Here is a 57,671-nt window from a genome sequence, read left to right as displayed (position 1 = left end):
GAACACCGCGACGGATTTTCCCCCGGTGCGCAGCCCGGGCGTTCGGCGAGATTCGGGCAGCGTGGCGTGTGCCGGTGCGGCGGCGACGGCCGCCCCTGTCGCGAGGGCGCCTCGCAACAGGTCGCGGCGGTTGAGGTCGATGGTCGGCCGGGGACGCGGGTCATGCATGTCGATCTCCTGAAGGTGCCGCGAGGCGCCGCAGCGGCCGGGACGGGATGGCGTCGGCGGGAGCGGTGCGCGCGAAGGCGCGGGCTTCCCTGCGTTCGGAGACTGTGTCGCGGCATTCGCTCACCAGGTCCGCCAGGACCGGCCACGGGGCGCGCCAGGAATCGCGCAGTGCTCCCGCCGCGAACGCAGCCGCGCGTGCCGGCGTGAAGATGTCCTCCGGATGCGCCGTGCGAGAGAAGATCTCGGTGACCGCGTCGGCCAGCGCGGGGTCGGCCGCGGCTCTGCGATAGAGCTCCATCTCCAAGGGGCGCATCGCGGTGCCCCGGGCCAGCCGGTTGGTCCACTGGTAGATGCCCAGGCACTCGCGATCGCGCAGCCGTTCCCAGGCGGCCAGGGCGGTGTCGAGGTGCTCGGTATCATCAAGGGCGGGGGCGGCGAGTTCGCCGAGCAATCTGCCGTAACGCAAGGCATCTCGGATGCCCTGGGCGGTCACCGGATCCTTGAAGTGTCCGGCGTCGCCCGGCAGCGCCCAGCCCGGCCCGGCCGAATGCCGGAAGTAGGACATCAGGCCGGTAGCCGCACGCACCCGCCCGGCGCGACGGCAGTCGCGCAACCGCAGCCGAAGTCCGGGCAGCCGCTCGATCGCCTCCTGATACCGGCGCTCGGCGCGTCCGCCGCCCGCGTCTGCGGGCCGCGCGGGCGGCTGGACCAGGCTGAGCAGCAGGCCGTCGTCGCAGGGAAAGGCGGTGCCGAGATCGGATCCGGAACGCCATTGCGCGGCGACGTGCCGCTGGTCGGCGGCGCCGTCGTGCCAGTAGGCGAAGTAGCAGTCCCTTCCGCTCGGCGCGGACAATCGGGGTCGGCTGGCGCCGACGAGCCGGGCCACGGTACTGCGGCGGCCGTCCGCGCCGACTACCAGGCGGGCGCGCACCTCGCGTGCGGTGCCGCTGTCGGCATATCGCACGCCGACGCAGCGATCGCCGGACCAGAGCAGTTCGGTCACCCGGGCGCCCTCGCGGATGCGCGCTCCGGCGTCCGCGGCGGTCGCCACGAGCGCGGCGTCCAATCCGGTCCGCCGGACACACATCGCGTAGTCGATGCCGTCCACCGGCGTGAACGCCGACCGGACCTGGTAGCCGCCGCCGGCGGCGAAGGCCGTGGTCAGCGGCGGAGCGCCGAGCTGCCGGACGCGCTGCAGGGCGCCGACGCGGCGCAGTTCGGCCACGCCGCCGGGCCACAGCAGATGCGTCGAGAGGGTGTCGGACGGAAAGCGCGCGGCGTCCAGCGCGAGGACGTCACGGCCGGCTCGGGCGAACGCGATGGCGGCAGCCGAGCCCGCGCATCGCGCGCCGACCACGACGACATCGGTGTGCTCGATTGCCGGGGCAGAGGATCCGCGCATGCCCGAACACCTCGGTCGCATAGTCTCGGACAGTGTGTCCGATTGATGGTGAGTGGTAGGTGCCGGAATGTCAATATCGGTGCCGTGTCGGCAGAATGGAGCCCATGGCGCGACGCACCCGACCGGCGCGGCCGAACAAGGCGGCCGCTTCGCCGCAGAGAGGAGCCGGATGCCCTCGCTGACCCGAGTCCCCCGAAACGCACGCAAACCGGTCGATGATCGGCGCGCGGAGTTCGAGCGACGAGTCCTCGCCGCGGTGGAGGAGCTGCTCGCCGACGGCACGCCCTTCACCGAGATCGCCGTCCACCGGATCGCCGCCGCGTCACAGTCGGCGCGGTCGACGTTCTACCGGTATTTCCCGGACAAGAGTCAGCTGCTGATCCGCATGGCCGAATTGGCCACGGCGGATCTGTTCGAGGCCGCCGAGCGCTGGTGGCGCGCCGAGCACACCGGGGGGCAGGCCGGTGTGGTGGCGGCCGTGCGAACCATGATCGCGGGCTTCCGTGAGCACCGGTCGCTGCTGTTGGCGCTGAGCGAGGTGGCCGCCTACGACCGCGATGTCGGCGCGTATTGGCGCGGCCGGGTGGCCTCCTTCGTGGAAGTGGTGCGATCGCGGCTGGAGGCCGACCGAGCGGCCGGCCGGATCAGCCCGGCGATCGATCCGCAAGCCACCGCCGTGGTGCTGACCTCGATGGTCGAACGCGCGATCGCCGCAGGCTTCTCCTCCGGCTCCGGGATCACCGACGACGCGCTGGCGGAGGCGCTGGGCCGGGCGATCTGGCTGACGGTGTACGGCGACGCACCCCCGGCTGACGGATAGCCCGGCCACGCAACCGGATCCATTGCTACAGTCGCGCGCATGACGCACTCCGGACCGCCCCTGCGGATCGGCATCCTGGGCGCCGCCCGCATCGCACCGGCCGCTCTCGTGCATCCCGCCGCGGAGAATCCGGACGTGGTGGTAGCCGCCGTGGCGGCACGCGAGGCGGAGCGCGGCCGTGCCTTCGCGCGCAGGCACGGCATCGAGCAGGTCTTCGACAGCTACGCCGCACTGGTCGCCGCGCCGGGCATCGACGCCGTCTACAACCCGTTGCCGAACGGTTTGCACGGGCGGTGGACGAAAGAGGCGCTCGCGGCGGGCAAGCACGTGCTGTGCGAGAAACCGTTCACCGCCAACGCCGCCGAGGCCAGGGAGATCGCCGCACTCGCCGCGACCTCCGACCGTGTGGTCATGGAGGCGTTCCACTACCGCTATCACCCGATGACCAGGCGAGCCGAAGAGATCATCGCCTCGGGCGAACTCGGGAAGCTGGTGCGGGTGGACACCGCGATGTGCTTTCCGCTGCCGCGTTTTTCCGATATCCGCTACGACTACGCGCTGGCGGGCGGGGCGCTGATGGACGCCGGTTGCTACGCCGTCCACATGGCCAGGGTCTTCGGCGGCGAAGAACCCGATGTCGTTGCGGCGACCGCGAAATTGCGCGGCTCGAACATCGACCGCGCGATGAGTGCCGAGCTGCGTTTCCCTTCCGGTCACATCGGGCGGGTGCGCTGCTCGATGTGGTCGTCGGACCTGCTGCGCATCGGCGCGCGAGTGGTGGGCGAGCGTGGTGAACTGCGGGTGGTCAACCCGGTGGCGCCGCAGTTGCCGCGCAGGCTGTCGGTGCGTTCGGAACGCGGCAGGCGCACCGAGAAGACGTCGCGCCGCAGCACATACGCCTATCAGCTCGACGCCTTCATAGCGGCGGTGCGGCACGGGGAGCCGGTCGCCACCTCGCCGGATGACGCGGTGGCGACGATGAGCGTCATCGATGCGATCTACGCTGCCGCGGGCTTGCCGCTACGGCAACCGAGCTGACGCGCCGGCCGCGATCGCCTCGGTGTAGACCGAGACAAGCCGCGTGGTGAACCGTGACTGTAGAGCCCGGCCGGCGTGGCGAGCCAGGACAGCGCGCATGGCGTCGAGGCTGTCGGGATGATCCGCCAGCGTGCGCAGCGCATCGGCGAGCGCGGTCGTCGAGCAATCGCGGGCGCGCAATTCCCCGCCCTCCGGGACGGTTTCGGTCACGTCGGGGTCGCAGTGCAGCACCGGAAGACCCACCGCGACCGCCTCGAGCAGCACCATGCCCTGTGTGTCGCACCCGGCGGAGGGGAACAGCAGCACGTCGTGGGCGCGCATCGCCGCCAAGCATTCCGCCTGGCTCACTTCGCCGTGCAACCGAACCCGCTCGCGCAACCCGAGCCCGTCGACAGCCGAGCGCAGGCGTGGCTCCAGCGCTCCCGCACCGTAGATGTCGAGAGTGCAGCCCTCGGCCCGTTGTACCGCCTCGATGGCCTCCAACGGTCGCTTCTCCGCGGAGAAGCGACCGCACCAGAGAACGCGCAGCAGGGGATCCCGCTCGCCGGGGCGCTTCGGCAGGCCGCGCACCAGATCGTCGTCGACTCCGTTGGACACCACGTGCATCGGACGATCCACCCCGTGCGCGGCCAATCGCTGCGCGAAATGCCGCGTCGGCACGACGACCCGGTCCGCGGCCTGCGCTTGGGCGACCAACGGCCGCCAGGCGTGCCGCGCCGTGCGGCTTTCCGGCAGACGCGGCATCGTCGCGCGCAGGCGGACGAAGCCGCCGTGCAGGACGCGCATGGTGAGCGCGGCGAGGTAGGGGAACGGGGAATTGCGCTCGATGAAGGAGTCGTCGCGGCTGTGCATGGACTGGACGACGGGGATGCCGTGGCGGCGGGCGGCGCGCAATCCGGCGACGCCCGCGCCGTAGGTGGTCTGCGTGTGCACGACGTCGAAGCCGCGCTCGGCGAACACCGCGTCGATGCGCCGTGCGTTCCCGCGCGTCGGCAGGGCGACGGGGTAGCCGTTGACGGCCAAGCCCGCCGTGGTCGCCAAGACGACTATCCCTGGGTCCGGCGGTCCTGGTTGTGGTGGCGGGATGGTGAACACGGTGACGTGATGGCCCAGCCGTTCCAATGCCCTGCGCTGCGCGCGCATCGAGGTTTGGATTCCTCCGAGGGTGGCCGGGTGGAAATCCGAGAACATCGCGATGCGCAGCGAGGGGCCGTCGGCCGGTTGTGCGCTCACGCCGCACCCTTCGATCCGGGGCCGGACGGCCCGCAGCCGTCGAGGAATTCGAGGATGTGGCCGTACACGTCCAAGGCGGCGCCGCGACCGAGGAAGGTGTCGAGGTGACCGTAGGAGGGGATTTCGACGTAGCGCACGTCCAGCCGGGGGTGCCGGGTGGTGAGCACGTCGTGGCAGAGCTTGTTCGAGTCGAGCCAGACCGCGTTCTGACTGCCCGACAGCAGCAGCACCGGGCAGTCGATCCGGTCGGCGTGGTCCAGGGCGTTCTCCGGCAGCACGCGGTAGCGGTCGTCGTTGTCGTTCCAGCGTTGCACCGCGTGCGCCAGCTCCATCCGCCGCAGCTGCGGAAGCACATGCACCGGGATCGGACCGAACAGCTCCGCGAGGCGGTCGTGGGTGCGCGGATCGAGATGATCGTGCACGAACAGCTCGGCGCCCATGCCCCAGCTGCCGTGCACCATCCGGCACGTGGGATCGGTGCACTCCCCTTTCCGGGTGAGCAACGCGTACAGCAGCGTTTTCCGCGACCACAGCCCGACTTTGCGGAAGTCGGATTCGAGATGGTGGACGCGCGAGCCGAGCAGTTCCCCGCCCACGAGCACCCGCATCCGCACCGCATTGCCGACCTTGGGAGTGAGGAAGACCCCCTGGGCGACGACCCCGGCCAGGTCCGGTAGCAGTCCCGCGGTCATGCTCATCGACAGCGCCAGGGCGCCGACGCAGTGCGCGACCACGAACAGCGGCTGGTCCCCGCCGCGCCGCCGGATCTGTGCGACGGCCTCCGGAAGGTCGTAGAGCGCAACGTCGTCGAAGCTGAAGCGCGGCCCGGACGCGTTGTACGGCAGGCGCGAGCTGCCGCGCCAATCCAGCAGCCACGGCTGGTATCCCGCGTCGACCAGCGCGTCGACGACAGTGCGGGTCTCCGGCAGCAGGAACATCTCCGAGGACACGCCGTGGCCGTGGACCAGCAGGACCGCGGGCCGGCCGGGATCGTCGAGGACGACGCGGCGCAGACCGAGCCGGATGCCGTCGGTCGTCTGGAACGGGATCTCCTCCACCATGAGCGCGCCGCCCGGCCGGATGGGGGTGAGCATCAACGGAACTCCTTCGCGTTTCGGCGCAGATCCAGCAGTTCGGTGCCCACGCGCAGCGCCGGTTCCAGCAGGCCCTTACCGAGCTGGGAGCCGAACCAGCTCAGCCACAGCAGTTTCGCGGTGCGCCGCTGGCGTTCGGACAGTCGCGGATCCACCTGGATGCCGTCGATCTGATCGCGCAGGTAGGTCTCCAACGGAACGGCGACTTCGCCTGCGAAGCCCGCCGGTTCGCCCTCGCGACCGAGTTCGATGGTCAGCGTGCGCGCCTGCCGGATCACGGCGCGGCGCGCCTCGGCGTGTTTGTAGCCCGACAGCCACCACGTCCCGCCGTCGGCCTCACGCAGCGTCAACCGGTAGTGCATCAGCGGATGCTTCAGTCCGTGCCGTATCGGGATGCCGTCGTGCGGGCGGACCGACGCCACACCGGTCACGGTGAGCGGTTCGTCGTGCAGAAGTGCGCACCGCAGTTCGCCGCTGACATCGACCGTGCGCCCGGCCGCCAGCTGGTGGGTGCTCGCGATGGACAGTCGCAGGTTCAGGGTGCAGGAGGTGTCGGCCGCCGCCTGCGCGGGACCGATCGTGCCCACCAGGGTTTCCGAGAACCACAGATAGGGAGGGTCCTGCGGCTGCGGCAGCCGCGCCAGGCCGGTGCTCGCCAGCATTTCCAGCGTCTTGCGCTGGGCCTGCGCGCCGTAGCGGACCGGCTCGGGCAGGTTGTGCGCGCGCAGGAAAGCCCGGGTCCGCTCGTCGGTGGCGGCGGGCACGGAAGCCATCGTCTCCAGCGGATGGCGCGCGATGGGGCTCTGCAACACCTGAGCCAGCGACTCCAGTTCCGGCACCGGTTCGGTGCGGATCCGTTCCACCACCTCGTCGCACCAGGTGGCCCAGTGCTGGACCCGCATGTCCATGCCGATCGCCGACGACTCGCCCAGCATCTGCTCGAGCGCGGTGGGGGTGCCGGTGAGGTGGTAGTTGTGCCCCCATGCCGTCGGCGCGCACACGATCGCGGCGGCGACCTTGCTCACCCAATCCACCGGGGCGACATGCAGATTGCGCAGCGCGGGGACGGTGCCGAACCGCGAGAGCGCCGCGATGATGCCGCTGTTGAGGTCGCGGGGGTTGTGCGCGCCGGTCTCGCGATGGCCGCCGATTCCGCCGGGGCGCAGGACGGTGACGACCAGTCCGTGTTCGCGTGCGCGTCGCATCACGGCCTCGGCGGCCCATTTCGTCCGGTCGTAGCCGATCACGAGCTTGCCGATGTTCGCCACCGGATCGTCCTCACCCATCGAGGTTCTGCCGAGCTCGTTGAACACCGCGATCGAGGAGACGTGATGCAGCGGTTTGGGTCTGCCGGTCGCCGCCAGCCGCGCCAGCGTCAGCGGACCGAGCACATTGCCGCGGCGCAGCGACCGGTAGCCGCGCAGGAAGTCCACCGCGGCGCCGACGTTGACGATCGCGTCGACCTCCTCCGCCAGCCCGGCCCAGCGTTCGCCGGACAGGCCGAGGTCGGGTTCGCGCAGATCGCCGGTCAGCACCGTCACCCGCCTGCGCACCTCCGCCGACCACGGCAGCTGGTACCGCGTCAGCGCTTCGGCCAACCGGTCGAGGCCGGCGGCGTCGTCCCGCGCGCGAACGAGGCAGACGACGTGGGCGTCGCTGCCGCGCAGCAGATCCAGCAGCAGATGACTGCCGAGGAAGCCGGTGGCGCCGGTCAGCAGCACGCGGCGGGGGACCACCCGGTCCGGCGGTTCGACCGAAGGGAGCCGGTCGGCTCCGGCGACGTCGGACATGAGCTGGGCGAACTCGTCGTCCACGGAATCCGCGACGAGTACCGGCCTCTCGCTTTCAGACGCCTGCGTGGCTGCGCCCAGCCGGCGTTGCGCCAGCCTGCGCGGGCGCGCGTCGGCGAACACGTCGTCCAGATCGAGATGCACGTCGAGCTCTGCGGCCAGTGCCGCGACGAACTGCACCGCGGCGATGGACGTGCCGCCGCCGTCGAAGAAATCGGTCTCGGGACCGATGGTCTCGGCGGTGAACCGATTCGCCACCCGTGTGATCGCCGTCGTGAGCGATTCGAGGTCCCATTCGCCGGGACGCTCGACCGCCGCCGTCTCGGTGGTCACCGCAGCACCCGCGCGCGCCAGCAACGCGGACACGTCGAGACCACCACCGCGTTCGATGGCCTCGGCGAGGTCGCGCCGATCGGCCCGCTCGGTGCGGGGCGGGTGCTCGCCGTTGGGACTGCGCACGGGAAACTCCTTGTCGGTCATGCTCATTGCGCCCAGGATCGGAACGTGCGCAGGCGCTCGGGCGCCACCTCGACCTCGAGTCGCTCGTCATCGATGCCGCCGCCGCCGCCGAGCGCGGCGGCCAGCCGCCGGGCGGGCACGTTGCGTGCGGTGCGGTGGACGGTCATGCGCACCGTCGCGCAACCCAGCGCCTCCGCGCGGTCGGCCAGCCAGCCGAGCAGGCGTTCCTCGACGCCGCGGCCCAGCGCGCGACAGCTCAGATGCCAGCCGCGCAACCGCAGCGCGGCCCCGTCGGCGTGCAGCGCGAGCACCGCCACCGTTCCGTAGTCGCCGAACCGGTCCCGTGCCGATGCCGTCCACACCTCGCCGTCCTCCCGCCAGCGCTCGACATCCTCCCCGGTGACGGCGCCCAGGACGAACTGACTGGTCCGGCGGACGAGTTGCGCCGCGCGCGCCGAGTTCTGCTCGGAGAGCCGCTCGACGTTCACCTCCAGCTCCAACTGCTCGAGGAATTGCGCGAAGTCGAGTTGTTCCCGGGCCGAATCGCGGTCGCGCTCGCGCCGGTAGAACTCCGCGCGCGCGGCGTCCTCCGCGGTCACCGCCACCGGCGTCACCGGCCACAACCGGGTGAGGAACGCCTCCAGTTCCCCGACCGGCGGACACGTCACCGCGAGCGCTTCCGGTGCACGGGAACGCACTTTCGCGATCTCGACCGGGTTGTCGTCCAGATAGACCACCTCGTCCAGGGCGAAACCCAATGTGCGGACGGCGCCCTCGAGCCGCTCGGCCTTACTGTCCCATCCGGTGGAGACGACGGCGAAGTCCTCGGCGCGCAGTGGGCTGTCCGGGCGGGCCAGGACCGCATGAACGGAATCGTCGTCGTTGTTGCTGATCAGCACCAGCAGGGTGCCCGCGGCGCGCCATTGCCGCAGCCGCCGCGCCAGCGTGATCCGCGGTGGGTCGAAGGTGACGGCGGCAGGGCCGATCTCGCCCACCACCCCGCTCCACAGGGTGTCGTCGCCGTCCACGGCGATGACCTTCGGCGCGGGCAACAAGGCGACACGTGCGACGGCGGCGAGCGTCAGCGCCACCGCCGCTTGGAACTCCTCGGTGAACGGCAGGTGTGCCAGGGCGTCGGTCTGCTCGTCGAACCGATGCGCCACGTGGTGATCACGGGTCCAGTCGGCCTCGGTGAGGACCGCGACGCCGGGGATCTCCCGTAGCCGCTCCGCGGTTCGCCGCTCCCACCGCAGCAGTCGATCATCGAGGCCGGGGGAGGGAAGGAAGCCGACGACGATCGGCGCACGGGCGCGTTCGGAGGCTTCCCGGACCGCGGCGGGGTACTGCTCGGTCAGTTCGGCGAGCGTGTCGTCGGTGAGGGCGCCGAAACGCTCCAGGTCCGCCGCACGCAACAGCACGATGCCCAAGGCGGTCGACGGTTGCGCGAAGACGCCGGAGGGATCGCGCAGCCCGGCCGAGACGTGGTGGTAGGGGGCTTCGAAGACAGTCAGCCCGTCCCCGTGCTCGCCGTGCGCCGTCGCCGCGCGATACAGATCCGGTAGCTTGCCCAGCGCGAACGTGGCCCCGAACGCGACAGCCTGCGGCGTGGCCGGGTGCGGCGCGCTCGACCCCGGGCGCACCGGCAATCCGGCCTGCTCGACCACCTCATCGAGCAACGCGAGGTAGTCCTGGCCGAGCCGGGTGCAGGTCGTGTCATCGATGATGTCCGCGTTGTAGGTGAACCAGATCCGGCCCGCGTCGGCCAGCACGGCCACCATGAGGTCCAGATCGGAGTACCCGGTCCCCACCGGAACCAGATCCGCACGGTGGACAGCGGAATTCGCCCTCAGGTAGTTGAAGTACACCTCGACCAGCGGCGCGTTGTCCCGGTACAGGCCCTCCGCGGCGAGAGCGCCGAGGACGTCGGAGAAACCGGCTCCGGGCACCAGCAGGCGCCGCAGCCGGTCACCGGTCCGGCGCAGCAGCTCATCGATGGACTCGCCCGGCTCGACGTTCGCCGGGTAGGGCACCGGCACCCCGAAATAGCCGACGGCCGCCGGAGCATCGGCGTGGATGCGGGTGTCCACCGGGACGGCGAGCGCGAAACGATCGTTGTCCTGCCGCCGGGCGAGCAGCACGGTCAGCGCGCCGAGGAACAGCGCCGCCGGTGTGATGCCCAGCTCCCGAGCGCGCCGCGCGGCCCGGTCCTGGAGCCCGGCCGGCATTTCCAGCAGCACCTCTCCGGCACGGTGACTGCGTTGCGCGGGTCTGGGCCGGGCCAGGGCCAGGTCGAGGCGGCGGCATCCGGCGAACTCCCGGCGCCAGTCGGCGTCGGGCTCGGCCTGCGGCGCTTGCGCGGCGAGCAGATCGTGCACGTCCTTGTTGGACAGGACATTTGGGAACGCAGCGCCGGACAGTTCGGCTTCGATCTCCCCGGCGACCAGCAACATCGACTGGACATCGGACATGGCGTGGTGCGCGCCGAAGATCAGCGTCTGCTCGCCGGAATCGGATTCCAGCAGTTCGAACCGCCACAGCGGCCCCTCCGCCAGGTCGAACGGCTCGCGCATCAGCTCAGCGAAGCGTTCGCGCGCCACGGCGTGGCCGAGCCGATCGACGACCGACCACCGCAGCAGCGGCCCGCCCGGCCGCGACCGCACTCGCAGTCGGGTGCCGTGCGCGTCGCTGGGCACGATCACCGTGCGCAAGGCCGCGTGGCGTCCGGCGAGGCGGTCGAGGATCGCTTCCAGTTCGGCGCGTTCGACCGCCCTGTGTAGCCGCATGGCCAGCCCGCCGGTCTGGGCGACACTCGGAATGTTTTGCTGCGCCGTGCGCAGCAGCCGCATCAGGTCTCGGGTGACAGGCAGGGTGACGACCTCGGGGACCTCCTGCTCGGCCGTGCTCACGGCGGGCACCTCGGTAGCCGTGCGCGCCGCTTCGGCGAGGAGGTATTCGCCCAGCGCGGCGGGACTCTGGTTGGCGAAGATCTCGCTGAGCGGCACCAGGATGCCGGTATCGTCGCGCAACCGGTTGCGCAGTTCCACCGCCATCAGCGAGTCCATGCCCAGACTCTGGAACGACCGGTCGGGCGCGATGGCGTCGGCGCCGGTATGGCCGAGCACGTCGGCGGCCCAGCGCGCCACTACGTCGACCGCGACCGCGGTCGCTTCTCCGGGCGGCAATCCGCGCAGCCGTTCGGCGAATCGCGACCGCGCCGAGGGGTCGGTGGCGTCGCGGTGGACGGCCGTGCGGCGCGACGGCGGACGGATCAGCCCCCGCAGCATCGGCGGAACGTGCGGCGCGCGCCGCATCGCGTCGGCATCGACCCGCATCGGAGCCAGCACCGGATCGGTGTACCGCAGCGCCGCGTCGAACGCGGCCAAGCCCTCGTGTGCCGTCAGAGGACGCACGCCGGTGCGTTCCATGCGGCGGATATCCGCCGCCGCCATCACCTCGTGCATGTCCAAGCTCCACGGACCCCACGCCAGGGACTGCGCGGTCAGCCCCCGCGCCACCCGATGAGTGGCGAGGGCGTCGAGGTAGGCGTTGGCGGCCGCGTAGTTCGCCTGACCGGGATTGCCGAGCACGCCGGCGACGGAGGAGAACAGCACGAAGCACGACAGATCCATGCCCGAGGTCAGCTCGTGCAGGTGATAGGCCCCGTCGACCTTCGGCCGCAGCACCGCCTCGAGCCGGCCGGGCGTCAGCGAGCCCAGCGTGCCGTCGTCGAGAACCATCGCCGCGTGGACGACGCCGCTGAGCGTGCGTCCGCGCAGCAGTTCGGTCGCGGCGGCTCGGTCGGCGACGTCGCAGCGGGCGAAGACCACTTCCGCGCCGAGGGCGGTCAGTTCGGCGCGCAACTCCTGCGCGCCGGGGCCGTCGGCGCCGCGGCGACTGGCGAGCAGCAGTTTCGTGACGCCGTGCGACCGGGCCAGGTGCCCGGCCAGCAGCGAGCCGAGCCGTCCCGGCGCTCCGGTGACGAGCACGAAACCGCCGCCGAAGTCCGGGCTGCTTGCCGCGGCGTCCGTCGCGGCGGGCCGCACGAGTCGCGGCGCGGACAGGACGCCGTCGCGCACGAGAACCTGGGGCGCACCGCAGGCCAGTACCGTCGCGATATCCACCTCCGCGTCGGTGCTGTCGACCAGCACGATGCGTTCCGGGTTCTCCGACTGCGCCGCGCGAGTCAGCCCCCACACCGCCGCTCCCGCGGTGTTCGGGACGTCCTCGCCGGGCAGTGCCATGGCCCCGCGGGTGCGCACCACGATGGTGGCCGTGCCCAGTCGCGGGTCGTCGAGGGCCGACTGCAAGGCTTCGAGCGTCTGCCCTACCGCGGCGTGCACCGCGTCGATCGAATGCCCTTGGGCGACGTCGATGATCACCGCCTCCGGCGCGGCATCCCGCGGGCCCGAGCGCGACCACGCAACCGCGACGACCGGCCGGACGGTCAGCGGCGCCGCAACGGCCGTCCACTCCGGCCGGAACAATGTGCGATGCGCGGCGGACGCCGCTGAGTCGAGCACCTGCGCCGCGGGTGCGGGCCGCAGCACCAGCGAGCCCACCGACACGACCGGCTCTCCTGTGAGATCGTTCGCCACGACGCGCACCCCGTCGGAGCCGTCGCGGGAGATCCGGACGCGCAGCGCCGTCGCGCCGGAGGCGTGCAGGGTCACACCGGTCCACGCGAACGGCAGCAGCGCGGCATCGCTGTCGTCCGTGCCCAGCAGCAGCGCCGCGTGCAGTGCGGAGTCGAGCAGCGCGGGATGGATCTCGAATCGCGCGGCATCACCGTAGGCATTCTCGGGAAGCGCCACCTCGGCGAAGATTTCCGGGCCGCTGCGCCACGCCGCGCGCACCGACCGGAACAGCGGGCCGTAGCGATGCCCGCGAACCGACAGCCGCGCGTACATGTCCTCGACGTCGACGGCGGTCGCGCCCGCCGGAGGCCACGGCGCGGTGTCGGCGTCACCGGCGTGGGATTCGGGCGTCGCCGCCATCACTCCGCGAGCGTGCAGCGTCCAGGAAGTGCCGAGATCCCGCTCGAGGCGGGAGTGGATCGACACGGGCCTGCCACCGGTGGCGTCGGCGTCGGCGACCACCACCTGGATCTGCAAGGCCGCGTCCTGGGGAATCACCATGGGGGCGTGCAGCACGAGTTCGCGCACGATTCCGGCGGCCACCTCGTCACCGGCGCGGATCGCGAGCTCGACCAGACCTGTGCCGGGCATGACGACCGCGGTGGGCGCGGCATGGTCGGCCAGCCACGGGTGGGTCCGCAGGGCGATCCGTCCGGTCAGCGTCACGCCATCGGAATCCGGATGCGGCACAACGGCTCCGACGAAGGGATGGGCGGCCGACCGCAACCCGAGCGCAGTGGCGTCCTCGGACGCCGATTCGGTCCAGAACCGCCGCCGGTCGAAGGCGTAGGTCGGCAGGTCGACGCTGCCGTGCGCGGGCACCAGACGCGACCAGTCGAGGTCGCGGCCGGCCACCCAGAGCGCGGCCTGGGCACGCGCCAGGCTGCGCGGCCCGTCTTCGTCGCGCACCAGCGAACCCACCGCGACGACCTCGCGGCCGGTCTGCTCGGCGACGGCCCGCACCGCCGTGGTGAGCAGCGGATGCACGCCGAGTTCGACGAAATACCGGAATCCGTCGCCGATCATGCGCTCGATCGTGCTCGCGAACCGGACCGGCTCGCGCGCGTTGCGGTACCAGTAACTCGCTTCGGCGCGGTCGTCCACGACCGGTTCGCCCAGCACGGTCGAGTACCAGGTAACGGATGGTGGGGTAGCGCTCAAACCGGCGAGTTCGTCGAGCAGTCGGTCCCGTATCGGTTCGAGGAGAACCGAATGCCCGGCCAGCGCAGGCCCGGCGGCCAGCACCCGCGCCTCGACCTGTTCGTCCACCAGGTCACCCACGAGCGTCTCGACCGCCTCGCGTGCTCCGGCCACGATCGTCGAACGGGGAATGTTGACCGCCGCGATCGACACCGCTCCGTCGAAGGCGGCCAAGCGTTCTTCGAGCCGTTGCGCGGGCAACGCGATCATCGCCATCGCGCCCTGTTCGGCGATGCCCGCCATCAGGCGGCTGCGCGCCACGACCACGCGGGCGGCCTCGTCCAGGCTCAGTGCGCCCGAGACGTAGGCCGCGGCGATCTCGCCCTGGCTGTGCCCGATGACCGCGTCCGGTGCGACGCCCGCGTCCTGCCAGGTGGCCGCGAGTGCCGCCATCGTGGCGAACAACAGCGGTTGCACCACGGTGAAGTCGCCGAGTTCCGCCGCGGTGAGCCCGAACAGCCGGGTCGCCAGCGACCATCCGGTGCGGTGCCGGAACGCTTCGTCGCATCGTGCGAACTCGGCGCGGAAGACCTCGGAGCGGGCCACCATGTCCCGCGCCATCCCGGCCCACTGAACACCCTGCCCGGGGAAGACGAACGCCGTTTTGCCCGTGGTGAGCGCCGCGTCCGCGGCGACGACGACATCGGGCGTCGACCGTTCGCCGGCCAGATCGCCGAGCGCGCTGACCATGTCGTCACGCTCGCTCGCCACCACCACGGCCCGCCACTCGAACGGTGTGCGCTCCAACGCCAGTGACCGGGACACCGTCGCCGGCGCCAGGGCGGGGTCGCCGGTGACGCGCTCGAGCAGGCGGCGCGCCTGACCGTACAGCGAGGCCCGGTTCCGAGCCGAGATCGGCAACAGCGCCACCCGGATATCCCGCGGTGCGTCGTCGTCGAAGGGGTCGGAAAGGTCCTCGGATGCGGGCGCCTCCTCGACGATCAGGTGGGCGTTGGTTCCGCTGAGCCCGAAGGCGCTCACTCCGGCACGGCGCGGTCGGTCGCCCCGGGGCCAGGGCGCCGGATCGGTGCGCACGACCAGTCCGGTGTCGTCCCAATCGACCTGCCGTGTCGGCGGCCCGTCGTGCGCCATTCCCGGAATCTTCTCGTGCTGCAACCCCAGGATCACTTTGATGAGGCCGCCGATTCCGGCCGCCGCCTGCGTGTGCCCCACGTTGGATTTCAGCGAACCCACCCCGAGCGGGCGCTGCGGCGCCCGTCCCGCACCGAAGACCCGCGCCAGGGCACGCGCTTCGATCGGGTCACCGAGCGCGGTGCCGGTGCCGTGCGCTTCCACATAGTCGATGTCCTCGGGCGCCAGCCCGGCGGAGTGCAACGCCGCCCGGATGACCTGTTCTTGGGCGAATCCGTTGGGAGCGCTGATGCCTTGGCTACGACCGTCCTGGTTCACCGCCGACCCGCGGACCACCGCGAGCACCCGGTCGCCGTCGCGCCGGGCGTCGTCGAGCCGTTTCACCAGCACGAGACCCGCGCCTTCGGCCCACACCGTCCCATCCGCTCCCGCCGAGAACGGCGCGCACCGCCCGGTGGGCGAGAGCACACCGAGCTTGCACAATTCCACGTGCGCGGTCGGCCCCATCAGTAGTGTCGTGCCGCCGGCCAGGGCGAGGTCGCATTCACCGGCGCGCAAAGCCTGCGCGGCCAGGTGCAGCGCGACGATCGCGGACGAACACGCCGTGTCGAGGGTGACGGCGGGACCGTGGAAGCCCAGCGTGTACGCGACCCGGCCGGAGGCCACACTCGGCGACAGGCCGGTGCCGACCTGTCCGTTCAACTGCCGGGGAGCGGGGTCGGCGAGATAACCGGTGCTGTACACCCCGAAGTAGACCCCGGTCATGCTGCCCTGCAACTGCCTGGGGTCGCGGCCGGACCGTTCGATCGCCTCCCAGCTCAGTTCCAGCATGAGCCGCTGCTGCGGGTCCATCACCGCCGCCTCGCGCGGTCCTATGCCGAAGAACGCGGCGTCGAACTGGTCGACCTGTGTGAGGTATCCGCCGCGGAAGGTGTACGCCTTGCCTTCGGCGGCCGGGTCCGGGTCGTAGAGCCCGTCGGTGCTCCAGCGCCCCGGCGGCACGTCGGACAGGCCGTCGCGTCCCTCCTCCAGCAGTCGCCACAGCGATTCCGGATCGTCGGCGCCGCCGGGGAAACGACAGGCCATCGAGATGATCGCGATGGCGTCGTCGGTGCGTTCCTGGTGCGTTACCGGCGTGGCGGCGGCTTCGGTGCGATGCAGCGCCGCCACCACCTGGGCGATGGTGGGATGCTCGAAGAACAGGTTCGTGTCCAGGCTCCGCCCGACCCGGTCGGACAGCTCCACGACGAGCTCGACGAGATCGGCGGAGCCGAGGCCGAATTCGACCAGCGGCCGATGCACGTCGATCCGCGCCGGATCGAGGTAGGCCAGCCGGGCGATGAACTCCACCAGCCAGGTCTGCATCTCTTCGGCCGTCATCGCCGCGCCCGGTGGCGTGCCCGCCGGGGCGGCGAGGTCGTCGAACTGTCCGCGTGTGGACAGCAGTGGAGCGAACTCGTCGTCGAGATACGCCGCGCGGCAGGCCTGCCGCTGTACCTTGCCGCTGCTGGTCTTGAGGACGGCCCCGGGCCGGATCAGCACCACCGACCGCAGTGTGAGCCCGTGCTCGGCGCCGATCGCCGCGCGGATCGCGTCTTCGGCCTCGGCGAGTGCGGCGGGGTCCTCCGTGCGCACCTCCGCGACCACGACGGGCAGTTCTCCGTCGATGCCTTCGTCCACCGAGAAGGCGGCCACACAGCCGGGCCGGACGCAGGCGTGCGCGGTCTCGACCGTCAGCTCCAGGTCCTGCGGGTAGTGGTTCTTGCCGTCGATGATCAGCAGATCCTTGCGCCGCCCCGTGACGAACAACTCGCCGTCGGACACGAAACCCAGATCCCCGGTGCGCAGGAAAGCGCGGTCATCAGCACCGAGCCGGGCGTGGAAGGTCTCGCGGGTGGCTTGTTCGTTGCCGAAATATCCAGCGGCGACACTGGTTCCGGACACCCATATCTCGCCCTCGTCGCCTTCCGCGCATTCCGTGCGCCGCTCGGGGTCCACGATGGCGATCGACAGCCCTTCGGCGGGGCGCCCCACGCCGACCAGTTCGGACCGGCCCGGCGGCAGGATCACCGTGGGCTCGGCGCCGAGTTCGGCGGCGCTGACGATGAGTGTCGCCTCGGCCAAGCCGTATACCGGCTGGAACGATTCCGCTCGGAACCCCGCGTTCCGGAAGGTGTCGGCGAACCGGCGCACAGTGGCGGGGCGCACCGTCTCCGAGCCGTTGAAGGCCACTTTCCAGCCGCGCAGGTCGAGCTGATCGATCTGCGCGGGCGTCATCCGGCGCAGGCACAGCTCGTAACCGAAATTCGGGCCGCCGCTGGTGTGCGCGCCGAACGCCGAGACCGCCTGCGGCCAGCGCTCGGGACGCTGCAGGAAATGCTGAGGGGACAACAGCACCGCGTTCGCGCCGACGAACATCGTCTGCAACACAGGCGCGATGAGTCCCATGTCGTGATACATCGGCAGCCAGCTCACGAACAGCGCGTCGGTGCGGGATTCCAGCAGCTCGGGCGTATGACCCAGCGCGGTGGCGATGGCGCGCTCGTTGTGCAGCAGGTTCGCGTGGGTGACCACGACGCCGCGCGGCGCGCTCGTCGAACCCGACGTGTATTGCAGGAAGGCGACCGAATCCGGTCCGACGGCGGGCCGATGCCACGATGCCGCCATGTCGTCGGGGATCTCGTCGGTCGCCAGCCAGGTGGGCGCGCCCAGTTCGGGAAGCTGCTCGAGCGCCGCGGCCGCCTCGGCGCGGACCTGTCCGGTGGTGAGTACCGCGTCGACGTCGGCATCGGTGACCATGTGCCGCAACCGTCGCAGGGACCGAGCCTCCAGCTGCGGCAGCGGTGCGGGCACGGCGACGACGCCGGCGGCCAGGCAGCCGAAAAAGCCCGCGATGAAATCCAATCCGGACGGATACAGCAGCAGGGCCCGGCGCACGCCGCCCTCCTGCAACGCGGCGGCGATCGCCCGCGCCCGGACCGACACGGCGGCGTAGGTGATCTCGTCGATGGCGCCGTCCACGTCGCCGGTCCGCAGGAAACGGTAAGCGGTGGCGGCGGGCAGTGTCTCACCGCGGGTGAGCAGGACATCGACGAACGATCGGTATTCGGTCATGCGATACAACCTTCGGAACTCGACTGTCACGGTTGTCGTGCGCTCATCGGCGAACGCCGCGCACCGACGCGGCGGCCGACCGTCCTCATGGTCGGACGGCCGCGGCGGCGAGTTCCTCGACGGCGTCGACCGCCGCGAGCACGCCGTTCTCCTGTGCGACCGTGCGGCCGATCTCCGCGGCTCGCTGCCGCGCTCGCGGCGCCAAGGCCTGCGCCAACGCCTGATACAGGCGCTCGGTGGTGATCTCGCGATACGGGAAGGTGGCCCCGATACCGAGCGCTGCGATCCGCCAGCCATAGAAGAATTGATCGCTGTGCACCGGTATCACCACGGCCGGAATCCCCGCCCGCACCACGTCATGGGTATTGCCGCTGCCGCCGTGGTGCACCACCGCGCTGCATCGCGGCAGGACGCGGTCGTAGTCGAACGAGTCGATGACCAGCAGAGTCCGGTCGGCGCTGAATCCCTTCGGGAAACCCTCGCCTTTCACCGTGAGGAGGGCCCGCGTGCCCAATCGCGCGCAGACCGTCGCGATCATCGCGCGGCATTCCACCGGATCGAGAACGGGCATTCCGGTCATGCAGAAATATATCGGAGGTGGGCCTTCGTCCAGCCACGCGTCGAGTCGCGGATCGACGACCGCTTCGCCCCAGGCGTCACGCAGTCGCGGCGGCAGGATGGAAGCGCCCACGATCGTCGCGCGTTCGGACCAATCGTGCGGCTTCGGCAGCAACACCGGGCTCACCATATGGACGAGCGGTATCCGCTCGTCACGCAGTCGCCGAAAAGGATTGCGCGGCTTACCGGGCAGTCCCATCTCGCGGCGCATTCGACGGTCGACCTTGCGATACAAGAACGTATACGACAATTCGAAGAGGCTATAACTCGCCCGGGACAGAAATCGGGACGACGTCATGTTCTTCGCCATGAACGACGACGGGAACTCATCGGTGCGTTCGAGCGGATACGGCAGGCAGCCGATCACCGGCGTGCCGGTCTTCTCGCGGAAATCCATCGCCCACGGCAGCGTCGACGCGCAGGCGACGACGACATCCGCCGCCGCACAGGCTTTCACGAGCACCTCGTGCATCGCCACGCCGCGCGAACCTTCGATGATCTTCACCGTGTCGAGCATGATGCGAACGAACGGCAGCGTCTTGCCGGAGGCCAGGGCCCGCTTGGCCTCGGTCGTCTCGAGCAATTCCGCGGCGTCGAAGGGAATCACATGGGGTTCGAAGTCCGCGTTGCGCAGGATGTGCGCTTGGTTGCGGGTGGCGGTGATCTCCACCTCGTGCCCGCGGGTGCGGAACTCGTGCGCCAACGCGAGATACGGTTGATGATCGCCCCGCGTACCTGCGGGCAACAAGGCCACACGCATACTATCGACTTCCGCTCGTGCACTTGGCTCGTCTGGCCGAATTCCGCGAATCGGCCGACATCTGATTCGTTGCTGGGATCCGCTTCCCGCGGATGTCCCACTCTCTCGAAAGAGTTCGGAACGGTACTCGGCCCCCCGCCGTTCTCAACGGGCCGACTGCCTGTCTGCAGAATCGGGAGATAGTTCCTTTCGTCCGAACGCATGCGCCACACCACGTGTGGTCGACTCCTGCGAAACCGGCGCACGCCAGTATTCCGGCTCGACCGGGCGTCGTCCAGACTAAGCCGCGACCGGGCCGTATCTCTTCTCAGCAATGGGAGGTAACCGGCTGCGGGCTTCGCGTCGGTGCCGCCGGAAATCCGCGCGCTCCACCGGGTTTCCCGGTGCGTTCCGGTGCATGTGTCTCTCCGTGGGCCAGTCACTCTGGCGGATTACGGACTGCGTACGATCCGATCGACGTGCCGCCCTGCGCGCTGCCGTCGGAGTATGGTCGACCGTCCTGTGCGGGAGGTCGTTTGCGGCCCGGCTGTGCGCGCGTGCAATATGTGAAGGATCAACCGTCGGGCCGGTGCACTCTTCGCGGCGCATCCCGTCCAGCGGTGAGGACCCCGCTGTTCCAAGGGCGGAACTGATCTGTTATCTACTGGCTAAGATTGTTTTTTCGACTGCACGCGCTCGGTAACCGTGAAGGGATTATCTACATGGCACGCAAGGTCGTCGTGACACTGGTCGATGACTACGACGGCAAGTCTCAGGCCGAGGAAACCGTGTCTTTCGCCGTGGACGGCGTGGCCTACGAGATGGACTTGTCGGCGGACAATGCCGGTCAGTTGCGCGGATTCTTCGAGCAGTGGGTTCCATACGCTCGCAAGGTCGGCCGTGCGCGTCGCGGCCGAGGTGGTGTCCTGCGGTCGGCTACCGATCGGGAACAGGCCACGGTCATCCGGGAATGGGCGCGCAAGAACGGCATCGATGTGTCGGCGCGGGGACGGATCTCCGCCGAGGTCGTCGAGGCGTACAAGAAGGCGAACGGGTAGCTCCGCGAAAGTCTTCATCGATAGTGGTTTGCTGTTCCCGCGCCGTCGCACCCGCGGCGCGGGACGGCCGCCGTGCATTCTTTCCGCAGCGATGCCGCGATAACCCCGCTTTTCCGGGGTAAGCGACCGTTATGACGGTCATGACAGACGCCCAGACGCACGAACTGCCCCGGCCCCGCGGAGAGTTGTCGGAGGCGGTAGTGGAGTTGCTGCGCGGCGAGCCGGGCGGTTCGGTGCCGGAGGCGGGTTCGGTGGACCCGTACGGCGAGGATCTGCATCTGGCCCTGCACACCTGCTACGAGCTGCACTATCACGGGTTCACGACCGTGGACGCGGGCTGGGAATGGGATCCGGGCCTGCTCGGTCTGCGCGCGGCGATGGAACAGCGGTTCCTGCGCGCGCTGCGCGACGACGTGCCAGGCGGAGCGGATCTCGACGCCGAACTCGACCAGTTGCTCATCACACCCGCCGACCCGGCCGGACCCAGCCGCTTCCTGCGCGACGAGGGCGAATGGTGGCAGATGCGCGAGTACTTCGTGCACCGTTCGATCTATCACCACAAAGAAGCCGACCCCTATGCCTGGGTGATCCCCCGGCTGCGCGGCCAAGCCAAAGCGTCGCTGGTGGCGGTCGAATTCGACGAGTTCGGGGGTGGGCGCGGCGAACGCGTGCACGCGCAGCTGTATGCCGATCTGCTGGCCGGCGCCGGCCTGAACCCGGGATACCTGCACTATCTGGACGTGGTGCCCGCCCCGATGCTCGCGCTGGTGAACATGATGTCGCTGTTCGGGCTGCACCGGGTGTGGCGTGGTGCGCTGGTGGGGCACTTCGCCGCGGTGGAGATCACTTCTCCGCCCGGCGCCCAGCGCTTGGTGGAGGCGTTGGAGCGTCTGGACGCCGACCCGGCCTGCGTGCTGTTCTACCGTGAACACGTCGAGGCCGACGCCGTGCACGAGCAGATCATGCGCACCGGCGTGATCGGCGACCTGCTGCGGCGGGAGCCCGGCCTGACCGAGTCGGTGGCGTTCGGCATCCAGGTGACGAACCTGCTCGAGGACCGATTCGCCGATCATGTGCTGGATGCCTGGGGCGCCGGACGCAGTTCGTTGCGGGAGACCGGGAGCGGACCGGGCGAGGTGGACGATTAAGCAGCGCGCGGCGGGCTACTCGCCAGAACGTGATGTTGATTCGACCCCCCGGCGTCTACCCGCCGCAATTGGACACCTGGTTGCTCACTCGTGCCCTGTCGGAGGCGGGCGTCCCGCGTGGCGGGCATGCGTTGGACGTGTGTACCGGCACCGGAGCCTTGGCCGTCGCCGCCGCGCGTACGGGAGCGGCGAGGGTGACCGCCGTGGACGTGTCCCGAGCCGCCGTCGTCTCCGCCTGGTTGAACTGCAGGATGCGCGGCATCGACGCCGAAGTGCTGCGCGGTGATTTCGCGGCGGTTCTCGGCGGGCGCAATTTCGATCTGGTGCTCGCCAACCCACCGTATGTGCCGGCTCCCGCGGGCACCGACAGCCGCGGCATCGCCCGCGCGTGGGACGCCGGGATCCGGGGCAGGGCGGTACTGGACCAGTTGTGCGCGGCGCTGCCCACCCTCTTGAAACCGCGAGGGGTCGCGTTGATCGTGCATTCGGCGTTGTGCGATCCCGATTCGACCCTGGTCCAGTTGCGCGAGCGGGACCTGAAGGCCGCGATCGTGGCGCGGGCGACCGTGCCGTTCGGGCCTGTGCTGCGTCGCCGCGCGGACTGGCTGGAGGCGGCCGGGTTGATCGAACCCGGCCAGCGAATGGAAGATCTGGTGGTTATCCGTGCCGACCGCATCCGGCAATGAACAGTGGCGGCGGGTGACGCTCACCGCGGACGGCCCGGCGTTGATCGAGGGGCCGGTCGAACTGGTGACCCCGGACGGCCGGACGATCCGCTGTGACCGCTTCGCGGTGGCGCTGTGCCTGTGCCGACGCTCGAAGAACTACCCCCTGTGCGACACCAGCCACCGCAAGCATCGCCGGTCGTCGTGACCGCGGGTCATGCCCGCGACCGGTCCGCGCCCAGGGCGCGGACCGTGTCGAGCAGCGACTCGGTCGCGCAGGCGACGGTCTGATCGAGCACGTCTTTCGGGTCGCCCTCGAACTGCCGGTGCCAGGCGTGGACGTCGTGCTCGGTGGCGATGGCGAACCAGACCGACCCCGGCGGCTGGCCGTCCTGCGGATCCGGGCCGCCCGCGCCGGTGACCGCCACGGCGACAACCGCTTTCAGCAGGCTTCGCACACCGGTGGCCATCGCCTCGGCCGCGGTCTGCGATACCACGGGCACATCGGGCACCCCGAGAACCGTGTGCTTGACCTGCGAGCTGTAGGCCACGAGGCCGCCGCGGAACCAGTCGGAGGAATTCGGCGCCGCGCCGAGTGTGGCGCAGAGCCGACCCGAGGTCAGCGATTCGGCGACCGCCACGGTGATCTCGGACTGCCGCGCCGATTCGGCCAGCTGCTGTGCGTACTCGTCCGCGTGGGGCATTTCCGTCCTTCCTGCCTGTCTCCAGGCCCACCATACGGTCCGGCCCGGGTCTCGCCGAACGGCGCGGGCCAGGGTTTGCGCGACGCGGCGCCGGGAATGTCGGCAGAAGACCGGCACCCGACGCAAGGAGATGAAGCGATGACGACCGACGCGATCGTGCTGCTGCGCGACGACCACAAGGTGATCCGGAGGCTGTTCCGCGAGTTCGAGAAGGCGGGCGACGATGCCGTCGAGACCAAGGGCCACGTGGTGAACAAGATCATCGAGGCGCTCACGGTGCACACCTACCTCGAGAACGAGTGCATGTACCCCGAGGTGCGCAAACTCGTGCCCGAGCTCGAGGAGGACATCCTGGAGTCCTACGAGGAGCATCACGTCGCCGACGTGCTGGTCACCGAGCTGGCGATGATGAAGCCCGACGACGAGCACTTCACCGCCAAGGCCACCGTGCTGATCGAGAACGTCGACCATCACATCGATGAGGAAGAGGGCGAGTGGTTCCCGAAGGTGCGAGAGCGCCTGGGCCGCAAGCAGCTTCAGGAAATCGGGGCACGGCTGCAAGAACTCAGGAAGAAGGCGCCGACCTCACCGGCGCAGCCCTCTGCCCTGAAGAAGACGGTGGACGCCGTCCTGGCCTGAAACCGGCGATGGCGCCGACACCTCCGCAGGTGTCGGGCGCCATCGCGCGGGACTCATTCGGCGGGCGGGTACTGCTGGGCGCCGAGCACCCGGGCCAAGTGGGCGGCGTTGCGGGCCAGCGCCGCGGTCGCCGAGGCCACCGCCTTCGGCACCGAGTCGAGGTCCTGATAGTCGGTGCCGCCCATGGCTTGATCGTTCCAGTACGTGCAGCCCTGCGCGGGGATGGTGAAGCCGATGTCGTTGAGCCCCTGATACAGGTCGGCGACGATCTTGTGCGCGCCGTCCTCGTTGCCGACCACGGCGACCGTGGCCACCTTGCCGACCATCGCGGGACGGCCCTGATCGTCGGTTTCGGACAGCTCGGCGTCCAAACGCTCCAGCACCCGCTGCGCCACCGAGGACATGTGCCCGACCCAGGTGGGGGTCGAGATCAGCAGGATGTCGGCCGCCGCGATCCGTTCCCGAATCGACGGCCACTGGTCGCCGGGCCCCTCATCGGCGGTGACACCGGGCAGCACCTCGTAGTCCACCACGCGCAGCACCGTGCCCTGCACGTCGTGCCCGGCCAGCTCGTCGAGCACCTGGCGGGCGATGAGGTCGCTGCTGGATTCGGCGGGTGACTTCTTCAGTGTGCACACCAGTGCGAGGGCGCTCGGTCCGGCCATGGGGGAAACCTCCTGATTCGCAGTATGTTTCGGTTCAGCCGCGGGCGACGACCCGGATCGTGCGCAGCTTGGAGTCCGCGGCATCCGGCACGTTCATTCCCACGTCGAGCCCGGTGCGCAGGTAGTCGATCACCGCGCCGTCGATCCGCTCGCCGGGCACGACCACCGGAATGCCGGGCGGGTACGGCGTGAGCTGCTCGGCGGCGATGCGGCCCACGGCGTCTTGCGCGTCCACCGTCTCGACCGGACCGAAGAACGCATCGCGCGGCAGCATCACGGTCTCCAATTGCAGGTCACCGGGCGAGGGCAGGTGGATGGGGGGCGGCTGGGGATCGGTCAGTTGCTCGCGCCAAGCGGCTACGCCGTCGACCAAGGCCTCCACGGTGCCTTTGTCGTCGGCGAGCGACAGGGTCGCCAGCACACGACGGTGATCGCTCAGCCCCATGTCGAGGCGCCGGTGCTCGCGCAACCAGTCCGCCGCCTGGTAGCCGCTGGCCCCGGTCTCGGACACGTCCATCAGGACCTGGAGCCGATCGAGGTCGTGAGAGGCTTCGACGCCGAGCAGTTCGTCCTCGAGCACCGTGATGCCGGGGAGCTCGGCGAGCTGTTGTCTGGCCCGTCCGGCGACGCGCAGCGCGTGGCCCAGCAGTTCGGGCCCACGCTCGACCATTTGCCTGCGCCAACCGTCGAGCGCGGCGTAGACCAGCACGTTCGGGCTCGTGGTCATCAGCAGGTCGGCGCATTCGCTGAGCCGGATCGGGTCGATGAGATCGCCTTGCAGGTGGAACACCGAGCCCTGCTCGAACCCCGCGCCCATCTTGTGCACGCTGACCACGCACAGATCGGCGCCCGCGTCCATCGCCCAGGTGGGCAGGTCGTCGTGGAAGGGCAGATGCGCGCCCCACGCCTCGTCGACGATCAAGGGTTTGCCCCGCTCGTGGCAGACGTCGGCGATGGCGGCGATGTCCGCGCAGGTGCCGTAGGGACTGGGGCTGACGATCAGCGCGCCCGCGGCGTCGGGATGCGCGTCCCAGGCTTCTCTGACCTGCTCGGGTGAGGGCGGGTGCGAGAAATGCAGGTCGGTATCCCAGCGCGGGGTGATCCAATGCGGCTGGACGCCGGAGAACACCAGCCCGGCGACCACCGATTTGTGGCTGTCGCGCGCCACGAGCAAGCCGCCCTCGTGACCGCCCGCGACCGCCATCATGGCCGCCTTGACCGACAGGGAACTGCCGCAGGTGGAGAAGAACGCGGTTTCCGCGCGCACCGCGTCGGCCATGAGTGCCTCGGCGCGGGCGAGGTAGCCGCCGCGTGCCAGCCGGTCGTCCAATCCGGCGACGGCCAGCACGTCGGAGCCGAAGGCGTCGCGGCCGATCACGTCCAACACCCGTTCGTCGGTGCCGCGTCCTTGCCGGTGTCCGGGCGGGGTGAATCCGTACCGGCCCAGTCGGTGATAGTCGGCAAGCGCTTCCAGCAGAGGAGCTCGTGTATGGTCCACGGCTTCCGCCTACCCGGATTCGGCGACGGCACACGTCCGGTGTGCTACCCATCCACTACACCCGTCGCAAGCGGGCCGCCGCGGTCTCGAACAGCGGCCGCTACGCACGTCGGGTCGGCTCGCGCGCCGAGCGGTCCGGCGGGCCGTCGGCGCGATCCCCCGTACCCGCGTATGTGTTCGCACGCGGAGAACGGACCGGCGCGGGTGAACCCGGCGCGCTCGTTTCGGGCGAGGGCGCCCGGGTAGCACGGGGACAAGACCGGACCCCACAGGAGGAACACGCGGATGAAGGCAGTGACCTGGCAAGGACGACGCAAAGTCGCCGTGGAGACGGTGCCCGATCCACGGATCGAGGCCCCGACGGACGCGATCATCGAGGTCACCTCCACCGGTATATGCGGATCCGATCTGCACCTGTACGAAGTGCTCGGCGCCTACATGAGCAACGGCGACGTGCTCGGCCACGAACCCATGGGACGGGTGGTCGAAACCGGTTCGGCCGTCACCGGTCTGCGCCGCGGCGACCGCGTCGTGATCCCCTTCCAGATCAGCTGCGGCGCCTGCTACATGTGCCGGACCGGCCTGCCCACGCAGTGCGAGACGACCCAGGTCCGCGAATACGGTTGCGGCGCGGCGCTGTTCGGCTACTCCAAGCTCTACGGACAGGTGCCCGGCGGGCAAGCGGAGTATCTGCGGGTGCCGCACGCGGACGCCACCCACATCACGGTGCCCGAGGGACCGCCCGATTCGCGGTTCCTGTACCTGTCCGACGTGCTGCCCACCGCATGGCAGGCGGTGGAGTACGCCGCGGTCCCGGAGGGCGGTTCGGTGACCGTGCTGGGCCTGGGCCCGATCGGGGACATGGCGTGCCGGGTCGCGGCGCATCGCGGGTATCGCGTGATCGGCGTCGACCGGGTTCCCGAGCGGCTGGCGCGGGTGGCCGAACGCGGCGTGGAGGTGATCGACCTCACCGACGCCGACGAGCCGGTGGGCGCGATCATCCGGGGATGGACCGACGGCCGGGGCACCGACTCGGTGATCGACGCGGTCGGCATGGAGGCCCACGGCTCGCCCTTGGCCTCGGCGGCCCAGCGCTCGGCGGCGTTCCTGCCGGATTTCGTGGCCGAGAAGGTGATGGACACCGCGGGTATCGATCGGCTCGCGGCGCTGCACTCGGCGATCGACATCGTCCGCCGCGGCGGCACGATCTCGGTCATCGGCGTCTACGGCGGCATGCTCGACCCGATGCCGATGCGGGTGCTGTTCGACAAGCAGATCCAGGTGCGGATGGGGCAGGCGAACGTGAACCGGTGGGTCGGCGACATCATGCCGCTGCTGCAGGACGGCGACCCGCTCGGCGTGGACACCTTCGCCACCCACCGCCTTCCCCTGACCGACGCGGCGCAGGCCTATGCCAGTTTCCAGCAGAAGACCGACGGTGCGGTGAAGATCGTCCTCGACCCGACCGCCACGAACTGATCGGCGCGGCGGGTCCGCACCGGACCCCGCCGCGGTCGTCCGCGACCGCGGCCGGGAACTGTTTGCTCTCTGCGCGCCTGGGTAGCTGCCGGGTATGAGCTTTTTACTACGCGGAGTGGTCTCGCCGTGGTGGCTCGAGGCGCCCACCTCCGCAGCCGCTGAGATGGCCCGCGCGGGCGTGGAGAAGGCAGTCGGCCTGGGAACCAGGGCCGCCCAGGCGCCGGTGCAGGCAGTGGCCGCCGGCGCCCGGGCAGGTGCGTCACTGCTGAATCTGGGACGCGACGAGGAGTTGCGCGACGAGTTGGCGGCGCTGGTCGATCCGCACGCACTGCGTTCGCGCCGCCGCGTGGCCGTCTACGAGGACCGGGCCACCGTCGAGGTCCGCGGCCTGGACTCCGGCAAGAGCGAAGCCGTCACCGAGGCGCTGCGCCGCACCCTGGACCGCCGCCGGGATGTGCGCTGGTGGCGGGTGAACGCGGTGACCGGACGAGTCGTCGCCGCGCTGGAGCACGGTGCGGCCGATCTGCCCGCCCTGGTGTCGGCGATCGAGTCGGTCGAGGCCGACACCGCGGTCGGCGACCTGGACTGGAGCCGCGGCTGTGAGCACCCCGGCGACCGGGAGCCGTTGCTGGCGGCGGGAATTCAGGTCGCCGGCGACGTGTGCGCGATCGGGCTGTCGGCGGTGGGGGCGGTGCTGCCGTTGCGCGCACCCGCCCGGGTACTGCGCGCGGCCGCCGCGTTCGTCGACACCCAGCCGCGGATCCGTAAACGGTTGGAGGAACAGCTCGGCCGTCCCCGGACGGACATGGTGCTCACCACGGCCAACGCCATCGGCAACGCCCTGGGCAACAGCGCCGCGGCGGGCACGGCGAATCTGGTGATCGACGCGGTGCACCGCGGTTTCACGCTGACCGAGTCGCTGACCAGGTACGCGCAATGGCGCAACTGGGAGGCCGAGATCGACCGCCGTCCCGCGGAAGTGTGCGAACCGTTGTCAGCGCCCGCCCGCATCGTCGAGATGCCACAGGGGCCGATCGAACGCGTGGCCGACGAGACGGCCGCGGGTGCACTGGTGGGTGCGGTCAGCTCCGTGCTCGGCGGGCGTGGGCTGTTCGGCGCGGCCGACGCGTTGGAACTCGGAGCGCCCAAGGCGGCGCGAGCGAGCCGGGAAGCTTACGGTGCCCTGGTCTCCACGACGCTGGGCCGGGCCGGGGTGCTGACGCTGCACCCACGGGTCTGGCGGCGGCTGGACCGATTGTCGGCGCTGGTCATCGACGGTGAGTCGCTGCTGACCGCACGCAGGCTGGTGCTCGACGCCGAGACGACGCACGAGAAGTGGTCGGTCGCCGACGTGTGGAGCGTGAGCCAGCGCCTGCTGTGGGGTCAGGAAGCCGAGGAAGGCTCCGAGGGCGACGCGCGACCGGACGACCTCGATCGTCTCCAGTCCTCCGATGGCAACCGGCGGCTGGTGCACGCCGCGACCGGAAAGGTCGACCGAGGCGGGACGCGCCGCCCGGTATGGCGGGAACTGCACGACAACGGCACACCGGTCGGACGGGTACTGATCGGTCGCGAACTCGACCGGCGGGCCCACGCGCTGCTGGCGCGTGCGCGCAGCGCGGGACTGCGCGTGACCCTCGTCGGCGACGCCGACGCCGCGGAGTTGCGCTCCATGGCCGACGAATTCGTCTCTCCGTCGCGCTCACTGAGCAAGCTGGTGCGCACGTTGCAGCAGGACGGTCACGTGGTGGCCGTGCTGAGCCCCCGCGCGCACCGGGCGCTGGCCTTCGCCGACGTGGCGATCGGGCTGGCCGTCCGAGAGGACAACGCACTGCAGATCCCCTGGACCGCCGACGCGGTCTGCCGCGACCTCGGGCAGGCCGACCGCGTCCTGGCCGCCGTCGGTCCGGCTCGTCAGGTGAGCGAACGCGGGCGCTCGCTGGCCCTGTCGGCGGCCGCGCTGGGCGGACTGCTGCTGGCCGTGGCCCCGACCAGCGCAGGCAGAGCTTCGCCCATGACCGCCGCGCACTACACCGGTCTGCTCAGCGGCGCCTTCACCGGATGGCGTTCGGCGCGGACCGAGCCACCGGCCACCCTCGCCCCGTTGCTGCCCTGGCACGCTCTGGAAGCCGGCGAGGTGCTCAGCCGGCTGGCGCAGCCGGCTCCGTTGGAGGAGCGAGCCCAGCCGAGCCCCGCCGCCCGCATCCCGGGGGTGAGCGTCCTCTCCTCGGCCGCGTCGTTCGCCGGTCAGCTGCGCCGCGAACTGGCCGACCCGCTCACCCCGATCCTCGGGGTCGGCGCGGTCGCCACCGCCGTGCTCGGCGCGCCGTCGGACGCGGTGCTGCTGTCGTCGGTGCTCGCGGTCAACGCACTGGTCTCCGCGTGGCAGCGCCAGCGCGCCGAGGGCGCGCTGCACCGGTTGTTCGAGGGCGAACAGCTCACCGCCCGCGTCATCGATCGCGCGGACCTCGACGCGGACGAGCCGGGCGAACGCCAGGTGCCCGCGAACCTGCTCGCGCTCGGCGACGTGATCGTGCTGCGGTCCGGGGACGTGGTCCCCGCCGACGCGCGGCTGCTGCGCGCCGCCGACCTGGAGATGGACGAATCCGGCCTCACCGGCGAGTCGATCACCGTGGACAAGCAGGTCTCCGCCACCCCCGGTACGGCGGTGGCCGACCGCGCCTGCATGGTTTTCGAAGGCAGCACGGTGGTCAACGGCACCGGCCGGGCGATCGTCGTGGCCGTCGGCGCCGACACCCAGGCAGGCCGCGCCGCGGCCGGAGCCATACCGCCGGAGAAAGGCGGCGTGCAAGCGCAATTGCGCCGCTTGACCGACCGCGCCCTGCCGCTGACCTTGACCGGCGGCGGCGTCGTGACCGGGCTCGGCCTCCTGCGCGGCAGGCCGCTGCGCACCGCGATCGCCGACGGCGTGGCGGTCGCGGTCGCCGCGGTGCCCGAGGGGCTGCCGCTGGTGGCCACGGTCGCCCAGCTCGCGGCCGCCCGCAGGCTCTCCCGCCACGGCGTGCTGGTCCGCGCCAGCCGCACCGTCGAGGCGCTGGGCCGCGTGGATACTCTGTGCTTCGACAAGACCGGCACCCTCACCGAGGGGCGGCTGCGCCTGACCACCCTCGCCGACCTCGACGAGCAGTGGTCCCCGGACGCGGGCTCGGAGAACGCGCACCGGCTGCTGCGGGCCGCGGCCCGCGCCTGCCCCGACCCCGACGAGGGCCCGATCGTGCACGCCACCGACCGCGCGGTGGTGGATGCCGCGGGCGAGGTGCTCGGCGACGACGCCCGCCGCTGGGACCCGATCGAGGAGATCCCCTTCGAATCCAACCGCGGCTACGCCGCCACCCTCGGCCACACCGCCCGCAAACTGCGGCTCATCGTCAAGGGCGCCCCCGAAGTTGTGCTGTCGCGCTGCACGCAGGTGCGTGTGGACGACACCGACCATCCCTTCGACGACCCCATGCGCGAGCGCGCCGAACAGGTGGTGCGCGATCTCGCCGAACAGGGCTTGCGGGTCCTCGTAGTGGCCCGGCGCGACCTGCGCACCGAACCCGACGACGTCGAGGCGGCGGTCGTCGAACTCACCTTGCTCGGCTTCCTCGGCCTCGCCGACGCCCCGCGCCCGCAGACGCTCCCGCTGGTGACCGCGTTGCAGCGCAACGGCATTAGCGTGCGCATGATCACCGGCGACCACCCGGTGACCGCGGCGGCGGTGGCCCGCCAGCTCGGCATCGAGGCGGGGGAGGTGGTGACCGGCGGGGATCTCGACCGGCTCGACGAGACCGCGCGCGCCGAGCTGATCGAACAGGGCACGGTGTTCGCCCGCGTCAGCCCGGAACAGAAAGTGCGCATCGTCGCGGCGCTGCGCCGCGCGGGTCACGTCGTCGGCATGACCGGCGACGGCAGCAACGACGCCGCCGCGATCCGCACCGCCGATGTCGGAATCGGCTTGGCCGCACAGGGTTCCGTCGCCGCCCGCAACGCCGCCGACATGGTGCTCACCCGTCCCGACCCGCTGGTGCTGCTGCACGCCCTCGTCGAAGGGCGCGGCATGTGGCAGCGGGTCACCGACGCCGTCGGCGTGCTGGTCGGCGGCAACGCAGGCGAAGTGGCCTTCACGCTCTACGGCACCGCCGTCAGCGGGCAGGCGCCGCTGGGCACCCGGCAATTCCTGCTGGTCAACATGCTCACCGACATGTTCCCCGCCATGGCGCTCGCGCTGTCGCGCGACGGCGAGGCCGTCGATCCCGACGACGACGACGATCCGCAGGCCCAAGCGCAGCGGGCGGCCGAGCGGCTCGCCGAACTCCCGCCCGCGCACCTGGGCACGGACCTGCTGCACACCCTCGGCGTCCGCGGCGTCGCCACGGCCACCAGCGCGTCGGTGGCGTGGACCCTCGGCCGCATGACCGGCACCCAGCGGCGCGCCGCCACCATCGGCCTGGTCGCGCTCATCGGAACGCAACTCGGCCAGACGCTGGTCTCCGGCTACCGCAGCCCGCTGGTGTGGGTCACCACCGCCGCGAGCGGGGCGGTGCTCGGTGCGGTGGTGATGACGCCGGGGCTGTGCCACTACTTCGGTTGCCGCCCGCTGGATCCGATCGGGTGGGGGATCGCGACCACATGCGCCACGACCGCCACCGCCGCAGCGGTGCTGCTTCCCCGGTTGCTGCCCCAGCCGGAGATCGCGGAGGAAGGGTGAGGCGCTGATTCGCACACCGCCGCCCGGGTATCCGCCCGGCGACGGACCCTGCCACCGCCACATCGACGAGGAGGAACCCTATGGCTCAACAGGTCGGTGACTACGTCGTGCAACGTCTGCGGGAGTGGGGCGTCGAGCAGGTCTTCGGCTATCCCGGCGACGGGATCAACGGTCTGATCGCCGCTTTCGGCCGCGCGGGGGACAATCCGGCGTTCATCCAAGCCCGCCACGAGGAGATGTCGGCATTCCAGGCCACCGGGTACGCCAAATTCAGCGGCAAGGTGGGTGTGTGCACCGCGACCTCGGGGCCGGGGGCGATCCATCTGCTCAACGGTTTGTACGACGCGAAACTCGATCACGTCCCGGTGGTGGCGATCGTCGGGCAGACCGCGCGCAGCGCGATGGGCGGCAGCTACCAGCAGGAAGTCGACCTGCAGAACCTGTTCAAGGACGTCGCCTCCGACTACTTGGTCGAGGTGAACGTGGCCAGCCAGTTGCCCAATGCCCTCGACCGCGCCTTCCGGGTCGCGCTCGCGCGCCGAGCCCCGACGGCGGTGATCCTGCCGTCGGATCTGCAGGAGGAGGACTACCGGCCACCGCAGCACGCGTTCAAACAGGTGCCGTCGAGCCCTCCTGGACTGCACTCGCCGCGCGTCGTTCCCGCCCCCGAGGACATCCGGCGCGCCGCGGAAGTGCTCGACGCCGGATCGAAGGTCGCGATCCTCATCGGTCAGGGCGCCCGCTCGGCCGCCGAGCAGGTCGTCGAGCTCGCCGAGCGCACCGGCGCGGGCGTGGCGAAAGCCTTGCTGGGCAAGGACGTCCTGCCCGACGATCTGCCCTTCGTCACCGGGGCGATCGGATTGCTCGGCAGCAGGCCCAGTTACGAGCTCATGCGTGACTGCGACACACTGTTGATCGTCGGATCGAACTTCCCCTACAGCCAGTTCCTGCCCGAACTCGGGCAGGCGCGCGCGGTGCAGATCGATATCGACGGCACGATGATCGGCATGCGCTACCCGACCGAGGTGAACCTGGTCGGCGACGCGAAATCCACACTGAGCGAACTGATTCCGCTGGTGCGGCGCAAGGACGACCGCGCATGGCGGGAGAAGATCGAGAAGAATGTCGCCCGCTGGTGGCAGACCATCGAACGCCAGTCCCTGCTGGACGCCGAACCGGTCAACCCGATGCGGGTGGTGTGGGAACTGTCCGAACGCATCCCCGACAACGCCATCGTCACAGCGGATTCCGGGTCCTCCACCAATTGGTACGCCCGCTGCCTGCGCTTCCGCGGCCGGATGCGCGGTTCCCTGTCGGGCACCCTGGCGACCATGGGCCCCGGCGTGCCCTACGCCATCGGCGCCAAGTTCGCCCACCCCGACCGGCCCGCGATCGCGCTGGTCGGCGACGGCGCCATGCAGATGAACGGCATGGCCGAACTGCTCACGATCGCCCGCTACCGATCACGCTGGAGCGATCAGCGCCTGGTGGTGTGCGTCTTCCACAACAACGACCTCAACCAGGTCACCTGGGAGCTGCGCGCCATGGGCGGTGCGCCGAAGTTCGAACAGTCCCAAACCCTTCCCGACGTCTCCTACGCCGAGGTCGCCCGCAGCGCGGGCCTGACCGGGATCACCGTGCGCACACCTGAGGAACTCGGCCCGGCCTGGGACAGCGCCCTGCACGCCGACGGCCCGGTGGTGCTCGACGTGCACTGCGACCCCGACGTGCCGCCCATCCCGCCGCACGCCACCTGGGACCAGATGAAGGACACCGCCGAAGCCGTGCTGCGCGGTGACCCGGACGCCTGGCACCTCGTCGCGCAGGGCGCGAAAACCAAGATCCAGGAGTTCATTCCGTAGCGACCGAAACGAGTGGTGCGATGACCGACCAGGATGTCGTCGACCTGCTGACCGCCCAGCACGCGCAGATCACCACGCTGCTGGCGCGACTGAAGGCGGGTGAGGACGGGAAGCAGGATCTGTTCACCGATCTGGTGCGGCTGCTGGCCGTGCACGAGAGCGCCGAGGAGCAGGTCGTGCATCCGGTCGCCGGGCGGGCCCGTTTCGGCGCCGACGACGACATCGTGCGACCGCGGCTGGAGGAGGAGAACGCGGCCAAGCGGGCGCTGGCACACCTGTACGACCTCGGGGTGGACCATCCCGATTTCGACGCCGCGCTGGCCGCGTTCGCCGACGCCGTGGCCGAGCACGCCACACGCGAGGAGACCGAGGAGTTCACGCTGCTGCGCGCGCAGTTCTCGACCGATCAGCTACGGCGCATGGCCGGTTCGGTGCGCGCCGCCGAAGCGGTGGCACCCACCCGCCCGCACCCCGGCACGGGGGAGTCCGCGGCCGCGAACCTCCTGGCCGGACCTCCACTGGCGCTGTTCGACCGCGCCCGCGACGCGGTGCGGGACTGGCGGCGCAACCAGGACATGTGAACCATCGGCAGGCCCGGCCTGCCACCCGAACGCCGAAACGGAAGAAGGAGGACACCGACCATGGGGTTTCCCGAACAGCAACAGAAGGTGCCAGGCATCCAGGCCAGGATGAACCCGGTGCCGGACTGCGGCGAGGACAGCTACCGCGGATCCGGCAGGCTGACCGGCAAGGCCGCCGTCATCACCGGCGCCGACAGCGGCATCGGGCGAGCGGTGGCGATCGCCTACGCGCGCGAAGGCGCCGACGTGCTGATCTCCTATCTCGACGAGGACGAGGACGCGAAGGAAGTCGCCGACCTGGTGACGCAGGCGGGACGCAAAGCCGTGCTCGTGCCGGGCGACCTGTCCGACGCCGCGCACTGCCGCGCCGTCATCGACCGGGCGGTGCGGGAATTCGGGAAGATCGACGTGCTGGTGAGCAACGCGGCGTTCCAGATGACCCACGAGACGCTGGAGGAGATCAGCGACGAGGAATTCGACCACACCGTCAAACTGAACATCAACGCCTACTTCTACCTGGTGAAGGCGGCGCTGCCGCATATGCCCGCCGGCTCCTCGATCATCGGGAGTTCCTCGGTCAACTCCGACATGCCCTCCCCGACGCTGGCGCCCTACGCGGCGACCAAAGCCGCCATCGCCAACTTCTCCGCCAGCCTCGCCCAGCTGCTGGGCGAGCGCGGAATCCGGGTCAACAGCGTTGCCCCCGGGCCCATCTGGACCCCGCTGATCCCCTCCACCATGCCGGTGGAGAAGGTCGCCCACTTCGGTGACGACACACCGCTGGGCCGTGCCGGTCAACCGGCCGAACTGGCCTCCACCTACGTTCTGCTGGCCTCCGACGAGGGCAGCTACATCTCCGGAGCACGGATCGCGGTCACCGGCGGCCGCCCGATCCTGTGACCGCCTGGGCACGAGGAACCGCACGGGCGGCCGCTGCGCGAAGCGGCCGCCCGGCGCGGCGGTGACGGGTCACAGCATCGACACCACGATCCCGACCGCCGCGGCGAGGAAGACCAGCACCACCACCGCCGTCAGCACCATCGCCGCGACCCCGGTGACCGGGAAGTGGTGTCTGGTGCTGGGCTCCGGCGCGGACAGCCCGGAAGTCTGCGGGGTATCCGGCGGCGTCGAGCCCGGTGGCACGCCGCCGCCGGGTTCCAGATCGGGCGTCCTCGTCGGGTCCGGATCCATCGCGTTCACTGCCGCTCCCTATTCGCCGTCGTTTCCAGGTACCTCGGGCGGTGCGTCAGGTCGTTTGCCGGGCTTCTTGCGGTACACGATCACCGCGCCGACCAGCACCGCGAGCCCGAGAATCACCAACAGTTCCATGCCAGGGGCCTACCCGGTATCCGCGTGCCCAATCGACCCGCGCTCAGGTGATCGCCGGTCACAACCTGACGATGACGTAGTGACCGGCGGTCTCCTGGAACTCGACCGCGGAAGCGATCGCCGCGTCGTCGAGGACGGGACTGCCGTCCGGGACGACGATCAGTTTGTCGTCATCGTCGTAGAGCCGGTGGATGATCCCGACGCAGAGTCCGCGTGCGCGGACCATCGGTTCGGCCGGGCCGAGGTAGTAGGCGTCGAGCTCCGCACCGTCGGGCGCGAGGGTCCCCGGCACATAGCCGTAGTTGGCGAGGTACCGGAAGCCGCACGTCGGATGATGGCTGCCGTATGGACGGTCGAAGACCAGATCCACTGTGCGGCCGAGGAATCGGCGCGCCGATCGCAGCGATTCGGAATCCTCCATCGCGGGCGTGTCGGTCATCGTCCCACGCTACGCGGATCCACGCCCGTCACCGGTGGCGACGAAGCTCGACCGGGATCACCGGGGCGCGCGCCGCGATCCGCGCGCGCAGGCTCTGTGACGATCGATCGGCTGCCGGCGGCGTGAGGGCGCGGCGACGCACCCGGGCGCGGGCGACGAGTTCGAGGGTGACCGCGACGGCGCAGGACTGCGCCAGCAGCAGCCCGGCCAGCACCATGATCTGCACCGCGGCGGCCTGCGCGGCCGAGCCGGTCGCGAGCAGAACCCCGACGAACGCCCCCGGCAGCGTCACCAGCCCGACCGTGCGGGTCTGGTCGACGCCGGGCAGCAGCGCGTCGGCGGCCGTGGGCCGGATGATCTCCAGGCGCGCGTCACGCTCGGTGAACCCGAGACCGAGCGCGGCTTCGACCTCCCCCCAGCGCTCCTCGATCGTGTCCAGGGCACGCCGCGCCGCCAGCGACGTCGCGGTCATGGCGCCACCGGAGACGATGCCGCCGATCGGCACCAGCGCCACCCCGCTGAGCGGGACGACGCCGCTGAGCAGGAACATCGGCAGCACCGCGCCCAGACCCGCGCCGAGCGCCAGGCTCAGCCACAACCCCGATCCGCCCGCGCGGGCGCGCCGCGCCGAGGTCGCCACGGCCGCGCCGAACATCACCGCCAGCACCAGCAGCGACGACCACAGCTGCGCCAGCGCCGCGGTCAGGATCAGCGCGACCGCGGCGAGCTGCGCGGCGCCGCGGACCGCCGCCCACGGAGCCACCGTCACCCGCCCCAGCCCGGCGACCCCGTACACCACCGCCGCGGCAACGACCATGACGGCGCACACCACCACCAACCCCACCCCGGGCGTGATCGCCGTATTCATCCGTGCACTCTCTCACGCCGCCACACCCACCCGGGTTCGACGTCGCGACCGACGGTGCCGACCCGCCACGGCCAGGCGATGGCGCACGAGAGTGAGGGCATTGCGTGCGAGCGCGGGCTGGAGGAAGGTGAGTATGTCCGGTGGCGCCACCGGGGCGCCGCCCTGACCAGAGCAGGAGGTGGCCCGTGTACGCACGTTCCAGCACCATCGCGGCCCAGCCCTCGTCGATCGACGACGGGATCGCGTACCTGCGTGATGAAGTGATGCCGAATCTGCCCGAAATCCAGGGATGGGTCGGCTTGTCCTTGATGGCCGACCGGTCGACCGGGCGCTGCGTCGCCACGACCTCATGGGAAGCAGAGGAGGCATTGCATGCCAGCAGAGGACGAGTCCAGCAACTGCGCGACGGCCTGGCCCGGCGGCTCGGCGGCCGGGTGGAGCGCGTCGAGGAATGGGAGATCGCGGTGATGCACCGTGACCATCCGGCCGGCGACAATGCCTGTGCCCGGTGTTCGTGGGTGCAGGTCGATCCGGGCCGGCTCGACCAGCTGGCCGACACGTTCAAGATGGAAGTGCTGCCGCAGACGGAGATGCTCGACGGATTCTGCAGCGCGAGCCTGTTCCTCGATCGGGCCAGCGGCCGAGCGGTGGGAGCGACCGTATGGGAGACCCGGGAGGCGATGGAGGGCAGCCGCGAGCAGACCAACCGGATCAGGACCATGGCGACGCAGCGAGTGAGCGCCAACGTGCTCGAGGTCGGAGAGTTCGACCTGGCGTTCGCGCACCTGCGGGTACCCGAGATGGCCTGAGATCCTCCGATATCCGGCCGGAACACGGGCTTGTCCGGCCGGATCTCCGTGCTCGCGATCGCGCGATCCGCCCGATCCACGAGCGCTCGGACGCCGCGCCGCACGCCGACGGTATAGATGTCGATTACCCGCGAGGTAATGGCCGCGCCCCGCGGCCGTTCGTAGGATCGGGGAGTGAGTACCCCCACGGCAGGCGACCTGCTGCGACACTGGCGCTTGGAACGCAGGCTGAGCCAACTGGAACTGGCCGGACGGGCCGACACCTCGGCCCGGCACTTGAGTTTCATCGAGACCGGACGCGCCACCCCGAGCCGGACCATGATCGTGCACCTGTCCGAGCACTTGGAGATCCCGTTGCGCGAACGCAACCGCGTGCTGCTGGCCGCGGGCTACGCCCCCGCCTACGCGCAACCCGGCCTGGACACCCCCGCCATGGACGCCATCCGCGGCGCGATGCGCCAGATTCTCACCGGTCACGAACCCTATCCGGCGCTGGCCATCGACCAGAACTGGACCATGATCGACGCCAACAGCGGTGTGGCCGTCCTCATCGACGGCATCGATCCGGCACTGGCGCGACCGCCGGTGAACGCCCTGCGGCTGAGCCTGCACCCCGACGGGATGGCCGGGCGCATCCGCAACCTCGCCGAGTGGCGCGGCCACATCTTCGCCCGCCTGGCGCGCCAAGCCGAGGTCACCGGATCACGGGACCTGGCCGACCTGCTCGAGGAGCTGCGGTCCTATCCCGGTGGCGAAGTCGAGCTCGCCGTCCCCGAACCGGACCAGGCGGTGGTCCCGCTGCGGATCGAACACGACGGGGACGAGCTGTCGTTCCTCAGCGTCACGACGGTGTTCGGCATCCCGATGAACGTCACCGTCGCCGAACTGGCCATCGAATCGTTCTTCCCCGCCGACGAGGACACCAAGAAGCGCCTCACCGCGGGCGCCCGGTGACCCCCGCCGCCCAGCTGTCCGCGCTGCTCGGCGTGTCCGTGCGCGCCGTCACCGATCTCGGCGAAGGCCACGCGTGGACGCTGCATCGCGCCGAATTGGCCGATGGCCGAACCATTTTCGTGAAGGCCTCGCAGCAGCCGACACCGGTCTTCGCGGCCGAAGCGGCGGGCCTGGCGTGGCTGCGGGGGACGGGCCGGGACCGCGACGGCGTCAGCGCGTTGCTGCCGGAGGTGCTGGCCGCCGACGAACGGACGCTGGTGCTGCCCTGGCTGGAGGAATCCGGCCCCACACCCGCTGCCGCCGAACGTCTCGGCCGTGAACTGGCCGCGTTGCACGCGGGCCGATCCGAGCTCTACGGTGCGCCTTGGGACGGCTGGATCGCGCGCCTGCCGCTGCCCAACACCCCCACCGACGGGCCGTGGCCGCGGTGGTATGCCGAGCATCGCCTCGCACCGTACCTCGCTGCGGCCGCCGGGTCTCTCGGCGCCGAGGGCACACGCCTGCTCGAGCGCGTCATCGAACGCATCGACGACCTGGCCGGGCCCGACGAGCCTCCGGCCCGCATCCACGGCGACCTCTGGTCGGGCAACATCCTGTGGACCCGGCAGCGCGCGATGCTCGTCGACCCCGCCGCGCACGCCGGTCACCGCGAGACCGACTTGGCCATGCTGGCCCTCTTCGGCGCGGCGCACCTGGACCGCATCCTCGCCGCCTACCACGAGACCCATCCGCTCGCCGACGGGTGGCGAACCCGTACGCCGCTGCACCAGCTGCACCCGCTGCTGGTGCACGTCGTGCTGTTCGGCGCGGGCTATCGCGCGCGGACCGTCACCGCGGCCCGCGCGGCGCTCGCGTCCTGACCTGCGGCCCGCGCGTCACCCGTCGACCCGGGCGATGACCTTCTCCGCGAAGCGGGACAGGTTGGCGATCTTCGTGTCCAGCGGCTCGGTGTCCTGTTCGGTGGTGTAGGGCAGCCGGAATCCGACGATCACATCGGTGACCCCTTTGTCCTCGAGGCGCTTGATGCCGTCGACGGTGAAGCCGTCCAGCGAGATCACGTGCACTTCGAAATCCTCGCGGGTGCCGTATTCCGCGCGCAGGGCGTCCAATTCGGCCAGCAGCCGGTCGAGTTCGGCGCCGTCGCCACCGGCGTGCATCCATCCGTCGCCGCGTCGGGCGGCCCGGCGCAACGCGGGCTTGCTGTGCCCGCCGATCAGGATCGGCACCGGTTCGGTCGGCACCGGGCTGATCTTGATCGGCGGGATGTCGTAGAACTGCCCGTGGTACTCGAAGTACCCGCCTGCCGAGAGTCCGCGCACGATATCGATGCATTCGTCCATCCGCGCGCCGCGTTTGTCGAACGGCACACCCATGATCTCGAAGTCGTCCGGCCACGGGCTGATGCCGACGCCCAGCCCGAATCGGTTACCGCTCAGCGCGGCCACCGAGGCGGCCTGCTTGGCCACCAGCACCGGGGGCCGGATCGGCAGCTTCAGCACGAAGGGCGTGAAACGCAGCGTGGTGGTCACCGCCGCCATCGCCGCGCTGAGCACGAAAGCCTCGATGAACGGCTTGTCCTCCAGGAACTCCCGGCTTCCGTCGGGTGTGTAGGGGTACTTCGCCTCGGATTCCCTCGGATACGCCACGCTGTCGGCGACCGCCATGGAGGTATAGCCCGCCTCCTCTGCGGCCTTGGCGAGAGCGAGGTAATACGACGGATCGGTCATCGTCTCGGCGTAGGTGAAGCGCATGATGCTCGCCTTCCTGGCGCGTCGAGCGCGCCGCGTGGGCCCCGGCGCCGGTGCCCGCGGACCGGGCCCTGGCCGAGATGTGAGGGGAACCGGCGCAAGCGCGACCCAACCGCCTCGATGGTGTCGAGGCCGCTCGGGGGAACACCGCCTACTGCCATGGGTTGGTGAAACCTTCCGGAATCAAGTGGTCGAACATCGCCTTCATCTGTGGTGACAGCCGCATCAGTTCGATGTGCGAACCGAGCGGTCCGCCGTCGAGGTAGGCGAACTCCATCCCGACGCCTTCGAACCTGCCGCGCGCGACGATCTCGACACCCGCCGCGCGGGCCTCGGCGAGCGCGGCGTCGTAGTCGTCGGGCACCCAGGCGGCGTGATGCAGGCCGGGGCCGAGACGATCGAGATGCTCGGAGTACAGGCTCACCCCGCCGCGCGGCTCGATCAGCTCCAATTGCTGGCCGCCCGCGTAGCCGAGCGCCACGCCGATGGTGTAATCGGCGAGCGCACCACGCAGTTCGGCGGTATCGGGGCCGAAGTGGACCTCCGGAATGGTGAACCACTCGCCGACCCCGTACCGGGTGGTGAACGCCCGGACTGCCGCGGCCAGGTCCTCCACCACCCAGCACAGCTGGAAGATCGGGCCTTCGGTGATCATCGGCGTCCTCCGAGGCGGCTCATCAGCCGCGGACACCACCGGTAGGCGGCCAGCACGGCTCTGTTGTAGCGGGGGAACACGATGTACGGCTTGTTCTTTCGCATGCCACGCAGAATGTGCTGCGCCGCCCGTTCGGATCCGATCATCCCGATCGGAATGCGGCGCGCCGGCCCGCGATACGAATACCCCGGCAGGTCGATGCCGGAATCGACGATGTCGGTCGCGACCCCTCCCGGTACGGCCACGCTGACCCTGACGCCCGCCGCGGCCGCTTCGACGCGCAGCGCGGTGCTCAACCCGACAACGGCGTGCTCGGTCATCGCATACGCCGCCGACGGTGCCACGGGTGTGAGTCCCGCGATGGAGGCCATGTTGACGATGTGGCCGGAACCCTGTGCGCGCATCAGCGGGTAGGCGTGCCGCGTCCCGTGCACCACACCCCACAGATTCACGTCCACGATCCGCTGCCACTGCGCCAACGGCATGTGCTCGGCCGCGCCGCCGAGGCGGATACCCGCGGTGTTGAACAGGAAGTCGATGCCTCCCAGCTCGGCAACGGCTCCGTGGATGAGGCGGCGCACCTGGTCGTCGTCGGAGACGTCGACGACCTGCGTATGGATCGCGGTATCGGCCGCCAGCCCCACCAGCCCGGCGGCATCGTCGTCGGCGGCCACGACCGCGACGCCCCGCGCGGCCAGCAGTCGGCACAGCGCGGCGCCGATGCCGGACGCGGCGCCGGTGACCACCGCCACATCATTCACGTCGTTTAATTAAGCATCTGTGTTTAACATCGTCAATACTTGTGTTTAGTACAGTGCGGGTATGCCGAGCGACGATTCGCGCACCGCTTTGCTCGACGCCGGAGAACGCCTCATCGCCGAACGCGGCGTCGACGTGCCGCTGCGCGACATCGCCGCCGCGGCGGGCCAGCGCAACAACTCCGCCGTGCATTACTACTTCGATTCGCGCACCGGCCTGATCGAGGCCATCGTGCAGCGGCGGATGAACTGGCTCGAACAGCGGCGCATGCAGCTGCTGGCCGCCCACGAAGCCGAAGGCGGCGCCAACGACCTGCCCACCCTCGTCGCCATGCTCGCGACACCCATCCTCGAACTGCTCGGCCACCATCGCGTGACCCATCTGGGCCGGTTCCTGGAAGTCGTGCGCACCCACCCCGTGGTGGCGGACGCGCGCCGCCTCGCCGGCGCCGACCGCGCCGCGGTCCGGATCATCGCCACCCGGCTCGACGCCGCACTGTCCGGCCTGCCACGGCGGCTGCGCAGGCAGCGCCTGGAATCCATGGCCACCGTCATGTTGGCCTTGATCGCCGACTACGAGCGCACCCTGGAATCGGGCGTCCGCACCGCCCACCCCGGGGACGCGGCGGAAATCGTGGACATGATCGTCGCCATGCTCACCGTGCCCGTCCACGACGACACAGCAGCCGCACCGGGACATTGAAATCGGCGCGGCGCGCGACCGGACACCGTCCCCGCCGCCCACGGTCGGCACTCCGCCGCAGACCGGCGACCAGCGGCAACGCGCGGCACTCGTCATTACGGCAGTCTCACCGCCTCAACCCAGCGTCCGCCGTGGCCCGGGCGCACACCCCGGGACCGTCGCCAGCCGCCGGTCGCTCTGGGGCACGGTTTCCGGGAACCTGTGGTGGAGCCGGTCGATATAGCGGCGCACAGCGCGCAATTCACTGTGCAGCTCGTTCCGCCTTGCGGGATCGCCACGGTGGGCGAATCCGATCTCCCTGGCCAATGCCTGCGCACGCACGGCGAGCAATTCCAAGAAGACCCGGGCCTGGGCGAGGTCGGCGTCGTATTCCATTCGGTAGGCCGATCTGTCGTCGATTCACATTGTCGGTCGCCCAGCGCTCACCGTGCCGCGGTCCTCGGCCGAGGGGAGCAGGACATGATGCTAACCGACCTGTTGCCCTGTAGGTGCCGAAATGGGACTGTCCGACTCACGCTCCGGCGGACGACGTATCGCCCGCGCGTATCGTGATCGTATGGGCGTCATCGGGGAGCTGTTTCCGGGTAAGAAGCTGACTCACGACGGCAGCGAGGACAGCGACGGGCAAACCCACACACCGCGCTTCGACATCGACCTCGACTCCGGCGTGGTGCGGGTGCCTCGCGCCACCCGCCCGGCGACCGAGGACCGAGGCGAAGAACGGCGAGAGCCTCTCCAGCAGTAATCATCTCGCTGATCACAACCCGTTACGCCCCAGAAGCGCACCGGTAGCGTCGCCGCAATGGGCAATCCTGATGGACGACGGCGGCCGCTGAAGACCGTCACGGGAGTCAGCGGTGCGGTGAGCGTCTACGCGGCGGCCATCGATCCGACCACCACCACGATCGCGTCCTCCATCGAGGTCGCGAAGATCGCCGAACGACACAAGTTCGACGCCCTTTTCGCCGCCGACCTGCTCAGCTTCGGGGCACAGGGCGCGATCGGCGCGCAGGAACCCTTGATCTTCCTGTCCGCGTTGAGCGCCATGACCTCGCACGTCGGACTGATCGCGACGGTGACCACCACCTTCCACCACCCCTACAACCTCGCACGGTTGTTCGGCACACTCGACCACATCAGCAACGGCCGCGCCGCGTGGAACGCGGTGACTTCCTCGGTGGGGGAGGAGAACTACGGTGACCAGGACCTGCCCAGCCCCGAAGAGCGTTACGCACGCGCGACCGAATCCCTCGAGGTGGTCAACGCACTGTTCGACAGCTGGCAGCCCGGCGCGCTGACCTCCGACGGGCGCGGCGGCGCGATCTTGGACGCCACCCGCGTCCGGCCCATCGATCACGCGGGGCAGTACTTCACCGTGCGCGGGCCGCTGAACATCCCGCCCCTGCCGCAGCGCCGCCCCGTCCAGTTCCAGGCCGGGCAGTCGGCAGGCGGCATCGAGCTGGGCGCACGATTCGCCGAGGTCGTGTTCACCTCGCTGCCGACACCGGAAGACGCGGTGACCTACACCAAGCGCATCCGCGCCCGCGCCGGCGAACTCGGCCGGGCCGAGGGCCTGCCGTTGATCATGAGCTCGTTCCACGCGACCTACGGCGCCACCGAAGCCGAAGCCCGACGTCTGGCGCGAGAACAAGCGGAGGCAACCGACTTCCAGGCCGGACGCGCCGCGCTCGCCGATATGCTGGGCGGCGGCATCGACCTGTCCGACCTGCCGTTGGACAAGCCGCTACCGGAGAGTCTGCTCCCCGACGTGACCTCCGTACACCGCAGACGCGGCCGCGTGGAGATCTTCGGCAACTTCGCACGGTCCGGAAAGACACTGCGGGAGCTGATCATCGCCGCCGAAGACACCGGGCACTGGGCAGCCGTCGGAACCCCCGAACAACTCGCCGACGCGGTCGAAGAACGCTACAACGCAGGAGTTCTCGACGTGATCTCCCTCGGCGGGCTCGCCGACGAACGCACCCGCGACTTCGTCGTGAACGGACTGCTGCCGGAACTGCGCCGCCGCGGCATCGTCGGCTCCGACTACCTCGGCGGCACCCTCCGCGAAAACCTCGAACTCTTCCCGCTACCGGAATGACCCCGGCGACGCCCGCCACCGCGCCGCCGAGTTACGAACGGCTGGTCGACGCACCGGAGCCACTACCGGCTGCTAGCGGGTGAGAACCGGCGTCGAGGTGTTCATACGGCGATCCGAGGCCTCGTTCTGCGGCGGGTTCGTGTTCCGCACCCAGGTGATGTTGGCGACCAGATCGTCGTCGAAGACGAGTTCGTCCCACAACAGCCGCTCGGATTCCGGCGCAACCTGCTCCGTCGGCCGCGTCGGTTCGGCGGGCGCCGCGGGTTGCTGCGTCTGCTCCTCGGGCAACGGCGTCACCATCCACGACAGCGCCCGCATCGGACTCAGGTCGTAGCGGCGCGTGCCCTGTGCGACAGCGGCCACCGCGCCGGCACAGGCCATCACACCGGCGAGCAACGCCACCGGCGTCAGCCCGGCGCCGGCCATGCGCCGCGCACCGGTCCCCGAAGCGCCCGTGGAACCTTCGTCGAAAACCCGCAGAATCGCCGCGCCGAAACCTTCCCCTTGATCGACCAGGGTCCGCAATTCCGGCCCGCGAGCATCCAGATACAGCAGCATGGCGAGCACCAGAACGGCCGCGGCCACACTGGAACCCATCACCAGGTGAGCGAACATGCGGGTGCGCGAGCGCAGGTGCGCCACCACCGCGAACACGGTGACGACCATCGCGGCGGCGGCCAGCAGACCCCAGCCGCCACTGATGTTCACATCACGGAATTTCGACACCGACCACTCGTCGACGCCGTCGGTGAAACCGGAAACCCGGCCGAACGCGTTGGAGCGAGCCTCGCCACCGGAGCCGGACGCCGAAAGCCACGGCTGGAACAGCAAAGCGAACGTGGCGAGACTCGTGACCGCGGCGAAGAGAAAACCCCAATCAAGCCTCCGTGGTGGCGTCGCGCCCTGTGCCGGGCGGCCGGAGCCGCGGCTCCGACGGTGTCGCGCTTCGGTTACTTGCCAAGGGGTTGGTTGTACCATTGCTCCAGTTTCGCCGGTACCGCGTGAATTATGCCGCCACCCAGCGCAATAACAGTGGAATTGCCCGGGAGGGTCAGAATTCGCGGCACATCAATGAGATGTAATTCGATCGGGCGTCATCGGCCATCGACGGAAATAACCGTAAGCAGCTCGGTCGCAGCAGGCAAGCGTGATCCATCTCCCAAGCATCGTCCCAGCTCCGCACGTATCGAGCCGAGAGTGACCCAACCGGTGAGTAACATTTCCGGCCATGGCGTTGAACTCGATATTCGCGTTTCCGCCGCAACGCGTCCGCGCGTCCGCGCGCGAATTGCTGTGACACGCTTAACATGTGCGAAATGGGACTTCGGTCACAAACTCGCACACCAGGTGTCCGCAACGACCGACCGGCCCGCCGACCGAGCGAACGCCGCCGCTCAGTGAGCCTCCGCCGCCGCACGCGCCTCGACGACCGCACGAGCGATCTCCGCCAGACGCTCATCCGGCACCTCCACCGCGCCGTCGGCATCGACCAGCACCGCCGTCGGATAGATGTCACGCAGCAGATCCGGCCCGCCCGTCGCGGTATCGTCGTCGGCCGCGTCGAACAACGCCTCCACCGCCAGGCGCAGCGCCCCCTCTTCATCGATATCGCGGCGGTAGGTCTTCTTCAACGACGACTTGGCGAACACCGACCCCGAACCGACCGCCGCGTAACCGAACCGCTCCTCATGCCTGCCGCCCACCGCGTCATAGGACACGATCCGCCCCGCCCGCTCCGGCTCGGCGGCATCCAGGTCATAGCCGACCAACAGCGGAATCACCGCCATATCCTGCAGTGCCGCAGGCAAATTGGCGCGCACCATCGCCGACAACTTCGAGGCCTTGCCATCGAAGGTCAGCGAAGCCCCCTCGATCTTCTCGTAATGCTCCAACTCCACCGCGAACAAGCGAATCATCTCCAACGCCATCCCCACCGTGCCCGCGAAACCCGCCGCCGAATAGGTGTCGGTGACGAAAACCTTCTGCATATCGCGCGTCGCCACCAGATGCGCCATCGTGCCCCGCCGGTCACCGGCCACCAGCACACCACCGCGATAAACGACCGCCACGATCGTCGTCCCATGCGGCGCGGCACCATCTCCGCCGCCGCTGATGGCGAACCCTCCCTCCGGCAACAACTGCGGCGCGTACCTGCGCAAGAACTCCGAGAACGACGCCTCCGGGTACCGCAAACCGAGAGGCAGGTAGCTGTCGGTCGTCATGAATCACCTTTCCGGGCCGAGCCTGCACCACCCGCGAACGCGATACGTGCTCTCCCGCCGACGTTACCGGAACGAAAACGCCCTGGGCCGACAACCAGCAGCGCCCCGCTACGCCGCGTCGCCCCCGACGCAGGTCTGCGGCGCGTCGATCCGCACGCATGGCACCGGAGCGCGGGTCGGCTGATAACCCGCAGCCACACCACCCGCCCGGATCAGCCGGACATAGGCATCGACCGCATCGGTCGCGCGACGCGCCAACGCCGGATCGGTCAGCACATCCACCGTGTAGAGCCCGAACCGCGGCGCGTACGAACCCCACTCATAGTTGTCGGTGAGACTCCAGTAGTTGTAACCGATGACGTTCATCCCATCAGCCTTCGCCCGCTGCAGCCAATACACCGTGTCCCGCAGATGATCGGCACGCGTATAGCCATCCGGGCGAACCTGCCCGTTCTCGGTCGGAAGACCGTTCTCCACGACATACAGCGGACGATCCGGAAACTGACGCGCGTAATGCCGCAACGCGTAGTAGATGCCCTCCGGATGCACCGGCAACTCCCACATCGCAGGACCCTCCGCCGCACCCCCCTGCGCCGCCTCCTCGGTCTCCGGCAGCGGCGCGAAGTAGTAGTCGACCCCGATGAAATCCAGCTTCGCCGAGATCAGATCCACGATCGGCTGATTGACCTCCGTCTCCGCACCCGCCACATAACCCAGATTGCTGGTCACCAGCGCATCCAGCCGATAACCGTGTATCACGTCGTAGATCTCGTTGTGCGCCCGCGCGATCCGATCCACCATCACCGGCGCCTCGTCGACACCGATCCCACCCGTGCGCAACTCGGTGCCGACATAAGCGGCAGGCTCGTTGAACGTCACCCACAACGGATCACGCGAGGAATACCGGTGCACCACCTTGCGCATATTCGCCAGCCAATCCTCGACCATCCCCGGAGCGCGCCACCCGCCACGATCGGCGGCCCACCCCGGATACACCCAGTGATCCAACGTCAGCATCGGCCGCATCCCCGCCGCGATGATCCGCGCGATCACATTGTCGTAGAAACCGAACGCCGCCTCATCCCAAGCATGCGGCGCGGGCTGCAACCGCGCCCACTCGATACCCACCCGGTAGACCCGCACACCCAGGCGCGCCGCCAGATCGATATCGGCGATGTAGCGGCGGGCGAAGTCCACCGAATCCCGGTAGGGATCGGCCGTCTCACCCGCCGAGATGTAACGCGACCAGTTGCTGTCCGGCGCATGACCTTCGGACTGAAACCCCGACGACGACACACCCCACAAAAAGTCCACATCGAACGGAAGCAGCTGGCCGCTCGGCTGAGCGGCGGAAACACCCGAAGACATCAGCACCGCCGCAGCGGCGGACAGCGCGGCGAACCCGCGCCGGCGAGTGCGTGTATCCATCGCCGTAGCGTAACTGTCAGATTGCTGGCGTCAGTCGTAATGACGCCGTGTCGCCCCTCCGGCAACCTCACGACCCCTCAATCCTCCCGCGACCGCCGCGCCAACTCCACCGTCGCCGCCCGCAACTGCTCGACCGCGTCGATCCGAGCCGCATACCCCACCCTCGTGCGCGCGACACCCCGCGGCGTCACCACCCGCAAATCCAAGCCATACCGGTCCGCACGCTCACAACTGGCCGCGCTCGCGTCGGGATACCCGCCCAACCGCCGCGCCATGGCAAGCAACGCATCGGCATGGTCGTCGTTCAGATGCGCCACCGCACGAGCCGCCGACGGCAGCACCGGATCCGGCTCCGCCGCCACGTACTCCTCGGCACTCACCGAATCCATTCGCCCGTACCCACCGACCCAGCGCACCCGGCGCACGCGCAGAACCCACAGCGAGAAATCGCTGTAATCGATGTACATCCGCCCCGCGGCCACCGCAGCCAGATACGCCTCCCGCGCCGCGACCGCCTCCGCACCCACCGGGCGCTCCACCACACCCGCCAGCGTGATCCGCGCACCCGCCAACGGGTCCGCCGGCGGGTCCGGCGCCACCACCGCCACACTCGCCCGCGCGTCCGCCGCCAGATTCCGCCCGTGCTCGGCCAGCCGCGACACACACAACACCGGCTGCCCTTCCAGCAACCCGTAGGCCACCAACGACGCCCACGGCGAACCATCCTCCGCCAGACTGGCCAGCGTCGCGGTATTCGACGACACCGCAACAGTCTTCGCCTCCTCCGCCGCCGAGGGACGAGCCGGACTCGGCACCGGCGCCAGCGGCGGCGGCACCGAAGGCGCGTCGCCGGGATCACCATGATCGACAGTCATGCCCCCATCTTCCCAGCGCGTCCCCGCGAAACGCCGCACATCCTCACAAGCGCGAATCAATTGGCCGCGCGCAGACGCCGCCGATCGGCCAGACTTGCCCAGGTGACCAGATACGCATTCGACGCCGACCGCGCCGCCCTCGTCGCCATCTGGGCGACCGGACGAGGCGACCTCGCCCAGACGGTGGCCACACTGCCCCCGCAGGTGACCACGGACCAGGCAACCGATCTGGCGTCGAACCTCACCACCCTCTCGCGATTCCAATGGCGCACCTACACCCATCCGGCCAGCGCCGCAGGCGACCCCGACGTCCCCAACAGCGAAGCATGGCGGCGCGCCGAAGAACGCAGGAACTTCAAAGAAGTGGAAGCTGGACTCCGCAGCCCCAACCTGCCCACCGACGAAGGACTGCTCGTCTCCTACAGCGGCGTGGTCGAATCCGCCCACCGCATCGGACGCACCCTGCACGACATCGACGACGACGCCCTGCGCGACACCGTCGCCGCCGAGGTACGCACCGAACAGGAAGCGATCGAATCCGCCGAACGCGGCGACCTCTCCGGCCGCGCCCGCCAAGCCGTCGAACTGTCCCGCCCCGACGTATCCCCGGCACAAGTCCACGCCGCCGACGCCCTCCTGCGCACCGACCCGCTCGGCAGCATCGAACTGTTCACCGAACTCGACCCCGCCTCCGCCTCCGTCGCCGCGGCCCACTGGCTCTACGCCGCCGCCGAAGTCGCCGGAGAGGCCGCAGGCGTCCACACCACCGATGTCGTCGCCGAAGCCGACGACATCGAAGCGCTCCAAGTCGAGACACCCACCCTCGTACTCGAACGCCTCGCCGCGGGCGACACCCCCACCGAAGTCGTCCTCGACCTCATCGCCGAAGCAATGGCCGTGCACGAAGGCCGCGTCCCCGCACCGTGGAGCCTCGTGGCTCGCGTCGCGGAAATCGAAGCGCAAGCCCACCGATTCGGCGTCGACGCCGACACCCGCGAGGCAATGCTCACCAGCTTCCGCATCAGCCGCCTCGACCCCGCCCGTCCCGCGCTCGACCTATTGGAGGACCTCCTCGACGGTATCCGCGGCTGCCTGCTCCTCTACGCCGCCCACAACGACCACGACGACCCCGAAACCCGCTTCGCCGAAGAAGTGCGCCTCGAAGCCGACGCGGACCCCGAAGACCTCCTCTGAGCCCACCGGCGGGGCAGAGTCGCCCTGTCCCGCCTACGGCAACTCAGCCGCCGACTCGGTCGCGGACCACGGCCGGTTCCGGTGTCAACCAGCCGCGCAGCGCGCGGTAGACCCCCTCGTGATTGAGCAACGCGAAGTGGTGCGCCGACGCGAGATGCAGGCCGTTCTCGACGTCGAAACCGATGCGGCGGGCGCGGTTACGCCCCGAGCCGCTCGACGTGAGCACCAGCCCGTCACCGATCACACGGCCCAGCGGATGCCGCGGACTGCGCGTGACGGCAGCGGTGACGAAATAGTGATCCGCACCCACCAGCAGCGGAACCTCCCGGATCGCCCGGCGACGCAGCGCGTCGGCATCCAGGTCACGCCAATCGTCGTCCACCAGAGAGCCATCTCGCAGATCCCGGATGCCCGCGCTGCGACGACGCAACAGACGCCCGAACGGACGGGTCTCGGGCAACCGCACCAGCGCCGCGGACGCATAGTGCACGAACTGCTCCAGCGGTGCACCGAGATGAGGTGAACCAAGGCACACCACCTGTCGTACCAGCCGCACCCACGCCAACCCGGCCTCACCCGCCTCGAAGCACGCGCCCCGGGCGACCAACCCGCCCATCGAATGACCCACCAGCGAGATCCGCTCGATCGGCACCGGCCAGTGCTCGACCAGACACAGCATCAATGCGCTGAACTGCCCAGCGTTGTCCGAGATGTGCAGACCGGAGTTGTACCGGACATACAGCGCCGTACAACCCGCGTCCGCCTCCAGTCGCTCGGCATAGGTCGGTCCGCCGCCCAAGCGCCATGCGTGCTCGGTCTCCACCAACCCGTGCAGGAAGACCACGACATGCGCACCGGGCCGCCGGACCCGCGCGCCGACCAGCTCGGCGCGCACGGGAGCGCCGTCGACACGGAACGTCATCGGCCCCGCCAGAATCGGGCGGGCCTGCTCGAGTTCGTCACCGATCAAACCCTGCAGCGCGGCGAGAAACCCCGCCCCGTACACCGTGCGCGACGGCGCGACGCCGGGCAGATCCGCGGTTCTTTCCGCGACCCTGCCCGCCGCCACCGCCGATCCGCTGACGACGCGGTAGACGCCCTCGGCGATCACATCGTGCATCAGCTGGACCGGAGCAGCCGCCGGCCCAACGCCCCAGCGCACCGCGGTGAACACCCGCTGCGCGATCGCTCGGTGCACGGCCGCGATACCGTCGACCGCGCCGCTGAGTTCGTCACCAGCGAGGCGAGCCAGCGCCCGGACCTCCGCTTGCCGTTGGCGTGCATCCTCCGTCATGCGCTTAGTGTACAAGTGTGCACTGAAATTTGTGGGACCCTATGGCACCCGCGACACGGCCACCGCCGATTCGGTGAGGCTGCCCAGATACAGCACGCCGTCCTGCTCGACCACGCCGGTCACCATCGAATAGGCGGTGCCTTCGACCTGAAGGTCGTGCACTACTTCACCGTCGAAATCGACCGCCATCACCCACACCGTCCGCGCCGGCTCCGGCTGTGCCCACTCCGGCAGCGTCCACACGACGCGCCGCAGAATCCCCGGCAGCGGGAGAAGGCGATCCAGTAGCGGATTGCGGGGCGAAGGAAGGGTGATCCAGATCAGGCCGTCGCTACCGAGGCCCAGGTTGTCAGGGAACCCGGGCAGGTTCTCGATCAGCCGTTCCCGCGTGCCCGCCTTCGGGCCGGTCAGCCGATAACGCGTCAGCCGGTAACCGCCGGTCTCCGCGACGACCACACTGGAGCGATCGGGTGCCAGCACGACGCCGTTCGCGAACTGGAGATCGTCGATCAGCGTCTCCACCTTGCCCGCGGGATCCCGGCGGAACAGTCGGCCGGTGCCGGAGTGCTCGAGAATGTCACCCATGTACTCATCGAGCGTGTACCGGCGCGAGGACGCCGAGAAATAGATCGTCCCGTCGGTGTCGCGAACGACGTTGCTGGCGAATCGCAGCCGCTCTCCATCGATCTCGTCGACCAGCACGGTCAGCCGGCCCTCGGTATCCAGCTCGAGCAGTCCACGCTCGACATCGCAGATCAGCACGCGCCCATCGGCGTCGGCGTGCAGGCCGAGCGGGCGGCCGCCGGTGTTCGCGAGTTCACGTACCTCGCCGGTCGCCGGATCGATGCTGAGAACGGCGCCACCTTGGATGCCCGCGATGATCCTGCCGTCGGGGGAGAGTACGACGTCCTCCGGGCCTTTGCCGGGCAACTCGAGGCGCCGGAGCTGGGGAAGCGGTGGCGTGCTGCGGGTTTGGCGTGCCCGAGCAGGGGAGGGCGGCGGCGTCCAGCGCTGCGGCCGCATTGTCGAGGCGAGCATGGCATCAGGCTATCCGGGGGAGTGTGGAGTTCCAGTGAGAAAGGCATCGGGTAGGCGACCGCCACTCCAGGTCGGCAGGGAATGAAGAGGAAGGGACGTCCCGGCCTCCGAGCGTCACGGAACTATATATTGTCTTACGTAGATATACGCATCTAACAATATAAGTTCGTTCTGTCATCGCTCAACCCCAGGCACGCACACTGAAACAGCAAAGACGTCAGGGAGCCGGTAGTGCGATCGGTGGTGTTCTGTGCGAAGCAGTTGGTTTCGCGTTTGATCGGCCGCGGGCGTGTCACCACGGCCGGTAGGAGCCGGTCGGCAGGGTGTGGTGTCAGGGTTGGTGAGTGATGGTGTACCAGAGAATGGCCAGTGTGCCGAGCGTGAACAGCGGTGCGACGACGAAGGTTTCGAATTTGTTGCCGGTGCGATCGATGATCGGGAAGCTGACTCGGAGATCGAAGGGCCAGAACAGGCGGCAGCCGCGATCGGTGAGGCAGTCGCCGATCAGGTGGGCAAGCGCGCCCAGTCCGACCGCGAACGGAAGCCAGACCGGCTTGTCGGCGATCCAATGCTCCATGACGAATGTGCCCGCGCTGGCGAGCACGATGATCGGCCCCCATGCCTTGAAGTTGTTGCCGGACGGGCACAGATGCAGCGCGCGCACTGCCAGGGCCAGCAGGAAGAAGACCAAGCCGAGGGTGAACCACCGTCCGAGCCAATGCTCGCCCGCCCACGTGCCGTACGCGACAGCGGCGACGAATGCCAACGAGTGTGTGGCGCCGCGGTGCCCGCCTGCGACCCAGGAGATGAGCCGGCAAGCGGTGTGCGTGATCGGGCCCAGTGTGTGCGAGATCGTCCCTTGGGGGTGGTCCGCATCGGGCAGCAGCGCGGCCCCGGCAGTAAGAAAGACCCCCAGCAACAGATCGACCGTGCCGAGACGTCCCGTCGCATCCTGCAGAGCCGGAAAGGTCAAGATCGTCACCGGCAGCGTCGCTGCCGCCGCCGACCAGGCCAGCGCGCCACTGGTCGCATGTGAATGTCCAAGCACCACTCGAACGTTAGTTCAGCTTGCTATCGGCACGCGAATGCCGTTGCGTAGGGGAGGCTCGAGTCGAGATGATCTTGATCGCTCGATGTCGGGCCTGGCCTGTGACGGGGTAGGGGAGTGCTGTCTATGGGCACGGTCGCTCGAAAGGTGTTGCGCGGACGGTCGGAATAGTGGCGGCGAGGGGCTCGCTGATCGTTCGATGCCGCCGGATTCTGTTTCGCTTGAAGCGCACCATCCCAATGATTGCGATACGTTCATGTGCGTATATATACATATATCTTCCCAAAGCAACGTCACCTTCCAATCCTCTACAGCTCGAAAAGCACAGAGGCCAAGAAGTAGCGCGCAGTTGCGGCACCTGGAGCAGACGAGGGGACAGATCCCGAATCGCTGATCGGATGCGGACCACGGTGGGCGGCCATTTGCGGGCCGTCCATTGGCGCCGGGGACCTATTCTTCTCCGCGCAAGGGCGCGCACCAGTGCCCGTCGAGTAATTCGGTGCTAGAGGACGTCGCCGATGGCAACTGTCGCCGCAGCCATCACCTGCCGCGCCAGCTCGAGGCAGTCGACCGGCGCGGTGGTGTCGACGGTCACGACCGGGGTGAGCGCGAGAGGTTCGGCCAGCCGCGCCCAGCGGTCCCAGTCGTGCGCGAGGTGGGCGTCGTCGTGGTACAGCGCAGCGCGGGTACGGCCACGGTAGCGGGCGCGTGCGAGTTCCGGCAGAACCGAGCACCAGACCTCGACGGCTCGTGTCGCCCCGGAAGTCGCGATGCCGTCCGCGGCGTACCGCGTGTCACGGGGTTTGAACCACCAAGAGTCGACCAGGACCACGCCGGGGAGGGCGGCGGCGAGCGTCCACGCGGCCTCCATCGCTATCGCGCCGATGTTCGGTAGAACGGCAGCGCCGTCGAGCCCGGAGCCGAGTGCCTCTTTGATGACGTCCTTGGTGAGCAGGTGCGCGCCGAGTTCTCGCGCCAGTGTCGGGGCCAACGTGCTCTTCCCTGAGCCGGGCAGTCCGTTGACGAGAATGAGTAGTTCGCAGATGTGACGAAACCTCCAGAGTGGCCCGCGGGCACCGGGTCAGCGGATGGCGTGGAGTAGCTGGTCGAGACTCCGCACCGATCCGGTCGAGTGCGTCCGCGATGGCGTCGGCGGAAGCGCCGGCATACCGTCTGCGGGGCTTGTCCTCGACCGTCATGGCGTGATTCTTGTAGTCGACCGGCGGGAACGGCAAGTGTGTTCGATCGTGCGGCCGAGGAGCGGATGTTTTCGGGCCCGGTGCGCGAGACCTGCCAGTGAACTGGTCGCTAGGTATTTCCCAATTGTGGGGATTCCAGTTCGTAGTGCGCGCCTACGCTGCATCGCGTAGCGCGAACCGATCGATTGCCGAGTGCGAAGGCGAATGTCGTTGAGACGCCTGGCAACTCTCTGGTTTCGACCAGATCGGCTGGAACAGCGGTAGGGATATGTGGGAGGTTGCGGTGGGTAAGGGTCGCGGAGTCCATCTGTGCGGCAGCGTTCCTCTGGCGGATGCGCGCACGGTCTTCTCAGAGGCAGCACGGCGCATGGGGTCGCACGTGAAGCGCATTCCGGACGGTGAGACCGGAGTGCGGGACAACTGGGTGGTGTGGCAACTGCCCAAGATGCAAGCGAATCCGGACCTGGAAACCGTGCCACCGCCGAGCCCGGAATACGGGCCCAGCGAACGAGTGCAACCCAAGCCCGGCGGGGACGCGGCGTCGGTCGACTTCGGCCCGTTGGGTTACGCGGAGGCCGCCCTCGAGTCCTGGCAGGTGTTCCGGCAGCTGCGTGCGGAGGGCACGATTCCGGCGCGGGTCCGGTTCCAGGTCAGTCTGCCGACGCCGATCGCGGTGATCGGGGCCTTCGTCGCGGGTCCGCAGGGGGAGTTGGAGCGCCGATACGAGGCGCGTCTGCTCGACGAGCTGGACACCATCTGTGCCGCGATCCCGGCGGAGGACCTTGCGGTGCAGTGGGATTGCGCCGTCGAGTTCGCCATCTTCGAGGGCATCTTTCCGTCTTGGTTCGGGGACGACTATCCGACGCAGCTCGAGGCAGTGGGGGAGCGCCTCATCCGGCTGGGCACCGCGGTGCCCGAGTCGGTCGAGCTCGGCTACCACCTCTGCTACGGCGATTTCGGTCACCGTCACTTCGCCGAACCCGCCGACACCGGCCGGCTCGCCGCCGTCGCCGGTCGCGTCCTGGCCGGGCTGGAGCGTCCGGTGAACTGGATCCATCTGCCGGTCCCGCGTTCGCGCACCGACGCCGCCTATTTCGAACCCCTCGCAGATCTGGTCCTTCCGCCTGAGACGGATCTGTACCTCGGCCTGGTCCACGCCACCGACGGCCGGGCGGGCGCACTCCAGCGCATCGAAGCTGCCCGCCACTCGGTCCCCGAGTTCGGCATCGCCACCGAGTGCGGCATGGGCCGCCGCCCAGCCGACCAGATCCCGGACTTGTTCGACCTGCACGCGGAACTGGCGGACACCCTGGCGTGAGCCGACTGCCTCGGCGCCAGGCCATGTTTCCGGGGTTGGGCCCGGCGCCGAGCGGTTCGTTCTCACGCCGATAGGGTGGAGCGCTGGAAATCGCCGGGCGTGCGAATAGGGGGAGAGGCTTGCAGGACCTCTACATAGTGAGTCACCCGCACGCGAAGCACACCGAGAGTGATCTCGTCGGCGGGTGGTACGACTCGAAGCTGACGGCGCGCGGTCGGCGTGACGCCGGCCTTGTCGCCGAGGAGTTGGCGCGCCGGTGTGCGGGTGCGTTGCGGCCGGTGCGGATCACGACGTCCGACCTCGCTCGTTGTACCGAGACGGCGGGGATTCTCGCCACGGCACTCTCTGTTCCGGTTGCGGCGGATCGGCGGTTGCGGGAGATCAGCTTCGGGCATGCGAACGGCCGACCGAATGCGTGGCTCGCGCAACGGCAGGTGCCCGCACCCGACCACGATCGGCTCGACCACCGTGGTCCCATCCGTGAGGCGGAGACGCGGCGTGAGGTCGCGACCCGAGTGGGTGAGTGTGTGCGTGAGTTGATGGCCGACACCGATCATGACCACATCGTCGTCACGCACGGTTACGCGCTGACATTCGTCATCACCACATGGATGAGGATCCCGGTCGAGGCGGCCGGTTTCGCCTCCTTCGCGACCGTGCCCGGCGCGATCACCCACCTGCGGCATGACGATTACTGGCGCAACCGTGCGGTGCTCGGTCTCGCCGATACGTCTCACTTGAGGTAGGACGGGGTAGGGTTCGAGGTCGCCGGAAGACCCTGCGCCGGGAGGGATGCTGGTCCTCGCACCACTCGATTCACTCATCGAGAAAGGTGGTGAGGGCGTCGAGCAACTGGCCACGTCCGTGTTCGGCGCCCCAGGCCGGAAGCAGGCTCGGGGCGGTGAGCCGAGAACCTTTAGTTGACATAATGTTGATTATCGGCGCAAATCCGGCGCAGGTTGCGAGAGCGGTTGTCTGCGGTATGTCCTTGCTGTGTCACGCCTTTGGCTCCTACGCCCCAGCTGGGATCCGCCCTCGGAGTCTCGAGCGGCCGGATGTTCGCGCTCGACGATTGGTCCCACTTGGCCCCTTTGTCCGCTTGGTGGAAATTTTCCGGTGATTATCGGCTTGCTTGGTGAATCTTGCGTTTTCCCTAGAGTGACCTCTCTGGCGTTAGTTGTCGGTCGCATGTAAACGTCACAGTGACGATGCTCGTGGCGTTCTCGCTCGCTGCCGCGTGCGGTGGCTGTCGGTGGTAGGTCCAGTGATCGGTGATTGGC

46 protein-coding genes (1 of these 46 cut by a window edge) are annotated in these 57,671 nt (G+C 69.6%); 21 read left to right on the top strand and 25 right to left on the bottom strand.

The window, feature by feature from the left end:
- Both M8859_RS27470 and M8859_RS27465 read right to left on the bottom strand, forming a co-directional pair.
- Positions 1-168, bottom strand: partial view of a hydroxysqualene dehydroxylase gene (locus M8859_RS27470; protein WP_249645028.1) — the 5' end (the start) only. The gene continues 1,623 nt to the left of window position 1, outside the view; the window shows 168 of its 1,791 coding nt (coding positions 1-168); it begins with the start codon at positions 166-168; the stop codon falls past the left edge of the window.
- Complete coding sequence (locus tag M8859_RS27465; protein WP_249645027.1) at positions 161-1,570, bottom strand: NAD(P)/FAD-dependent oxidoreductase; 1,410 nt, start codon at positions 1,568-1,570, stop codon at positions 161-163. The genes M8859_RS27470 and M8859_RS27465 overlap by 8 nt, the downstream gene beginning before the upstream one ends.
- A 169-nt stretch (positions 1,571-1,739) precedes the next feature.
- Here M8859_RS27465 and M8859_RS27460 point away from each other — a divergent pair, with 169 nt between their 5' ends.
- Together M8859_RS27460 and M8859_RS27455 are read left to right on the top strand one after the other, a co-directional pair.
- Complete coding sequence (locus M8859_RS27460) at positions 1,740-2,390, top strand: TetR/AcrR family transcriptional regulator (RefSeq protein ID WP_159928747.1); 651 nt, start codon at positions 1,740-1,742, stop codon at positions 2,388-2,390.
- A gap of 39 nt (positions 2,391-2,429) precedes the next feature.
- Positions 2,430-3,428: a Gfo/Idh/MocA family protein gene (locus tag M8859_RS27455; protein WP_159928745.1), complete on the top strand. Its 999-nt coding sequence runs from the start codon at positions 2,430-2,432 to the stop codon at positions 3,426-3,428.
- Here the strand turns inward: M8859_RS27455 and M8859_RS27450 are convergent.
- The 5 genes from M8859_RS27450 to M8859_RS27430 form a co-directional block, all read right to left on the bottom strand.
- The gene (locus tag M8859_RS27450; RefSeq protein ID WP_249645026.1) at positions 3,411-4,661 is read right to left on the bottom strand and encodes a glycosyltransferase; all 1,251 of its coding nucleotides are present in this window, start codon (positions 4,659-4,661) and stop codon (positions 3,411-3,413) included. The two genes, M8859_RS27455 and M8859_RS27450, sit on opposite strands and share 18 nt — an antisense overlap.
- Complete coding sequence (locus M8859_RS27445; protein ID WP_236565652.1) at positions 4,658-5,755, bottom strand: alpha/beta hydrolase; 1,098 nt, start codon at positions 5,753-5,755, stop codon at positions 4,658-4,660. Before M8859_RS27445 ends, M8859_RS27450 begins: the two co-directional genes overlap by 4 nt.
- Positions 5,755-8,031, bottom strand: coding sequence for a thioester reductase domain-containing protein (locus M8859_RS27440; protein WP_236565651.1), 2,277 nt, complete (start codon positions 8,029-8,031; stop codon positions 5,755-5,757). The genes M8859_RS27445 and M8859_RS27440 overlap by 1 nt, the downstream gene beginning before the upstream one ends.
- Positions 8,028-18,044: a hybrid fatty acyl-AMP ligase/type I polyketide synthase gene (locus M8859_RS27435; protein ID WP_249645025.1), complete on the bottom strand. Its 10,017-nt coding sequence runs from the start codon at positions 18,042-18,044 to the stop codon at positions 8,028-8,030. The genes M8859_RS27440 and M8859_RS27435 overlap by 4 nt, the downstream gene beginning before the upstream one ends.
- Positions 18,045-18,129: 85 nt before the next feature.
- Positions 18,130-19,422: a glycosyltransferase gene (locus tag M8859_RS27430; RefSeq protein WP_159928741.1), complete on the bottom strand. Its 1,293-nt coding sequence runs from the start codon at positions 19,420-19,422 to the stop codon at positions 18,130-18,132.
- Between the two features lie 701 nt (positions 19,423-20,123).
- Here M8859_RS27430 and M8859_RS27425 point away from each other — a divergent pair.
- The 4 genes from M8859_RS27425 to M8859_RS27410 all read left to right on the top strand — a co-directional run bounded on the left by M8859_RS27425 (position 20,124) and on the right by M8859_RS27410 (position 22,480).
- Complete coding sequence (locus M8859_RS27425; protein WP_159928739.1) at positions 20,124-20,459, top strand: histone-like nucleoid-structuring protein Lsr2; 336 nt, start codon at positions 20,124-20,126, stop codon at positions 20,457-20,459.
- A gap of 131 nt (positions 20,460-20,590) precedes the next feature.
- The gene (locus tag M8859_RS27420; RefSeq protein ID WP_321209982.1) at positions 20,591-21,607 is read left to right on the top strand and encodes an iron-containing redox enzyme family protein; all 1,017 of its coding nucleotides are present in this window, start codon (positions 20,591-20,593) and stop codon (positions 21,605-21,607) included.
- A gap of 32 nt (positions 21,608-21,639) precedes the next feature.
- The gene (locus M8859_RS27415) at positions 21,640-22,293 is read left to right on the top strand and encodes a HemK2/MTQ2 family protein methyltransferase (protein ID WP_159928737.1); all 654 of its coding nucleotides are present in this window, start codon (positions 21,640-21,642) and stop codon (positions 22,291-22,293) included.
- On the top strand, positions 22,271-22,480 hold the full coding sequence (locus tag M8859_RS27410) for a CDGSH iron-sulfur domain-containing protein (RefSeq protein WP_195071019.1): 210 nt from the start codon (positions 22,271-22,273) through the stop codon (positions 22,478-22,480). Before M8859_RS27415 ends, M8859_RS27410 begins: the two co-directional genes overlap by 23 nt.
- 7 nt (positions 22,481-22,487) lie before the next feature.
- Here M8859_RS27410 and M8859_RS27405 read toward each other — a convergent pair whose 3' ends face one another.
- On the bottom strand, positions 22,488-22,976 hold the full coding sequence (locus M8859_RS27405; protein WP_249645023.1) for a CinA family protein: 489 nt from the start codon (positions 22,974-22,976) through the stop codon (positions 22,488-22,490).
- Between the two features lie 138 nt (positions 22,977-23,114).
- On the opposite strand from M8859_RS27405, the gene M8859_RS27400 reads away from it, so the two are divergent.
- A complete protein-coding gene (locus M8859_RS27400) occupies positions 23,115-23,615 on the top strand; it encodes a hemerythrin domain-containing protein (RefSeq protein ID WP_159928724.1) in 501 nt (166 codons plus the stop codon).
- A 53-nt stretch (positions 23,616-23,668) separates the two neighbouring features.
- Here the strand turns inward: M8859_RS27400 and M8859_RS27395 are convergent, their stop codons facing one another.
- Entirely contained in the window at positions 23,669-24,280 is a 612-nt protein-coding gene (locus tag M8859_RS27395; protein ID WP_159928722.1) for a flavodoxin family protein, read from the bottom strand.
- Between the two features lie 34 nt (positions 24,281-24,314).
- A complete protein-coding gene (locus tag M8859_RS27390; protein WP_249645022.1) occupies positions 24,315-25,778 on the bottom strand; it encodes an aminotransferase class I/II-fold pyridoxal phosphate-dependent enzyme in 1,464 nt (487 codons plus the stop codon).
- A 285-nt stretch (positions 25,779-26,063) separates the two neighbouring features.
- Here M8859_RS27390 and M8859_RS27385 point away from each other — a divergent pair, with 285 nt between their 5' ends.
- The 5 genes from M8859_RS27385 to M8859_RS27365 all read left to right on the top strand — a co-directional run bounded on the left by M8859_RS27385 (position 26,064) and on the right by M8859_RS27365 (position 35,311).
- The gene (locus tag M8859_RS27385) at positions 26,064-27,257 is read left to right on the top strand and encodes an alcohol dehydrogenase catalytic domain-containing protein (protein WP_249645021.1); all 1,194 of its coding nucleotides are present in this window, start codon (positions 26,064-26,066) and stop codon (positions 27,255-27,257) included.
- A gap of 94 nt (positions 27,258-27,351) precedes the next feature.
- A complete protein-coding gene (locus M8859_RS27380; protein WP_249645020.1) occupies positions 27,352-31,968 on the top strand; it encodes a cation-translocating P-type ATPase in 4,617 nt (1,538 codons plus the stop codon).
- An 80-nt stretch (positions 31,969-32,048) separates the two neighbouring features.
- Positions 32,049-33,830, top strand: a complete 1,782-nt coding sequence (locus M8859_RS27375) for a thiamine pyrophosphate-requiring protein (RefSeq protein ID WP_159928714.1) — start codon at positions 32,049-32,051, stop codon at positions 33,828-33,830.
- A gap of 20 nt (positions 33,831-33,850) precedes the next feature.
- Positions 33,851-34,411 carry a hemerythrin domain-containing protein gene (locus tag M8859_RS27370; protein WP_195071024.1) on the top strand — a complete coding sequence of 187 codons (561 nt, stop codon included), beginning with the start codon at positions 33,851-33,853 and terminating at the stop codon, positions 34,409-34,411.
- A 60-nt stretch (positions 34,412-34,471) separates the two neighbouring features.
- Positions 34,472-35,311: an SDR family oxidoreductase gene (locus M8859_RS27365; protein WP_159928710.1), complete on the top strand. Its 840-nt coding sequence runs from the start codon at positions 34,472-34,474 to the stop codon at positions 35,309-35,311.
- Between the two features lie 69 nt (positions 35,312-35,380).
- Here M8859_RS27365 and M8859_RS27360 read toward each other — a convergent pair whose 3' ends face one another.
- From M8859_RS27360 to M8859_RS27350, 3 genes are all read right to left on the bottom strand, one after another.
- Positions 35,381-35,602: a DUF6480 family protein gene (locus tag M8859_RS27360; RefSeq protein ID WP_195071088.1), complete on the bottom strand. Its 222-nt coding sequence runs from the start codon at positions 35,600-35,602 to the stop codon at positions 35,381-35,383.
- A 196-nt stretch (positions 35,603-35,798) separates the two neighbouring features.
- Complete coding sequence (locus M8859_RS27355; RefSeq protein WP_249645019.1) at positions 35,799-36,179, bottom strand: inorganic diphosphatase; 381 nt, start codon at positions 36,177-36,179, stop codon at positions 35,799-35,801.
- A 28-nt stretch (positions 36,180-36,207) separates the two neighbouring features.
- Positions 36,208-37,047, bottom strand: a complete 840-nt coding sequence (locus M8859_RS27350; protein ID WP_249645018.1) for an ABC transporter permease — start codon at positions 37,045-37,047, stop codon at positions 36,208-36,210.
- A gap of 185 nt (positions 37,048-37,232) precedes the next feature.
- On the opposite strand from M8859_RS27350, the gene M8859_RS27345 reads away from it, so the two are divergent.
- From M8859_RS27345 to M8859_RS27335, 3 genes are all read left to right on the top strand, one after another.
- Positions 37,233-37,856, top strand: coding sequence for a hypothetical protein (locus M8859_RS27345; RefSeq protein ID WP_249645017.1), 624 nt, complete (start codon positions 37,233-37,235; stop codon positions 37,854-37,856).
- 174 nt (positions 37,857-38,030) lie between these two features.
- A complete protein-coding gene (locus tag M8859_RS27340) occupies positions 38,031-38,810 on the top strand; it encodes a helix-turn-helix domain-containing protein (protein ID WP_249645016.1) in 780 nt (259 codons plus the stop codon).
- On the top strand, positions 38,807-39,670 hold the full coding sequence (locus M8859_RS27335; protein ID WP_159928700.1) for a fructosamine kinase family protein: 864 nt from the start codon (positions 38,807-38,809) through the stop codon (positions 39,668-39,670). The genes M8859_RS27340 and M8859_RS27335 overlap by 4 nt, the downstream gene beginning before the upstream one ends.
- 15 nt (positions 39,671-39,685) lie before the next feature.
- Here the strand turns inward: M8859_RS27335 and M8859_RS27330 are convergent, their stop codons facing one another.
- From M8859_RS27330 to M8859_RS27320, 3 genes are all read right to left on the bottom strand, one after another.
- Positions 39,686-40,561 carry a TIGR03619 family F420-dependent LLM class oxidoreductase gene (locus tag M8859_RS27330; RefSeq protein WP_195071027.1) on the bottom strand — a complete coding sequence of 292 codons (876 nt, stop codon included), beginning with the start codon at positions 40,559-40,561 and terminating at the stop codon, positions 39,686-39,688.
- Positions 40,562-40,709: 148 nt separating this feature from the next.
- The gene (locus M8859_RS27325) at positions 40,710-41,213 is read right to left on the bottom strand and encodes a VOC family protein (protein ID WP_195071028.1); all 504 of its coding nucleotides are present in this window, start codon (positions 41,211-41,213) and stop codon (positions 40,710-40,712) included.
- Positions 41,210-41,974: an SDR family NAD(P)-dependent oxidoreductase gene (locus tag M8859_RS27320; protein ID WP_159928694.1), complete on the bottom strand. Its 765-nt coding sequence runs from the start codon at positions 41,972-41,974 to the stop codon at positions 41,210-41,212. Before M8859_RS27320 ends, M8859_RS27325 begins: the two co-directional genes overlap by 4 nt.
- A gap of 61 nt (positions 41,975-42,035) precedes the next feature.
- Between M8859_RS27320 and M8859_RS27315 the strand changes: the two genes are divergently transcribed.
- Positions 42,036-42,674: a TetR/AcrR family transcriptional regulator gene (locus M8859_RS27315; protein ID WP_159928692.1), complete on the top strand. Its 639-nt coding sequence runs from the start codon at positions 42,036-42,038 to the stop codon at positions 42,672-42,674.
- 114 nt (positions 42,675-42,788) lie between these two features.
- On the opposite strand, the gene M8859_RS27310 is transcribed toward M8859_RS27315, so the two are convergent.
- Positions 42,789-43,049, bottom strand: a complete 261-nt coding sequence (locus M8859_RS27310) for a hypothetical protein (protein WP_249645015.1) — start codon at positions 43,047-43,049, stop codon at positions 42,789-42,791.
- A 181-nt stretch (positions 43,050-43,230) separates the two neighbouring features.
- Between M8859_RS27310 and M8859_RS27305 the strand changes: the two genes are divergently transcribed.
- Both M8859_RS27305 and M8859_RS27300 read left to right on the top strand, forming a co-directional pair.
- Positions 43,231-43,419 (top strand): hypothetical protein, encoded by a 189-nt coding sequence (locus tag M8859_RS27305; RefSeq protein WP_195071030.1) that lies wholly within the window; start codon positions 43,231-43,233, stop codon positions 43,417-43,419.
- A gap of 57 nt (positions 43,420-43,476) precedes the next feature.
- A complete protein-coding gene (locus M8859_RS27300) occupies positions 43,477-44,775 on the top strand; it encodes an NtaA/DmoA family FMN-dependent monooxygenase (protein ID WP_249645014.1) in 1,299 nt (432 codons plus the stop codon).
- A 72-nt stretch (positions 44,776-44,847) separates the two neighbouring features.
- Here the strand turns inward: M8859_RS27300 and M8859_RS27295 are convergent, their stop codons facing one another.
- The 4 genes from M8859_RS27295 to M8859_RS27280 all read right to left on the bottom strand — a co-directional run bounded on the left by M8859_RS27295 (position 44,848) and on the right by M8859_RS27280 (position 49,300).
- Complete coding sequence (locus tag M8859_RS27295; protein WP_159928684.1) at positions 44,848-45,606, bottom strand: hypothetical protein; 759 nt, start codon at positions 45,604-45,606, stop codon at positions 44,848-44,850.
- A gap of 563 nt (positions 45,607-46,169) precedes the next feature.
- Positions 46,170-46,997: a proteasome subunit beta gene (prcB, locus tag M8859_RS27290; protein ID WP_195071032.1), complete on the bottom strand. Its 828-nt coding sequence runs from the start codon at positions 46,995-46,997 to the stop codon at positions 46,170-46,172.
- Positions 46,998-47,105: 108 nt separating this feature from the next.
- The gene (locus tag M8859_RS27285; RefSeq protein WP_249645013.1) at positions 47,106-48,425 is read right to left on the bottom strand and encodes a family 1 glycosylhydrolase; all 1,320 of its coding nucleotides are present in this window, start codon (positions 48,423-48,425) and stop codon (positions 47,106-47,108) included.
- Positions 48,426-48,502: 77 nt separating this feature from the next.
- Positions 48,503-49,300, bottom strand: coding sequence for a HugZ family pyridoxamine 5'-phosphate oxidase (locus M8859_RS27280; protein ID WP_195071034.1), 798 nt, complete (start codon positions 49,298-49,300; stop codon positions 48,503-48,505).
- A gap of 102 nt (positions 49,301-49,402) precedes the next feature.
- On the opposite strand from M8859_RS27280, the gene M8859_RS27275 reads away from it, so the two are divergent.
- Entirely contained in the window at positions 49,403-50,494 is a 1,092-nt protein-coding gene (locus tag M8859_RS27275) for a hypothetical protein (RefSeq protein WP_159928676.1), read from the top strand.
- A gap of 43 nt (positions 50,495-50,537) precedes the next feature.
- Here M8859_RS27275 and M8859_RS27270 read toward each other — a convergent pair whose 3' ends face one another.
- The 4 genes from M8859_RS27270 to M8859_RS27255 form a co-directional block, all read right to left on the bottom strand.
- Positions 50,538-51,788: an esterase/lipase family protein gene (locus tag M8859_RS27270; protein WP_249645012.1), complete on the bottom strand. Its 1,251-nt coding sequence runs from the start codon at positions 51,786-51,788 to the stop codon at positions 50,538-50,540.
- A gap of 39 nt (positions 51,789-51,827) precedes the next feature.
- On the bottom strand, positions 51,828-52,826 hold the full coding sequence (locus tag M8859_RS27265; RefSeq protein WP_249645011.1) for an SMP-30/gluconolactonase/LRE family protein: 999 nt from the start codon (positions 52,824-52,826) through the stop codon (positions 51,828-51,830).
- Positions 52,827-53,157: 331 nt separating this feature from the next.
- The gene (locus tag M8859_RS27260) at positions 53,158-53,874 is read right to left on the bottom strand and encodes a metal-dependent hydrolase (protein ID WP_195071036.1); all 717 of its coding nucleotides are present in this window, start codon (positions 53,872-53,874) and stop codon (positions 53,158-53,160) included.
- Between the two features lie 502 nt (positions 53,875-54,376).
- A complete protein-coding gene (locus M8859_RS27255) occupies positions 54,377-54,904 on the bottom strand; it encodes a P-loop nucleotide/nucleoside kinase family protein (protein WP_308221232.1) in 528 nt (175 codons plus the stop codon).
- A 536-nt stretch (positions 54,905-55,440) separates the two neighbouring features.
- Between M8859_RS27255 and M8859_RS27250 the strand changes: the two genes are divergently transcribed.
- Together M8859_RS27250 and M8859_RS27245 are read left to right on the top strand one after the other, a co-directional pair.
- On the top strand, positions 55,441-56,391 hold the full coding sequence (locus M8859_RS27250; RefSeq protein WP_249645009.1) for a hypothetical protein: 951 nt from the start codon (positions 55,441-55,443) through the stop codon (positions 56,389-56,391).
- A 137-nt stretch (positions 56,392-56,528) separates the two neighbouring features.
- Positions 56,529-57,137, top strand: a complete 609-nt coding sequence (locus M8859_RS27245) for a histidine phosphatase family protein (RefSeq protein WP_249645008.1) — start codon at positions 56,529-56,531, stop codon at positions 57,135-57,137.
- Positions 57,138-57,671: the final 534 nt, after the last annotated feature.

This window comes from Nocardia sputi, assembly GCF_023501985.1.
Note: the sequence above shows the minus strand (reverse complement) of the source record. Positions and strands in the feature narration are given on the sequence as shown.

Coding starts and splice junctions, on each gene's coding strand:
- M8859_RS27280 (WP_195071034.1), bottom strand. CDS start 49,300: ATGACTGTCGATCATGGTGATCCCGGCGACGCGCCTTCGGTGCCGCCG.
- M8859_RS27285 (WP_249645013.1), bottom strand. CDS start 48,425: ATGGATACACGCACTCGCCGGCGCGGGTTCGCCGCGCTGTCCGCCGCT.
- M8859_RS27380 (WP_249645020.1), top strand. CDS start 27,352: ATGAGCTTTTTACTACGCGGAGTGGTCTCGCCGTGGTGGCTCGAGGCG.
- M8859_RS27435 (WP_249645025.1), bottom strand. CDS start 18,044: ATGACCGAATACCGATCGTTCGTCGATGTCCTGCTCACCCGCGGTGAG.
- M8859_RS27400 (WP_159928724.1), top strand. CDS start 23,115: ATGACGACCGACGCGATCGTGCTGCTGCGCGACGACCACAAGGTGATC.
- M8859_RS27440 (WP_236565651.1), bottom strand. CDS start 8,031: ATGAGCATGACCGACAAGGAGTTTCCCGTGCGCAGTCCCAACGGCGAG.
- M8859_RS27360 (WP_195071088.1), bottom strand. CDS start 35,602: ATGGATCCGGACCCGACGAGGACGCCCGATCTGGAACCCGGCGGCGGC.
- M8859_RS27405 (WP_249645023.1), bottom strand. CDS start 22,976: ATGCCCCACGCGGACGAGTACGCACAGCAGCTGGCCGAATCGGCGCGG.
- M8859_RS27455 (WP_159928745.1), top strand. CDS start 2,430: ATGACGCACTCCGGACCGCCCCTGCGGATCGGCATCCTGGGCGCCGCC.
- M8859_RS27270 (WP_249645012.1), bottom strand. CDS start 51,788: ATGACGGAGGATGCACGCCAACGGCAAGCGGAGGTCCGGGCGCTGGCT.
- M8859_RS27430 (WP_159928741.1), bottom strand. CDS start 19,422: ATGCGTGTGGCCTTGTTGCCCGCAGGTACGCGGGGCGATCATCAACCG.
- prcB (WP_195071032.1), bottom strand. CDS start 46,997: ATGACGACCGACAGCTACCTGCCTCTCGGTTTGCGGTACCCGGAGGCG.
- M8859_RS27315 (WP_159928692.1), top strand. CDS start 42,036: ATGCCGAGCGACGATTCGCGCACCGCTTTGCTCGACGCCGGAGAACGC.
- M8859_RS27420 (WP_321209982.1), top strand. CDS start 20,591: ATGACGGTCATGACAGACGCCCAGACGCACGAACTGCCCCGGCCCCGC.
- M8859_RS27445 (WP_236565652.1), bottom strand. CDS start 5,755: ATGCTCACCCCCATCCGGCCGGGCGGCGCGCTCATGGTGGAGGAGATC.
- M8859_RS27370 (WP_195071024.1), top strand. CDS start 33,851: ATGACCGACCAGGATGTCGTCGACCTGCTGACCGCCCAGCACGCGCAG.
- M8859_RS27425 (WP_159928739.1), top strand. CDS start 20,124: ATGGCACGCAAGGTCGTCGTGACACTGGTCGATGACTACGACGGCAAG.
- M8859_RS27250 (WP_249645009.1), top strand. CDS start 55,441: ATGGGGTCGCACGTGAAGCGCATTCCGGACGGTGAGACCGGAGTGCGG.
- M8859_RS27415 (WP_159928737.1), top strand. CDS start 21,640: ATGTTGATTCGACCCCCCGGCGTCTACCCGCCGCAATTGGACACCTGG.
- M8859_RS27365 (WP_159928710.1), top strand. CDS start 34,472: ATGGGGTTTCCCGAACAGCAACAGAAGGTGCCAGGCATCCAGGCCAGG.
- M8859_RS27325 (WP_195071028.1), bottom strand. CDS start 41,213: ATGATCACCGAAGGCCCGATCTTCCAGCTGTGCTGGGTGGTGGAGGAC.
- M8859_RS27375 (WP_159928714.1), top strand. CDS start 32,049: ATGGCTCAACAGGTCGGTGACTACGTCGTGCAACGTCTGCGGGAGTGG.
- M8859_RS27330 (WP_195071027.1), bottom strand. CDS start 40,561: ATGCGCTTCACCTACGCCGAGACGATGACCGATCCGTCGTATTACCTC.
- M8859_RS27465 (WP_249645027.1), bottom strand. CDS start 1,570: ATGCGCGGATCCTCTGCCCCGGCAATCGAGCACACCGATGTCGTCGTG.
- M8859_RS27460 (WP_159928747.1), top strand. CDS start 1,740: ATGCCCTCGCTGACCCGAGTCCCCCGAAACGCACGCAAACCGGTCGAT.
- M8859_RS27305 (WP_195071030.1), top strand. CDS start 43,231: ATGGGCGTCATCGGGGAGCTGTTTCCGGGTAAGAAGCTGACTCACGAC.
- M8859_RS27385 (WP_249645021.1), top strand. CDS start 26,064: ATGAAGGCAGTGACCTGGCAAGGACGACGCAAAGTCGCCGTGGAGACG.
- M8859_RS27395 (WP_159928722.1), bottom strand. CDS start 24,280: ATGGCCGGACCGAGCGCCCTCGCACTGGTGTGCACACTGAAGAAGTCA.
- M8859_RS27350 (WP_249645018.1), bottom strand. CDS start 37,047: ATGAATACGGCGATCACGCCCGGGGTGGGGTTGGTGGTGGTGTGCGCC.
- M8859_RS27300 (WP_249645014.1), top strand. CDS start 43,477: ATGGGCAATCCTGATGGACGACGGCGGCCGCTGAAGACCGTCACGGGA.
- M8859_RS27310 (WP_249645015.1), bottom strand. CDS start 43,049: ATGGAATACGACGCCGACCTCGCCCAGGCCCGGGTCTTCTTGGAATTG.
- M8859_RS27265 (WP_249645011.1), bottom strand. CDS start 52,826: ATGCTCGCCTCGACAATGCGGCCGCAGCGCTGGACGCCGCCGCCCTCC.
- M8859_RS27355 (WP_249645019.1), bottom strand. CDS start 36,179: ATGACCGACACGCCCGCGATGGAGGATTCCGAATCGCTGCGATCGGCG.